This is a genomic window from Leifsonia sp. NPDC014704 (assembly GCF_043083605.1).
Taxonomy (GTDB): domain Bacteria; phylum Actinomycetota; class Actinomycetes; order Actinomycetales; family Microbacteriaceae; genus Leifsonia.
The window spans coordinates 108,068-163,625 of record NZ_JBIBYW010000001.1; the positions used below are offsets into that span (position 1 = coordinate 108,068).

General features: G+C 70.4%; 52 protein-coding genes and 1 tRNA gene (1 of these 53 only partly in view). 29 read left to right on the forward strand and 24 right to left on the reverse strand.

Annotated features, from left to right (window positions below):
- Positions 1-39: 39 nt before the first annotated feature.
- The 3 genes from ACF1AJ_RS00615 (at position 40) to ACF1AJ_RS00625 (ending at position 4,659) form a co-directional block, all read left to right on the forward strand.
- The gene (locus ACF1AJ_RS00615; RefSeq protein WP_391505697.1) at positions 40-534 is read left to right on the forward strand and encodes a hypothetical protein; all 495 of its coding nucleotides are present in this window, start codon (positions 40-42) and stop codon (positions 532-534) included.
- Positions 535-682: 148 nt separating this feature from the next.
- On the forward strand, positions 683-4,441 hold the full coding sequence (locus tag ACF1AJ_RS00620) for an AAA family ATPase (RefSeq protein WP_391505698.1): 3,759 nt from the start codon (positions 683-685) through the stop codon (positions 4,439-4,441).
- Positions 4,442-4,467: 26 nt separating this feature from the next.
- Positions 4,468-4,659, forward strand: a complete 192-nt coding sequence (locus tag ACF1AJ_RS00625; protein ID WP_391505699.1) for a hypothetical protein — start codon at positions 4,468-4,470, stop codon at positions 4,657-4,659.
- 99 nt (positions 4,660-4,758) lie between these two features.
- Here ACF1AJ_RS00625 and mscL read toward each other — a convergent pair whose 3' ends face one another.
- From mscL to ACF1AJ_RS00640, 3 genes are read right to left on the reverse strand one after another with little or no spacing between them, the layout of a single operon-like run.
- The gene (mscL, locus tag ACF1AJ_RS00630; RefSeq protein ID WP_309860478.1) at positions 4,759-5,196 is read right to left on the reverse strand and encodes a large-conductance mechanosensitive channel protein MscL; all 438 of its coding nucleotides are present in this window, start codon (positions 5,194-5,196) and stop codon (positions 4,759-4,761) included.
- Positions 5,197-5,213: 17 nt separating this feature from the next.
- Complete coding sequence (locus tag ACF1AJ_RS00635) at positions 5,214-5,549, reverse strand: FmdB family zinc ribbon protein (RefSeq protein WP_391505700.1); 336 nt, start codon at positions 5,547-5,549, stop codon at positions 5,214-5,216.
- Positions 5,550-5,583: 34 nt separating this feature from the next.
- Entirely contained in the window at positions 5,584-6,168 is a 585-nt protein-coding gene (locus ACF1AJ_RS00640) for a 5-formyltetrahydrofolate cyclo-ligase (RefSeq protein ID WP_309860474.1), read from the reverse strand.
- Between the two features lie 59 nt (positions 6,169-6,227).
- Between ACF1AJ_RS00640 and galU the strand changes: the two genes are divergently transcribed.
- From galU to ACF1AJ_RS00670, 6 genes are all read left to right on the forward strand, one after another.
- Positions 6,228-7,205 carry a UTP--glucose-1-phosphate uridylyltransferase GalU gene (gene galU / locus ACF1AJ_RS00645; protein ID WP_309860472.1) on the forward strand — a complete coding sequence of 326 codons (978 nt, stop codon included), beginning with the start codon at positions 6,228-6,230 and terminating at the stop codon, positions 7,203-7,205.
- Positions 7,206-7,228: 23 nt separating this feature from the next.
- Entirely contained in the window at positions 7,229-7,891 is a 663-nt protein-coding gene (locus tag ACF1AJ_RS00650) for a GNAT family N-acetyltransferase (protein WP_391505701.1), read from the forward strand.
- Between the two features lie 129 nt (positions 7,892-8,020).
- Positions 8,021-9,142, forward strand: coding sequence for a hypothetical protein (locus ACF1AJ_RS00655; RefSeq protein WP_391505702.1), 1,122 nt, complete (start codon positions 8,021-8,023; stop codon positions 9,140-9,142).
- 58 nt (positions 9,143-9,200) lie between these two features.
- A tRNA-Ala gene (locus ACF1AJ_RS00660) sits at positions 9,201-9,276 on the forward strand.
- 107 nt (positions 9,277-9,383) lie between these two features.
- Positions 9,384-9,932, forward strand: a complete 549-nt coding sequence (locus ACF1AJ_RS00665; protein ID WP_391505703.1) for a hypothetical protein — start codon at positions 9,384-9,386, stop codon at positions 9,930-9,932.
- A 2-nt stretch (positions 9,933-9,934) separates the two neighbouring features.
- Positions 9,935-10,516, forward strand: a complete 582-nt coding sequence (locus tag ACF1AJ_RS00670) for a TetR/AcrR family transcriptional regulator (RefSeq protein WP_391505704.1) — start codon at positions 9,935-9,937, stop codon at positions 10,514-10,516.
- Positions 10,517-10,534: 18 nt separating this feature from the next.
- On the opposite strand, the gene ACF1AJ_RS00675 is transcribed toward ACF1AJ_RS00670, so the two are convergent.
- Positions 10,535-11,134 (reverse strand): LysE/ArgO family amino acid transporter, encoded by a 600-nt coding sequence (locus tag ACF1AJ_RS00675; protein ID WP_391505705.1) that lies wholly within the window; start codon positions 11,132-11,134, stop codon positions 10,535-10,537.
- A gap of 71 nt (positions 11,135-11,205) precedes the next feature.
- On the opposite strand from ACF1AJ_RS00675, the gene ACF1AJ_RS00680 reads away from it, so the two are divergent.
- Entirely contained in the window at positions 11,206-12,138 is a 933-nt protein-coding gene (locus tag ACF1AJ_RS00680) for a LysR family transcriptional regulator ArgP (RefSeq protein WP_391505706.1), read from the forward strand.
- Here the strand turns inward: ACF1AJ_RS00680 and ACF1AJ_RS00685 are convergent.
- Complete coding sequence (locus ACF1AJ_RS00685) at positions 12,077-14,953, reverse strand: aminotransferase (protein ID WP_391505707.1); 2,877 nt, start codon at positions 14,951-14,953, stop codon at positions 12,077-12,079. The two genes, ACF1AJ_RS00680 and ACF1AJ_RS00685, sit on opposite strands and share 62 nt — an antisense overlap.
- Before the next feature lie 173 nt (positions 14,954-15,126).
- On the opposite strand from ACF1AJ_RS00685, the gene ACF1AJ_RS00690 reads away from it, so the two are divergent.
- Complete coding sequence (locus ACF1AJ_RS00690; RefSeq protein WP_391505708.1) at positions 15,127-15,540, forward strand: DUF3054 domain-containing protein; 414 nt, start codon at positions 15,127-15,129, stop codon at positions 15,538-15,540.
- 9 nt (positions 15,541-15,549) lie between these two features.
- Here the strand turns inward: ACF1AJ_RS00690 and ACF1AJ_RS00695 are convergent, their stop codons facing one another.
- The 3 genes from ACF1AJ_RS00695 to ACF1AJ_RS00705 all read right to left on the reverse strand — a co-directional run bounded on the left by ACF1AJ_RS00695 (position 15,550) and on the right by ACF1AJ_RS00705 (position 18,704).
- On the reverse strand, positions 15,550-16,662 hold the full coding sequence (locus ACF1AJ_RS00695; protein ID WP_391505709.1) for an aminopeptidase P family protein: 1,113 nt from the start codon (positions 16,660-16,662) through the stop codon (positions 15,550-15,552).
- 33 nt (positions 16,663-16,695) lie between these two features.
- Positions 16,696-17,871, reverse strand: a complete 1,176-nt coding sequence (locus ACF1AJ_RS00700; RefSeq protein WP_391505710.1) for an acyl-CoA dehydrogenase family protein — start codon at positions 17,869-17,871, stop codon at positions 16,696-16,698.
- A 77-nt stretch (positions 17,872-17,948) separates the two neighbouring features.
- Positions 17,949-18,704 carry an SDR family NAD(P)-dependent oxidoreductase gene (locus ACF1AJ_RS00705; RefSeq protein WP_391505711.1) on the reverse strand — a complete coding sequence of 252 codons (756 nt, stop codon included), beginning with the start codon at positions 18,702-18,704 and terminating at the stop codon, positions 17,949-17,951.
- A gap of 57 nt (positions 18,705-18,761) precedes the next feature.
- Here ACF1AJ_RS00705 and ACF1AJ_RS00710 point away from each other — a divergent pair, with 57 nt between their 5' ends.
- Both ACF1AJ_RS00710 and ACF1AJ_RS00715 read left to right on the forward strand, forming a co-directional pair.
- Entirely contained in the window at positions 18,762-19,373 is a 612-nt protein-coding gene (locus tag ACF1AJ_RS00710; protein ID WP_391505712.1) for a TetR/AcrR family transcriptional regulator, read from the forward strand.
- Between the two features lie 9 nt (positions 19,374-19,382).
- Positions 19,383-20,363 carry an aldo/keto reductase gene (locus ACF1AJ_RS00715; RefSeq protein ID WP_391505713.1) on the forward strand — a complete coding sequence of 327 codons (981 nt, stop codon included), beginning with the start codon at positions 19,383-19,385 and terminating at the stop codon, positions 20,361-20,363.
- 72 nt (positions 20,364-20,435) lie between these two features.
- Here the strand turns inward: ACF1AJ_RS00715 and ACF1AJ_RS00720 are convergent, their stop codons facing one another.
- Positions 20,436-21,323, reverse strand: coding sequence for a hypothetical protein (locus ACF1AJ_RS00720; protein ID WP_391505714.1), 888 nt, complete (start codon positions 21,321-21,323; stop codon positions 20,436-20,438).
- A gap of 144 nt (positions 21,324-21,467) precedes the next feature.
- Complete coding sequence (locus ACF1AJ_RS00725) at positions 21,468-22,679, reverse strand: MFS transporter (RefSeq protein WP_391505715.1); 1,212 nt, start codon at positions 22,677-22,679, stop codon at positions 21,468-21,470.
- Positions 22,680-22,942: 263 nt separating this feature from the next.
- On the opposite strand from ACF1AJ_RS00725, the gene ACF1AJ_RS00730 reads away from it, so the two are divergent.
- The 7 genes from ACF1AJ_RS00730 to ACF1AJ_RS00760 all read left to right on the forward strand — a co-directional run bounded on the left by ACF1AJ_RS00730 (position 22,943) and on the right by ACF1AJ_RS00760 (position 31,176).
- Positions 22,943-25,441: a ribonucleoside-diphosphate reductase subunit alpha gene (locus ACF1AJ_RS00730; RefSeq protein ID WP_391505716.1), complete on the forward strand. Its 2,499-nt coding sequence runs from the start codon at positions 22,943-22,945 to the stop codon at positions 25,439-25,441.
- A gap of 112 nt (positions 25,442-25,553) precedes the next feature.
- Complete coding sequence (locus ACF1AJ_RS00735; RefSeq protein WP_018191680.1) at positions 25,554-26,543, forward strand: ribonucleotide-diphosphate reductase subunit beta; 990 nt, start codon at positions 25,554-25,556, stop codon at positions 26,541-26,543.
- The gene (locus tag ACF1AJ_RS00740; RefSeq protein WP_391505717.1) at positions 26,543-27,427 is read left to right on the forward strand and encodes a sulfurtransferase; all 885 of its coding nucleotides are present in this window, start codon (positions 26,543-26,545) and stop codon (positions 27,425-27,427) included. Before ACF1AJ_RS00735 ends, ACF1AJ_RS00740 begins: the two co-directional genes overlap by 1 nt.
- A 238-nt stretch (positions 27,428-27,665) precedes the next feature.
- The gene (locus tag ACF1AJ_RS00745; RefSeq protein WP_309860440.1) at positions 27,666-28,565 is read left to right on the forward strand and encodes an ABC transporter substrate-binding protein; all 900 of its coding nucleotides are present in this window, start codon (positions 27,666-27,668) and stop codon (positions 28,563-28,565) included.
- Between the two features lie 5 nt (positions 28,566-28,570).
- On the forward strand, positions 28,571-29,554 hold the full coding sequence (locus ACF1AJ_RS00750; RefSeq protein WP_309860438.1) for an amino acid ABC transporter permease: 984 nt from the start codon (positions 28,571-28,573) through the stop codon (positions 29,552-29,554).
- Positions 29,551-30,324, forward strand: a complete 774-nt coding sequence (locus ACF1AJ_RS00755) for an amino acid ABC transporter ATP-binding protein (protein ID WP_018191676.1) — start codon at positions 29,551-29,553, stop codon at positions 30,322-30,324. The genes ACF1AJ_RS00750 and ACF1AJ_RS00755 overlap by 4 nt, the downstream gene beginning before the upstream one ends.
- An 81-nt stretch (positions 30,325-30,405) precedes the next feature.
- Positions 30,406-31,176: an SDR family oxidoreductase gene (locus ACF1AJ_RS00760; RefSeq protein ID WP_391505718.1), complete on the forward strand. Its 771-nt coding sequence runs from the start codon at positions 30,406-30,408 to the stop codon at positions 31,174-31,176.
- A gap of 82 nt (positions 31,177-31,258) precedes the next feature.
- Here the strand turns inward: ACF1AJ_RS00760 and hrpA are convergent, their stop codons facing one another.
- Positions 31,259-35,140 carry an ATP-dependent RNA helicase HrpA gene (gene hrpA, locus ACF1AJ_RS00765; protein WP_391505719.1) on the reverse strand — a complete coding sequence of 1,294 codons (3,882 nt, stop codon included), beginning with the start codon at positions 35,138-35,140 and terminating at the stop codon, positions 31,259-31,261.
- Positions 35,141-35,275: 135 nt separating this feature from the next.
- On the opposite strand from hrpA, the gene ACF1AJ_RS00770 reads away from it, so the two are divergent.
- The 4 genes from ACF1AJ_RS00770 to ACF1AJ_RS00785 all read left to right on the forward strand — a co-directional run bounded on the left by ACF1AJ_RS00770 (position 35,276) and on the right by ACF1AJ_RS00785 (position 40,146).
- On the forward strand, positions 35,276-36,877 hold the full coding sequence (locus tag ACF1AJ_RS00770) for a long-chain fatty acid--CoA ligase (protein ID WP_391505720.1): 1,602 nt from the start codon (positions 35,276-35,278) through the stop codon (positions 36,875-36,877).
- Between the two features lie 31 nt (positions 36,878-36,908).
- Positions 36,909-37,742: an aldo/keto reductase gene (locus tag ACF1AJ_RS00775; protein WP_391505721.1), complete on the forward strand. Its 834-nt coding sequence runs from the start codon at positions 36,909-36,911 to the stop codon at positions 37,740-37,742.
- 58 nt (positions 37,743-37,800) lie between these two features.
- Positions 37,801-38,211, forward strand: a complete 411-nt coding sequence (locus tag ACF1AJ_RS00780; protein WP_391505722.1) for a hypothetical protein — start codon at positions 37,801-37,803, stop codon at positions 38,209-38,211.
- Between the two features lie 72 nt (positions 38,212-38,283).
- Positions 38,284-40,146: a thioredoxin domain-containing protein gene (locus tag ACF1AJ_RS00785; RefSeq protein WP_391505723.1), complete on the forward strand. Its 1,863-nt coding sequence runs from the start codon at positions 38,284-38,286 to the stop codon at positions 40,144-40,146.
- Between the two features lie 22 nt (positions 40,147-40,168).
- Here the strand turns inward: ACF1AJ_RS00785 and ACF1AJ_RS00790 are convergent, their stop codons facing one another.
- The 4 genes from ACF1AJ_RS00790 to ACF1AJ_RS00805 form a co-directional block, all read right to left on the reverse strand.
- Positions 40,169-40,780: a dihydrofolate reductase family protein gene (locus tag ACF1AJ_RS00790; RefSeq protein WP_391505724.1), complete on the reverse strand. Its 612-nt coding sequence runs from the start codon at positions 40,778-40,780 to the stop codon at positions 40,169-40,171.
- A gap of 13 nt (positions 40,781-40,793) precedes the next feature.
- Positions 40,794-41,129, reverse strand: coding sequence for a hypothetical protein (locus tag ACF1AJ_RS00795; RefSeq protein WP_018191664.1), 336 nt, complete (start codon positions 41,127-41,129; stop codon positions 40,794-40,796).
- 142 nt (positions 41,130-41,271) lie between these two features.
- Positions 41,272-42,165, reverse strand: a complete 894-nt coding sequence (locus tag ACF1AJ_RS00800; protein ID WP_391505725.1) for an aminodeoxychorismate lyase — start codon at positions 42,163-42,165, stop codon at positions 41,272-41,274.
- A 122-nt stretch (positions 42,166-42,287) separates the two neighbouring features.
- Positions 42,288-42,563, reverse strand: a complete 276-nt coding sequence (locus ACF1AJ_RS00805; protein WP_391505726.1) for an acylphosphatase — start codon at positions 42,561-42,563, stop codon at positions 42,288-42,290.
- 31 nt (positions 42,564-42,594) lie between these two features.
- Here ACF1AJ_RS00805 and ACF1AJ_RS00810 point away from each other — a divergent pair, with 31 nt between their 5' ends.
- Positions 42,595-44,124, forward strand: coding sequence for a methyltransferase (locus ACF1AJ_RS00810; protein WP_391505727.1), 1,530 nt, complete (start codon positions 42,595-42,597; stop codon positions 44,122-44,124).
- A gap of 74 nt (positions 44,125-44,198) precedes the next feature.
- On the opposite strand, the gene ACF1AJ_RS00815 is transcribed toward ACF1AJ_RS00810, so the two are convergent.
- Positions 44,199-44,699 (reverse strand): metallophosphoesterase family protein, encoded by a 501-nt coding sequence (locus ACF1AJ_RS00815; protein ID WP_391505728.1) that lies wholly within the window; start codon positions 44,697-44,699, stop codon positions 44,199-44,201.
- A gap of 47 nt (positions 44,700-44,746) precedes the next feature.
- Here ACF1AJ_RS00815 and ACF1AJ_RS00820 point away from each other — a divergent pair, with 47 nt between their 5' ends.
- Positions 44,747-45,778 carry an aldo/keto reductase gene (locus ACF1AJ_RS00820; RefSeq protein WP_391505729.1) on the forward strand — a complete coding sequence of 344 codons (1,032 nt, stop codon included), beginning with the start codon at positions 44,747-44,749 and terminating at the stop codon, positions 45,776-45,778.
- Positions 45,779-45,803: 25 nt separating this feature from the next.
- On the opposite strand, the gene ACF1AJ_RS00825 is transcribed toward ACF1AJ_RS00820, so the two are convergent.
- Both ACF1AJ_RS00825 and ACF1AJ_RS00830 read right to left on the reverse strand, forming a co-directional pair.
- Complete coding sequence (locus tag ACF1AJ_RS00825) at positions 45,804-46,220, reverse strand: hypothetical protein (RefSeq protein WP_391507408.1); 417 nt, start codon at positions 46,218-46,220, stop codon at positions 45,804-45,806.
- Between the two features lie 2 nt (positions 46,221-46,222).
- Positions 46,223-46,825 (reverse strand): NADPH-dependent FMN reductase, encoded by a 603-nt coding sequence (locus ACF1AJ_RS00830; protein ID WP_391505730.1) that lies wholly within the window; start codon positions 46,823-46,825, stop codon positions 46,223-46,225.
- A 138-nt stretch (positions 46,826-46,963) separates the two neighbouring features.
- Between ACF1AJ_RS00830 and ACF1AJ_RS00835 the strand changes: the two genes are divergently transcribed.
- Together ACF1AJ_RS00835 and ACF1AJ_RS00840 are read left to right on the forward strand one after the other, a co-directional pair.
- Complete coding sequence (locus ACF1AJ_RS00835; RefSeq protein WP_391505731.1) at positions 46,964-47,206, forward strand: hypothetical protein; 243 nt, start codon at positions 46,964-46,966, stop codon at positions 47,204-47,206.
- Between the two features lie 85 nt (positions 47,207-47,291).
- Positions 47,292-50,243 (forward strand): AAA family ATPase, encoded by a 2,952-nt coding sequence (locus ACF1AJ_RS00840; RefSeq protein ID WP_391505732.1) that lies wholly within the window; start codon positions 47,292-47,294, stop codon positions 50,241-50,243.
- 70 nt (positions 50,244-50,313) lie between these two features.
- Here ACF1AJ_RS00840 and ACF1AJ_RS00845 read toward each other — a convergent pair whose 3' ends face one another.
- Positions 50,314-50,745 (reverse strand): TraR/DksA C4-type zinc finger protein, encoded by a 432-nt coding sequence (locus ACF1AJ_RS00845; protein WP_309860407.1) that lies wholly within the window; start codon positions 50,743-50,745, stop codon positions 50,314-50,316.
- A gap of 112 nt (positions 50,746-50,857) precedes the next feature.
- Here ACF1AJ_RS00845 and ACF1AJ_RS00850 point away from each other — a divergent pair, with 112 nt between their 5' ends.
- Positions 50,858-51,148 carry a hypothetical protein gene (locus tag ACF1AJ_RS00850; protein ID WP_391505733.1) on the forward strand — a complete coding sequence of 97 codons (291 nt, stop codon included), beginning with the start codon at positions 50,858-50,860 and terminating at the stop codon, positions 51,146-51,148.
- 21 nt (positions 51,149-51,169) lie between these two features.
- On the opposite strand, the gene ACF1AJ_RS00855 is transcribed toward ACF1AJ_RS00850, so the two are convergent.
- The 5 genes from ACF1AJ_RS00855 to ACF1AJ_RS00875 all read right to left on the reverse strand — a co-directional run.
- On the reverse strand, positions 51,170-51,658 hold the full coding sequence (locus ACF1AJ_RS00855; RefSeq protein ID WP_391505734.1) for a glutathione peroxidase: 489 nt from the start codon (positions 51,656-51,658) through the stop codon (positions 51,170-51,172).
- A 79-nt stretch (positions 51,659-51,737) separates the two neighbouring features.
- Complete coding sequence (locus ACF1AJ_RS00860) at positions 51,738-53,135, reverse strand: L-serine ammonia-lyase (RefSeq protein WP_391505735.1); 1,398 nt, start codon at positions 53,133-53,135, stop codon at positions 51,738-51,740.
- Between the two features lie 240 nt (positions 53,136-53,375).
- Positions 53,376-54,194 carry an ABC transporter permease gene (locus ACF1AJ_RS00865; RefSeq protein WP_391505736.1) on the reverse strand — a complete coding sequence of 273 codons (819 nt, stop codon included), beginning with the start codon at positions 54,192-54,194 and terminating at the stop codon, positions 53,376-53,378.
- Entirely contained in the window at positions 54,191-55,192 is a 1,002-nt protein-coding gene (locus tag ACF1AJ_RS00870; RefSeq protein ID WP_018191647.1) for a daunorubicin resistance protein DrrA family ABC transporter ATP-binding protein, read from the reverse strand. The genes ACF1AJ_RS00865 and ACF1AJ_RS00870 overlap by 4 nt, the downstream gene beginning before the upstream one ends.
- 144 nt (positions 55,193-55,336) lie before the next feature.
- A protein-coding gene (locus ACF1AJ_RS00875; RefSeq protein WP_391505737.1) for a Clp protease N-terminal domain-containing protein crosses the window boundary here: on the reverse strand, positions 55,337-55,558 show its end. It continues 288 nt past the right edge of the window; 222 of the gene's 510 nt are visible here — the last part of the coding sequence; its start codon lies off the right edge, out of view; its stop codon occupies positions 55,337-55,339.

Genomic DNA, 55,558 nt, shown 5'->3' on the forward strand with positions numbered 1-55,558 from the left:
CGCTAGGGTGCTGCCACCGTGGTCCCCCGGAGGTGGATGATGTCGTACCGCACCCTCTCGCACATCCCGCTGTTCCGCCGCACCGTCGGCGCCGTGGCGCTCGCCGCGGCCCTGACCGGTGGCCTGACCGCGTGCGACCTGTTCGCGCCGCAGGACACCCTCGACATCGAGGAGGCCAGCGTCGGATCGAGCGCCACCGTTGGGGATGTGTTCGTCGGCAACGCCGTGCTGGTCACCAGCGACGACGGCGCGACGGCGAACCTGGTGGTCACGCTGGTGAACCAGGGGAACGACACCCAGCAGGTGGAGATCGTGCCGAGCGGCGGGCAGAGCATCACGGTGTCCCTCGACCCGCGCGACACCCAGCAGCTGGGCGACCCGCCGGACGACGAGAGCCTGGTGAGCGACCTGGATTCGGCTCCCGGCTCGCTCACGACCGTGACGGTCGCGAGCGGGGGAGACTCGGTCGGGCTGCAGGTTCCGGTCGTGACGGGCGCGCTCCCGCCGTACGGCACGCTCACCCCGGCGCCCTGATCGCGCACGAGGATCGCGCCCGTGGGTCGCGCACGCCGCGACGCGTCGGCGCGCCTGGAAACCCAGACCGGTATTCCGGCGCATGATATTGACGCGAAACCCGCCCGGGTTCCCGCTGTTTCCGGGGATGTGAACGTAGGGTGTCGGTGTGTGGCGACTGGACAGGAAGACCGAGGATGACGACGCGACGTCGGGCATCCCAGACGATGACGCCCTGAACCCGCGCACGACGACGGCTCCGCACGCGCTCAGTCTGGGCGACCCGGCCCTGGTCGCCGGCAACATCGCCGACCCGGTGTGGAAGCGCTGGCGCGACGAGATCGCGGCGGTCGGCGGGGTCTCTCCGCTGCTCCACTTCGAGGACAGCCCGCGCACGCGCATCGAGCTGAGCACGACGCATCCCGGCGGCCTCCCGCAGTTCATCACCGGGCAGAGCACGCTGCTCTCCAGCCTCATCCGCGACGAGCTGGCGCTCCGCACCGCACGCGCGGCCGCGAACGCGATCACCGCGAAGGGCATCGAGCTGCGCTCCGTGCGCGGCATCGAGTCGGTGCACCTGGCGATCGGCCTGGCGCAGTGGCGGCACGGCTCCGAAGAGTACATGGCGCCGATCCTGCTGCGCCCGCTCGCCATCCGCCGCTACGGCCGCGACTTCGAGCTGAAGCTGAAGGGCCACACCTTCCTCAACCCCGAGCTCGCGCGCGCGCTCAACGAGCAGTTCCAGATCACGCTGGATGCGGACGCCTTCGTCGCGCTCGCCGTCAGCAACGGCGTGTTCAAGCCGCAGCCGGTGATCGACCGTCTGCGCGGCCTGACCTCGCACCTGCCGTGGTTCAACGTCCAGCCGCGGCTGGTCGCCTCGTCCTTCGCCGACGTCGCCCCGGCGCTGAGCGAAGAGGCGCGTGACCTGAACACCGTGCTGCTGGATGCGCTGGCCGGCAACCCGACCGCGCGCACGACGGTCGAGAGCGCCTTCAACCCGGTAGAGCCCATCCGCCAGGACGAGCGCCCGCCCGCGACCGACACCCTCCTGCTCGACGCCGACGAGGCGCAGGAGAACGTGGTGGCGCAGATCGCCGCGGGCAATTCACTCGTCGTCAAGACGCTGCCCGGCACCGGCGGCACCCAGACGATCGTCAACGCGATCGGCGCCCTGGTGGCCCAGCACAAGCGCGTGCTCGTGGTGAGCCCGCGGCGGTCGAGTCTCGAGGATATCGCCCAGCGGCTGACGAAGGCCGGCCTGCCGGGTCTCGCGGTGACGCCGCGCACGCTGCGCCGCGACCTCATCCAGTCGATCGCCCGCAACGAGAAGGCCACGCAGCCGAAGGTCACCGACGTCGACGAGGCCCTGGTGCGGCTCCGCAAGGTGCTGGTCGACTACCGCGCCGCGCTGACCCGCCGCGACCCCGTGCTGCGCGTCTCGGTTCTGGATGCGCTGCGCGAGCTGTCGCGCCTCTCCCTTCTTCCCGCCCCGCCCTCCACGACGGCCCGTCTCGGCCGCCGGGCGATCGAGGGGCTCGCCCGCGACCGCGCCGCGTCGGCGGACGCGCTGATCCGCGCGGCCCGCCTCGGCGAGTTCCGGTACGGCCCCAACGACTCTCCCTGGTACGGCGCCTCCTTCACGACGACGGAGGAGGGGAAGGCCGCGCACGAGCTGGCCAAGAAGCTCAACCGCGCCGAGCTGCCGCGCCTCATCGACCGCGCCCAGGCCCTCATCGGCCAGACGCGGATGCGCCCGTTCGCCTCGATCGCCGAGCTCGGCGTCTACCTGCGGCTGCTGCTCGACATCCGCGAGACGCTCGACAAGTTCACGCCCTCCGTCTACGACCGTTCGCTGACCGAGCTGATCGCGGCCACCGCATCCCGTCGCGAGTCGCCGTCGATGTCGAGCGCCAACCGCCGCCGTCTGCGCAAGCACGCCCTGGAGTACGTCCGGCCCGGCGTGCACGTCACCGACCTCAACGAGAGCCTGCGCCGCATCCAGCAGCAGCGCATCCTGTGGAACCGCTTCGCCGTCGCCGGCGTCGTGCCCGAGGTCCCGGTCGGGATCGCGGACGTGCAGGTCGCCTACCAGCGCGTGGCGGAAGACCTGGCGCGCCTCGACATCCCGCTCCGCCGCACCGGGACGCCGCAGTCGCTCGCAGCGCTGCCCGTGGAGGAGCTGACCCGCCAGATCGCCGGCCTCGCCGCCGAGTCCGAGGTGCTCGCCAACCTGCAGGAGCGCACCGCCCTGCTGACACAGTTGCGCGAGCAGGAGCTCGACCCGCTGATCTCCGACCTGTCCATCCGGCACGTTCCCGAGACGCAGGTGAGCGCCGAGCTGGAGCTCGCGTGGTGGCAGTCGGTGCTCGAGTCGCTGCTCGCCTCCGACCGCGCCCTGCTCAACGCCAACACCGGGGTTCTCGACCGGCTCGAGGCCGACTTCCGCCTGGTGGATGAGGCGCACGCCTCCGCGACCGGCAAGCAGCTGGCGTGGATGCTCGCCGAGACCTGGAAGATCGGCATCGTCGACTGGCCGGACGAGGCCGCAGCGCTGAAGCGCCTCCTGAAGAGCACGACGCCGACGGCGACAACGCTCAACGAGGCGGCGCCGCACCTCGCGCGCCCGCTCGCGCCGGTGTGGCTGATCTCGCCCTACGAGGTTCCGTCGATCGGCCGCGAGGTCGGTTTCGACGCCGTGCTGCTGGTGGACGCGGGCGCGTCGAGCCTCGCCGAGAACGTCCCCGTCATCCGCCGCGCGAAGCAGGTCGTGGCGTTCGGCGACCCGGTGACGCAGACGCCGTCGCGCTTCGACATCGGCGTGCACGAGTACGGCACGACCGTCGAGGACGTCGACGTGGACGCGCTCCACGCCGACTCCGCGCTCGCGCGCCTCGCCGAGCTGCTCCCCGTCTACACGCTCAGCCGCAGCTACCGCGCCGGCGGCGAGGACCTCGCCGAGCTGGTCAACCGCCGCTTCTACGGCGGGATGATCGACTCGATGCCCTGGGCCGGCACCTACCTCGGCCACGGCAGCCTGTCGCTGCACTACGTCAGTGGCGGTCAGGGCATGCCGGACACCGACACGGGAGCGGTCGAGTCGACCGACGCCGAGGTCGCGAAGGTCGTCGAGCTGGTGCTCGCGCATGCGACCGAGCGTCCGCGCGAATCCCTCATGGTCATCACCGCGAGCGAGCGTCACGCCGTGCGCGTCAACCAGGCCGTGCTGGCGGCGTTCGCGAAGCGCTCGGAGCTGGCCGACTTCATCCTCGGCGACCGGGCGGAGCCGTTCACCGTGGTCACCCTCGACCAGTCGGTCGGGCAGAGCCGCGACCGCGTCATCTTCTCCATCGGCTACGGCCGCACCCCGCACGGGCGACTGCTGTCGAACTTCGGCGCCCTCGCCGAGCCGGGCGGCGACCGCCTGCTTGCGGTCGGCATGACGCGCGGCCGCCGCGGAATGGACATCGTCTCCTGCTTCCGGCCGGAGGACATCGACGAGACGCGGATGCGGCACGGTATCGCTGCACTGGCCCAGGTGCTGGGGGAGGCGGACCAGATCCAGGCCGCCGCTCCGGAGTACCTGAGCCCGGACGCCGACCCGATGGTGCTCGACCTCGCCAAGCGCCTGGCCCGTCGCGGCCTCGACGTGCACCTCGGCTATCGAGGCAAGCTGACCCTCGTCGCCTCGCACGGTGGTCGCGCGGTCGCGGTCGAGACCGACCAGGACGTATCGAAGGGCAGCCTCCGCGAGTCGCTGCGCCTGCGGCCGGATGTGCTGCGCCGCCTCGGCTGGCACTACCTGCGGGTGCACAGCTTCGAGCTGTTCGCCGACCCGGACGCCGTCGCCGGACGCATCGCCAAGCTCATCGGCAAGACGGAGGCGGACGCCGAGACGGCGCCGATCACGCTGCCGCCGCTCGCGTAGGGCGGGTCCGTTCTAGGCTGGAGGGGATGAGCGAGACACCCGGGAGACGGCGGCACCGTCGTGTGCAGCGCCCGGGCGCGCCCGGAACCGACCCCGCGCCGCGCGTCGACCAGCAGGAGGAGCCCCTGCTCCCGCCGGCCGCCCCCGACTCCGACAACGCGCCCAGTTGGTCGTCCAACGACGAACGGCTGCGACGCGACGTCCCCCCGCACTGGTAGCCCGACGCATCCTCTCGCCGAGGTGCACGTAGTTGCGCACCCGTGCGGCGTGTCGACCGCAACAACGTGCACCTCAGCGGATGGCGGGTGCGGGAGGGGTCAGGGGAGGGGGTCGGCGTGCTTGCCGGACGGCTGCGGCGGCGACTGCTGCGCCTGGAGCAGGTCGCGGATCTCGGTGAGGAGGTCGAGCTCCGTGATGGGGGCCTCCGGCTCGACGACGCCCTTCTTGCGCAGGCGCTCAGCGCGCTTGCGCACCTGGTTGATCGGGTACACGAAGACGAAGTAGACGACGACGGCCACGATCAGGAAGTTGATGATCGCCGCGAGCACCGCGCCGAACTTGATCTGCGCGTCGCCGATCGTCAGCACCAGCGACGACTCGAGGCCCTGCGTCTTGGCGATCGCGCCGATCAGCGGGTTGATCAGGTTGTTCACGATGGAGTTGACGACCGCGGTGAACGCCGCGCCGATGACGACCGCGACCGCGAGGTCGATCACGTTTCCGCGGAGGATGAACTCCTTGAACCCTTTGAGCATGACCGGAACGAACCCTTCTACGCGGCGGAGCCCGACGACGAGGTCGACGGGGTCGAGGAGGTGGAGGAGCTGGACGAGGTGGAACCGGGGGACGACGAGCCGGAGGAATCCGACGAGCCGGACGACGACGAGCCGGACGACGACGAACCCGAAGACGAGTCCGACTTCTTCGCCCCGCCGCGCGAGTCGGTCCGGTAGAACCCGGAGCCGTTGAACGTCACGCCGACGGTCCCGAATACCTTGCGGAGGGATCCGCCGCAGTTGGGGCACACCGTGAGGGCGTCGTCGGTGAAGGCCTGCTGGATGTCGAAGGCGTGGCCGCAGTCGCGGCACGAATAGGAGTAGGTCGGCATTCTTCTTCCGCTGCGCTCGCTGTCGGGGTCGGGGTCAGGTGAACTGGACGATGCGAGTCGGGGTGACCGCGCCGTCCACCGGCTGGTCGTGACGCTCGCGCGGCACCTCGTCCACCAGCTCGCCGTCGAACAGGACGGCGTACACCGGGGGACATTTTTCCATGCTGCCCAGCGTCTTGTCGAAGTAGCCGCGGCCCCAGCCCATCCGCATCCCGGTCGCATCGACGGCGGCCGCCGGCACCAGGATGAGGTCCACGTCGTTGATCGCGATCGGTCCGAGCAGCTCGCCGACCGCCTCGGGCAAGCCGTACAGGCCTTCGGTCTCGGTCTCGCCGTCGCCGGTCGTCCAGTCGAGCAGGCCGTCCTCGCGCGAGATCGGCAGCAGGACTCGCAGACCCTGCGTGTGCGCCCAGTTGAGGAAGGGGCGCGTGTCCGGCTCCACCGGGGTGGAGAGGTAGGCCGCAACGGAGCGGGCGGACAGGTCGGTGGCGAGGTCGACCAGGTTGCGGGTCAGCCCCGCCGTCGCGGTCTGGCGCTCGGTCGTCGTGAGGTTCTGCCGACGCTCGCGGAGCTCCGCACGCAGGGCCCGCTTGCGGTGAGCGGCAGTGTCCGAGTCCATACGGCAATCCTAGGAGATGCCATCCTGTGCTCCGCCGAAATGCGGATACTGTAGGCGGCATGGCAAATCACGACCGCGTTACGAAAGCAGTGATCCCCGCAGCCGGCCTCGGAACCCGCTTCCTCCCGGCGACGAAAGCGATGCCCAAGGAGATGCTGCCGGTCGTTGACAAGCCCGCCATCCAGTACGTCGTCGAGGAGGCCGTGGATGCGGGCCTGCACGACGTCCTGATGATCACCGGCCGCAACAAGAACGCCCTCGAGAACCACTTCGACCGCAACGCCGAGCTGGAGGAGACCCTCACCAAGAAGGGCGACACCGACCGGCTCGAGAAGGTCAACTACTCCACCGCCCTCGCCGACATGCATTACGTGCGCCAGGGCGACCCGAAGGGTCTCGGCCACGCCGTCCTGCGGGCCAAGATGCACGTGGGTCGTGAGCCGTTCGCGGTGCTGCTCGGCGACGACATCATCGACGCGCGCGACGACCTGCTGAGCCGGATGCTGACCGTGCAGTCGCAGCGCCACGCCAGCGTCGTCGCCCTCCTCGAGGTCGACCCCGACTCCATCCACCTCTACGGCGCCGCCGCGGTCGAGACGACGGACGAGGAGGACGTCGTCCGCATCACCGGCCTCGTCGAGAAGCCGGACAAGGAGCACGCCCCCTCCAACTACGCCGTCATCGGCCGCTATGTGCTGCGCCCGGAGGTCTTCGACGTCCTGGAGCGCACGGAGCCCGGCCGCGGCGGCGAGATCCAGCTGACCGACGCGCTGCAGTCCATGGCGGAGGCGCCCGACTGGACCGGCGGCGTCTACGGCGTCGTCTTCCGCGGCCGCCGCTACGACACCGGCGACCGTCTCGACTACATCAAGGCGATCGTGCGCCTCGCCGTCGACCGCGAGGACCTCGGCCCGGAGCTGCGCCCGTGGCTCCGCGAGTTCGCCGCGGAGCTCGAAGACGAGCCCGTGGAGTTCGTCGAGGAGATGCCCGTCGACCCGACAGGGCCCATCCAGACGCTGTCCGACCGGTCCCGCTGACGGCCGGCCGAAGGAGGACTCCGTTGGCGCTCGTCGTCCCCACCCTCACCGAGGGTCGCGTGGGGTTGCGTCCCATCCGTCTGCGCGACGCGCGGCCGCTGGAACGGTCGCTGCTCGACAACCGCAGCTGGCTGCGGCAATGGGAGGCGACGAGCCCGTACGCGCCCGGGTCGTTCGACACCCGCGCGAGCATCCGATCCCTGTTGGCGAATGCGCGGGCCGGGCACGGCCTGCCGTTCATCGTCGAGTGGGACGGCCGGCTCGCCGGGCAGCTGAACGTCTCGTCGATCGCGTACGGCTCGCTGTCGAGCGCGACGATCGGCTACTGGATCGCCGAGGAGTTCGCCGGCCGCAACATCACCCCGACCGCGGTGGCGCTGGCGACCGACTACTGCTTCTATCAGCTGGGGTTGCACCGGATGGAGATCTGCATCCGGCCCGAGAACGGCCCGAGCCTGCGCGTGGTCGAGAAGCTCGGCTTCCGCTATGAGGGGCTGCGGCGCCGCTATATCCACATCAACGGCGACTGGCGCGACCACTTCTGCTTCGCGCTGGTGTCCGAGGAGCTGACCCAGGGCGTGCTGCGCCGCTGGCTCGACCACAACGTCCCCGAGGACGCGGCGCTCGTGCCCGCGGAGGACCGCGCGGCGGCGGCCATCCCGCTGCCGATCGCCCGGCATTACTGAGCCGGTTCTCATCCCCGGGCCGCTCAGCCGGGTGCTTCCGGTGGAAATGTGCTGAAAGCGCGCTGGATCGGGTGACACACCCCCGCGGGTGACCGAGGCTCGGCCGTCGCCGCCCCTACCGTAGAGGACATGAACGGGGATGTGATGGGCGGTGGGGTCGTCGTCGCGCTCGCGGCCGCTTTGTGGCTCGCCTATCTGGTCCCGGTGTGGTTGCGTCGCCGCGAGTACCTTGCAACGGAGCGGAACGCCGTGCGGCTGCAGCAGACACTGCGCATCCTCGCCGAGACCAGCGAGCTCCCCGACGAGGTGCGCCTCGAGGCCACCGCACGGACCGTCGCCGAGCAGCAGCGCATCCTCCGCAAGTCCGAGCAGAAGACCCTCGCCGCCGCTCGCGCGGAGGCCGCCGCCCACGCGCGCCGCGAGCAGGCGCTCGCGGAGGAGCGCCGCCGCGCGGCAGAGGAGGCGGAGCGGGCCGCCGCGGAGGCGATCGCCCTGGAGCGTGCCGCCCGCGCGGCCGCCGCGCAGCGCGCCCGGGTGCTCGCCACATCCACCGCCCGTCCCGTGCTGTCGCCGCAGCGCCGCCGTCGTCTCCGCCGGGCGCGCGGACTCTCGACCCTCGTGCTCGTCGCCGGCCTGATCGGGCTCGTCTCGGGCACGGTTCTGCTCTTCGAGACCGGAGCGTGGCTGCTCGCCGCCGCCTCGCTCGGCGCGGTCGCGCTCTCCGGATGGATGCTCGGCCGCCTCGCGCGGCCCGAGCGCGCCTCCGCGGTCGCCCAGCCCCTGGTGCGCACCTCCGTCGTCGCGCCGGAGCTCTACGACGACGCACAGCATGACGATGTCCCGGTGCAGGAACGCCTGCGCCAGAGCTGGACGCCGCGTCCGCTCCCGAAGCCGCTGCACCTGTCGCCCGGAACCGTCGCCGCCGCCGCGATGGCATCGGTGGATGCCGCCGCGGAGCTGCGTCGCGCGGCTGCCCGTGCCGAGTTCGAGCGGAAGGCGGCCGAGGTCGCACCGCCCGCTCCGGTGGCTGCGCCGGTGCCGCTGCGGGCCGTCGCGAGGCCGGTCGCGGAGTCGACGGGCCCGTCCGCTGTCGCGTCCTCGGTGGCCTCAGCGTCGGCCTCTGCGGTGTCCTCCGTGCCCGCTGCGACGACTGTCCCGAGCCGCTACGCGAGCATGGGGATCCTCGACGAGGCGGACACCGGCAGCATGGACCTGGACGCGGTCCTGCGTCGTCGCCGAGCGGCCAGTTGAGCCGTGCTCGATTTCGACGGGACCCGCGAGGGGTGCTATTGTTTCTAAGCAGTTCCCCGGGGCTATGGCGCAGTTGGTAGCGCGCTTCGTTCGCATCGAAGAGGTCAGGAGTTCGAATCTCCTTAGCTCCACCAGAACCGGAAAGGCCGCCCAGTCGGGCGGCCTTTTTGTTTGTCCGCGTTCGCTCCCCTCCCCGCTTTGCTGGTACAGTCGTGCTAACAACGAGAAGTCGGGGGACAACATGGTTCTGCTGGCGATCGTGGCATGCGAGATCGGGTTCTGGGTGGCCATCGTCGCCGGCCTGATCGCCCGCTATCCGGCCGGGAAACCCCGCGTGGGCGCAGCCCTGCTCATTGCGGCGCCGCTCATCGACGTCGTGCTGCTGGTGCTGGTCGCCGCCGACCTGATCGGAGGAGCCACGGCATCCTGGCACCACGGCCTCGCCGCCCTCTACATCGGCATCTCGGTCGCCTACGGGCATCGGATGATCGCCTGGGCCGACGCGAAGTTCGCGCAGCGCTTCCGTGGTGCCGAGCCGCGTCCGAAGCCGACGGGGTGGGCGTACACGGTCGCCTGCTGGAAGGATGCTGCGCGCACGCTGCTCGCGTGCGCCGTCGCTGGGGGGATCCTCGGCGCGCTGATCCTCGTGGTCGGCGCTCCCGAGCGCACCGCGGAGCTGCTCGGGTTCTTCCCGCTCCTCGGAGTGATCCTCGGCATCGATGTGCTCTGGGCGGTCAGCTACACGATCTGGCCTAAGAAGACCGCGCGGCCGGCCGTGTCCGGGGGCTGACGATGCCGCGGCTGATCGACCACGAGGAGCGCGACCGAGAGATCGCCGAGGCGGCTCTGCGCGTGCTTGCGCGCGACGGCCTGGCGGGACTGTCGGTGCGCAATGTGGCGGCCGAAGCGGGCATCGCCACCGCATCCCTCCGCCGCGCCTTCCCGGAGCAGGATGCGCTGCGCCGGTTCTGCCTCGAGCACATCCGGGACAACGCCACACGGCGCATCGAACAGGTTCGCGGCGAGGGCAGGACGGCCGTGCTCGCCGTCCTGAAGGAACTGCTGCCCCTCGACGAAGAGCGGCGGGTCGAACTGACCGCACACCTCCAGCTTGGAGCGCTGGCGCTCAGCAGCGGGCAGCTCCGACCGATCCTGCTCGAGTTCAACTCCGCCATCCGCGAGTTGTGCGCCGGTCTGATTGCGGAACTGGACCGGACCGGGGAGGTGCGGGCCGGACTGGACGCGTCGGCGGAGGCCGACCGGCTGCACGCCCTGGTCGACGGTGTCGCGCTCCACCTGCTCTGGGAGGGCGGACCGGAGGAGCGCGCGCGGGCCGTCGGCGTGCTGGCGGCGCACCTGGACGGGCTCCTCTGAGCTGTGCGGCCTGCCGGTCTAGACCACCAGCAGGATCGCAAGCACGATCATGAGCACCGCGATCCCGCCGTCGAGGATGCGCCAGGCGAACGGCTTCGCGAACACGGGAGCGGCGAACCGCGCGCCGAAGCCGAGCAGACCGAACCAGAGCAGGCTCGCGGTGGCAGCGCCCGCGCCGAACACCCAGCGGCCGGGGTCGCCGTGCGAGGCCGAGAGCGAGCCCAGCAGCAGCACGGTGTCGAGATAGACGTGCGGGTTGAGCCAGGTGATCGCGAGGCAGGCGCCGACGGCTGCGGCGAGGGATCCGGCCACGGCGCCGGAGGCGGTCAGCGATTCCGGCTTGAGGGCCCTGCGCGCGGCGAAAACGGCGTAGCCGAGCAGGAAGGCGAAGCCGGCCCAGCGGACGATCTCGAGCGCGATCGGAGCGTTCTTCACCAGGACGCCGATGCCGGCCACACCCGCCGCGATCAGCAAGACGTCGCTGACGACGCAGATGACGACGATCGGGAGGACGTGCTCGCGGCGCAGCCCCTGACGGAGGACAAACGCGTTCTGCGCGCCGATCGCGACGATAAGGGATGCGGCCGAGCCGAGGCCGGTGAAGAACGTTGCGAGCACCCCTCGACGCTAGGGCGGTGCCTCGACTAAGTACAGCTCAGGTTCGTGATTATGCATTAGCATCCCTTCATATGGCGAACGTGGAGCACCTGCGGACCCTCGCCGCCGTGGTGGACGGCGGGACCTTCGAGGCGGCCGCCGCTGCGCTCCACATCACCCCCTCGGCGGTCAGCCAGCGCATCAAGGCGCTCGAGGAGCAGAGCGGGCGCGTGCTGGTGCGTCGCAGCAAGCCGGTCGCGCCGACCGAAGCGGGCAGCGTCCTGCTTCGCCTGGCCCGCCAGCTGACCCTGCTGGAGGCGGAGGCCGCGGCAGAACTGGCCGGAGCGGACGACCCGACCAGCACGCCGCTCCCGCTCGTCGTCAACGCCGACTCCCTCGCCACCTGGGTGCTGCCCGCACTCGCTCGGCTCGACGGCGTCGCGTACCAGCTGGCGATCGACGACCAGGAGCACACCCTCGACCGTCTGCGTGACGGGACGGCGCTGGCGGCGATCGGGTCCGATCCGGAGCCTGTGCAGGGGTGCACGTCCCGGCCGCTCGGCTCGATGGTCTACCGCGCCGCGGCGAGCCCGGCGTTCGTCGCCCGCTGGTGCGCGGACGGCTGGAGTCCGGAGGCTGCCGCAGTCGCTCCGATGCTGGTGTTCGACCGCAAGGACGCCTTGCAGGACCGCTATCTCGACGCGTTCGCGCCCGTTGCGCGACCGCCGCGCCACTACATCCCGGCGTCCACCCAGTTCGTCGAAGCCGCGGTGCACGGGCTCGGCTGGGGGATGCTGCCCGATCTGCAGGCGGATGCGCTCGTCGCCTCCGGCGCGCTGGTCGTGCTCGACGAGGAGCGAACCGCCGAGGTGCCGTTGTACTGGCACCAGTGGTCGCTGCGGTCGGCAGCTCTCGACGCCGTCGCCGCCGCGATCGGAGCGGAGGCGCGCCGCGTCCTCCGGCCTACAGGGTCGCCAGCACGAGGTCGAGCGCGTCCGCGAAGCGATCGGCGCTCTCGCGCGTGATGCACAGCGGCGGCTTGATCTTGAGCACGTTCTTGTAGTCGCCGGTCGGCTGGACGATGCAGCCCTCCGCCAGCATGCGGTCGCACACCAGCATCGCCTCAACCGTCGCGGGTTTCAGCGTCTCGCGGTCGAGGACAAGCTCCATGCCGAGGTAGAGGCCCATGCCGTGGACGGCGCCGACCAGCGGGTGCCGCTCGCCCAGCTCGCGCAGACGCGCGGCCAGGTGGTCGCCGACCGTTGCGGCGTTCTGCTGGAGGCCCTCGTCGCGCATGACGTCGAGCACCGTCAGGCCGACCACCGACGAGACGGGGCTGCCGCCTGCGGAGGAGAAGAAGCTGCCCTCGGCCGCGAACGACTCCGCGATCTCGCGCCGGGTGATGACGGCTCCGAGCGGCTGCCCGTTGCCCATCGCCTTCGCGATCGTGATGACGTCCGGCACGACTCCCTGCTGCTCGGAGCCCCAGAAGTAGTGCCCGAGCCGCCCGTAGCCGACCTGTACCTCGTCGGCGATGCAGACGCCGCCGCGCGCGCGGATGCGCTCGTAGACGCCGGCCAGGTAGCCGTCGGGGAGCATCAGGCCGCCCGCGTTGCCGAACACCGGCTCGGCGATGTAGCCCGCGACCTCGGTGCCGGCCGCATCCAGCTCCGCAAGATCGGCGTCGAGGTCGGCCAGGTAGGCGGCCGCGGAGTCGGGACCGCGGTGGCGCCCGCGCAGCGCGTTGGGAGCGGCGACGAGCTTCACCCAGTCGGGTCGGGTCTCCAGGGCGCGCGGGTTGTCGCCGAGGGAGGACGAGACGGCGTCCGAAGCCATCGTCCAGCCGTGGTAGGCCTCGGTCACCGCCAGAATGGTGCGGCGGCCGGTGTGGATCTGAGCAAGCCGGAGCGCGAGATCGACCGCCTCGCTGCCACTGTTCACCAGGAAGACGGTGTCGAGCCCCTCGGGCGCGATCTCCGCCAGGCGCTCGGTGAAGCGGGAGAGCTCGTCGTAGTGGAACCGCGAGTTCGTGTTCAACCGCGCCCACTGGTCCCGCACGGCGTCGACCAGCCGCGGGTGCCCGTGGCCGATCTGCGTGACGTTGTTGACCATGTCGATGTAGCTCTGGGCCCGTGTGTCGACGAGGTGGTGCCGCCAGCCGCGTTCGATCAGCGGTGGATGTGTGAAGTAGTGCTCCTGCACCTGGGCGAAGGTCGCGTCCCGTCGGGCCAGAGACTCCTCCGGATCGGGATCCGCCGCTGCGAGGTCGGCGCCGAAGAGCGCGGACGGGTCGGGGGAGACGGCCGCCCAGGCCGAGAACGGGAGCGTCGGCGTGACGAACGCTGGTGGGCGGTGCCCCCGCAGCGTGCTGAGCTGCGCCGTGAGGCGGATGGCCGTGCCGATGGGGGCGCCGGCGGCCACGGTCGCGGTCGTGAGCGGACGGGTGAGGCCATCGAGCCACAGGTCGGCATCGTCGCCGCGCAGCAGCCAGGAGCCGCCGACGAGCGCCAGCTCGCCCGCGAATGGGGCGGTCACCTCGACGCCGGTGGGCGCATCCAGTGTCACGGCGAGGGCGACGGTCGCGGAGGGCAGGGCGCGGTCGGTCCGGGCGCGGGTCAGTCGCGCCTCGCCGTACCGGGTGACGGCGTGCCCGTGCTCGCGGCACACCCGGGCCAGGACCGCGTCTTCCGCATCCGATGCCAGCCAGGCGCCCGCATCGAGGTCGCGGGCGGTGACGGAGAGGTCGGCGAGGTTCTCCGGAGCGGTGGTGAGTGCGAGCAGGCGGCCGAGTCCGGTCGGCGCCCCGGTGACCGCGGACCGGGCGAGCCGGGCGCGGATCAGCGTCTCCAGCTCCGCTGCATCCAGTCGTCGGGCCACGTCGAACGCGACCCACTCGTGCGCACGGTTCTCGGCGGCGTAGACGTTGTCGGCCTCCAGCGCGACCTGCTGCTCGCCGCTGACCACGAGCACGGCGCCGCGGAGGACGACCAGCGGCCACAACGCGGCGAGGTCGGCGTCGTCGAGCGGCGACTCGGCGTGGAACGCCTCGATCACATCCAGTACGGCGAGCGGCTCGTCCGGAAGGTGGTGCAGTGCGCTCGTGACGGTCGCGGCCAGTTCGGCCACGAGCCAGCCGTCGGACACGTCGCCGAAGTCGATCACGCCGGGTCCGCCCTCGCCGAGCACGATGTTGTCGTCGGTGACGTCACCGTGGACGGCCTGCACGCGCAGCCGGTCGCGCACGGGCTGCAGCCGGGCGAGGGCGGCATCGGTCGCCTCCCGCAGGACGGCGCGCTTGGCCGGCTGGGCGACGTGCTCGATCAGCAGGTCGACGACCTCGCCGCTGACGCGCGCATCCCACTGTGTCGTCCGGTCGAGCCCTGGGTGTCGGAGTGCCGAGAGCCCGGCGGCGACGCGGCCGGCGAGGGTGCCGAGCGTGCGTAGCTGTTCGCGCGTCGGACGGCCGACGTCGGTGAGCGGGTCTCCGTCGAGGTAGCGCAGCACGCGGGCGAGCAGGGTCGTGCCGCGGACATCGACCTCGACCAGCTCATCCCCGCCGGTGGTGTCGAGCACCTCCGGGATGCGGATGCCCGACCCGGCGAGGGCCCGGAGGGCCGCGTTCTGTGCGCGCAGTTCGTCGGCGGAGAACACGGGGTTGGCGAGCTTGAGCACGTACCGGTCGTCACCGGTGTCGATACGGAAGTTGCGATCCTGGTTGCTGCCGAGCTCGGTGATGCGGCCGACGAGACCGAAGTGCGCCGCGGCGATCGCCGCCGCGTCATCGGGCGTGACATCCGGGCGCGGGAGAGCGGGCTGGGTGAGGAAGTCGAAGTTCGGCAACGGGGCTCCAGGCTCGGGTGGGGCGGATCTGACGTCAGTCTATTGAGGGGGTATGGACGCCATGTCGACCGTCGAGCGAAGTTGTGGACAGGCTGCCGATTGTGGATAACGACCGGTATCAATTCGGCTCCCGTCCAGCGAACGTTCGGGGGTGTCCGCGTAGCCTGGTGCCCGTGAAATCCTGGAGGACCGCGCTCGCCGCATTCGTCATCGACGTGGCCCTCGTGACCCTCTTCGTGCTCATCGGGCGCCGCAGCCACGGGGAGGCGAACTCCGTCCTCGGGATCCTCGACACTCTCTGGCCGTTCCTCGTCGGCCTGGTCGTCGGCTGGCTGGTGACCTGGGCGTGGTACCGCCCGCTCGCGATCATCTGGCCGGGCATCCCCGTCTGGTTGATGACGGTCGCTGTGGGGATGCTCATCCGCACCTCCGCGGGCCAGGGCGTCCAGCCCTCGTTCATCGCGGTGGCCGCCGTCGTGTTCGGCGTGTTCCTCGTCGGTTGGCGCCTGGTGGCGTTGCCGTTCGCACGGCGGCGCCGGACCCTCGCAGCCGCGCAGCAGGTCGCGGTCGACCGCGCGGTGCGCTAGAGCCTGTTCTCAGCCGACCAGGTGCAGCTCCCTGCTGGAGTTGTTCAACCGGTGTGCGCCTTCTTCCGTCGCGACGACGATGTCCTCGATCCGGACGCCGAATCGACCGGGCAAGTAGATGCCCGGCTCAATCGAGAAGCACATCCCCGCCTCGATCGGATGCTGCTCGCCCTCGACCATGTACGGCGGCTCGTGCGTGGTCACGCCGATGCCGTGCCCGACCCGGTGGATGAAGAACTCGCCGTATCCCGCCTCACGGATCACCCGGCGGGCGGCCCGGTCGATCTCCTCGCACGGGATGCCGACGGCCACCGCCTCGAAGGCGGTCTGCTGCGCCAGCGCGACCGCGTCGAACACCTCGCGCTCCTCGTCCGTGGGCTCGCCGACGTGGACGGCGCGGGTCGTGTCGGACCCGTAGCCGTCGAGCAGCCCGCCGAAGTCGAGGACGACCATGTCGCCCTCGACGATGGTGCGCGAGCCTGGCTCGTGATGGGGATCGGCGCCGTTCGGACCGGAGGCGACGATGGTGAAGTCGACCTGCGCATGACCGTGCTCGCGCAGCAGCCGGTCGAGGTCGGCCGCCACCTGCAGTTCGGTGCGCCAGGCGAACGGAACGCGCAGGATGTCCTCGAACGTCGCGTCGGCCGCGGACCCTGCGGCCGCGAGCCGGTCGACCTCGTCGCCGGTCTTGACCGCCCGCAGCATCGGCAAGGCGTTGGAGATGGCGGCGAAGCGCGCGTCGGGCAGCTTCTCCTGGAGGCCGAGCAGGTGCATCGCCCAGGTTGCGTCGGAAATCGCGTAGCGGCCGTCCGGCCGGAGGAGTGCGGCCGCCGGGACGTACTCGTCCTGACCGTCGGACCAGTCGGTCAGCCGGATCGCTCCAGCGGCGCGGGTCTCGGCGGCACCGCCGTGCTCGAGCGCAGGCACGAGCATCGTGGGCTCGCCGTCGGCCGGGATGACGAGCAGGGTGATCCGTTCGGTCGTCGCGACGGGCAGGTAGTCGGCGAAGTAGGCGAGGTCAGGGCCAGGCGCGATCACCAGGCCGTCGAATCCCGCCGCGCGGGCCTGGGTCGCGCCGCGCTCCAAGCGCTCCGCGAAGTGACGCGCTGTGATCTCCTGCATGTTCGCTCCTCTCCCGGTGCCGTCGAGCCCGGTTCAGTCTTCGACGGGCCCGAGCCAGGCGTTCGCGACGGTGTTATGCGCCGACTCGGCGTCGGAGGGATGGAAGATCCCGGCGAGCACATCGCGGTACAGGCGCCCCAGTTCATTGCCGGCGAAGAAGGTGGACCCGCCCGAGACACGGATCGCCTGATCGACGACCCGCCGAGCGGTCTCGGTGGCCCGGACCTTCAGCCCGACCAGCTTCGGGAACCACAGCCGGCCGTGGTCGGCGAGGGTGTCGACGTCGCCGGCCAGCGCATCCAGCTGGGGGAGCAGAGCATCTTGCTCGATCGCGGCCTCGGCGACGCGCCACCGGATGTCCGGGTCGTTCGCGTAGCTGCGGCCGTCGTTTTTGAGGCTCGTGCGGCGGTGTGCGGCTTCGACTGCGAGATCGAGAGCCCGCGATCCGATTCCCGTGTAGACCGCGGCGAGCAGGATCTCGAAGTTCGCGAAGATGGCGAACACGAGCGGGTCGGGATTCGGACCGGGGTCGAGGCGCCGCACGACGCGGTCGGCAGAGGCCCGCGCACCTTCGAGCACCGTCGTGTTGCTCTGCGTCGCACGCATCCCGAGCGTGTCCCAGTCTTCCCGGATCTCGAAGCCGCCTCCGGTGCGCTCGATGAAGCCGTACACGATCTTGGGGGCGTCGTCGCTCGTGCTGTCGAGGCCCATCGTGCCCAGCCGGGTCCAGGCAGGGGAGAGGGACGTGAAGATCTTCCTGCCGTGGAACCGGTACGACCCGTCGGATTCCGGACGCGCCTCCGTCGTCGAGCCGAACAGCACCAGGTCGTTGCCCGCCTCGCTGAGACCGAAGGCGAAGACTTCGCCCTGCCCGGCCTCCCGGAGCACGAACTCCAGAGAGTCGTCGCCACGGTCGCGAAGTGCCTTGGCGATGCCCGTCCAGACCAGGTGCATGTTCACGGCGAGAGCGGTCGCGGGCGCGGCAGCGGCCAAGCGCGCCTGCAGGCGCGCGGTCTGCTGCAGACTGAGCCCCAGCCCGCCGAACTCGGTCGGCACGAGGGCTCGGAGGTAGCCTTCGTCGGCCAATTCGGCGAAGTCTTCTGTGAAGAACCGGTTGTCGCGGTCGTAGCCGGCGGCGCGCTCCCTAATGCGGGAGAGGAGGTCGTCGGACAGCAGAGTGGTGTCTGGGGAGGTGTCGTGCTCGGTCACGTTCCTCACCCTAGGCGAGCGCGACCGAGCACGGCACGCCTCCGGCTCTTCTGTGGAAAGCCGGAGGCTGTGGAGGATTACTGGGCGGTGTAGCCGCCGTCGACCAGGTGGTAGCTGCCGGTGATGAAGCTCGCGGCATCGGAGGCGAGGAAGGCAACGAGTGCGGCGACCTCCTCCGGCTCGCCCAGTCGGCCGAGCGCGTGCTTGCCCTCGAGGAACTTCAGGGTGTCCGCATCCAGATTCGATGCGACGAGCGGGGTGCGGATGAAGCCGGGGCCGACCGCGACGACGCGCACGTTCTGCCCCGCGTACTCGATCGCGGCGTTCTGCGTGAGGCCGAGCAGGGCGTGCTTCGCGGTGACGTACGCGGAGGAGTTCGCGAATCCGACGCTGCCCAGGATGGACGCCATGTTCACGATGGCGCCGCCGCCGTTGGCCGCGATGGCGTCGAGCTGGGGCTGCATCCCATAGAAGACGGCGTTGAGGTTGACCTCGATGACCCTCCTCCACGAGTCGACCGGGTACTCGCCGACGGGCGCGGACGCTCCGCCGATCCCGGCGTTGTTGACGGCGATGCGGAGCGGGGCGAGCTCGTTCGCCGCGGCGACGCTGGCGGTCGCGAACTCCGGGTCGGTCACATCGCCGGCGAGCGCGCGGGCAGTGCCCCCGGCCGCGGTGATCTCGTCGACGACGGCCTTCGCGTGCTCCTCGTTCAGGTCGGTCACGAGGACCGATGCGCCACTCGCCGCGAGGGTGAGCGCGATGGCGCGGCCGATGCCCGAGCCGCCTCCGGTCACAATCGCGGACCGGTCGGCGACGTCGTACTGAGCCATGAAAATCTCCTTTCGTTATCCGACAACTGTCGGATAACTCCATTGTACGATCGTCCGGTGGATGCACGCCAGCAGAAGACGCTCGCCCGGCTGAGCGCCACCATCCTCGACCTCGCCAGCCGCGGGCCGGTGAGCGGGGTCACGGTGTCGGCGCTCGCCGCGGCGGCCGGCGTCCACCGCTCGACGGTGTACGAGTACGCGCCGTCGCCCGTGGCACTGCTGGAGAGCGTGCTGCGGTCGGAGCTGGATGCGCTGCGCACCGAGTACCTCGTCGACGTCGAACCGTCGGATGCCGGAGCCGCCGTCGTCGGCGTCACCCGCGCGGTGCTGCGGCACGTGGACGACCACGACATCATCTACCGGCGCGGGCTGGGGACCGAGAGCGGGGCGGCCAGTCTGCACGCCATGCTCAGCGAGCACTTCCAGGCGTCCATCGAACTGCTCCTCGACCAGCACAGCCTCGTCGTCCCGGCGGACGACGACATGGAACGCCGAGCGATCGCACGCTACCTCGCCGACGGCACCATCGGGGCGATCGACGTCTGGCTCACGCGACCGCGGCCGCGCGACGTGGATGCGTTCCTCGGCCTCGTCGGGCGGGTCACGCCGGCGTGGTGGCCGGGAAGCGGCGGAGCGCAACCCCCGGACACCGCATCCCACCCGGCATAGGCTGAGGGCATGGAACAGCGCATCCTCGGTGGAACAGGACGGGAGGTGTCGGTCGTCGGACTCGGCACCTGGCAGCTCGGAGCGGACTGGGGAGACGTGTCGGAAGACGACGCCCTCGGCGTGCTCGAAGCGGCGGCGGAATCCGGCGTCACCTTCTTCGACACCGCCGACGTCTACGGCGACGGCCGCAGCGAGCAGATCATCGGACGGTTCGTGACCGAGCACCCCGAACTGCCTCTCACCGTCGCGACGAAGATGGGGCGACGCGAAGCGCAGGATCCGGCCAACTTCACCCTGCCGAAGTTCCGCGAGTGGACGGACCGCTCGCGCCGGAACCTCGGGGTCGACCGGCTGGATCTGGTCCAGCTGCACTGCCCTCCCACTCCCGTCTTCTCGACCGACGCCGTGTACGACGCGCTGGACACCCTGGTGGAAGAGGGCGCCATCGAGAACTACGGCGTCAGCGTCGAGACCGTGGATGAGGCCCTCGCGGCGATCGCCCGGCCCGGCACGGCGACCGTGCAGATCATCCTGAACGCCTTCCGCCTCAAGCCGCTCGACCGGGTGCTCCCAGCGGCGCGCGAGGCTGGCGTCGGCATCATCGCGCGGGTGCCGCTCGCCTCCGGGCTGCTGAGCGGACGGTACACCGAGCAGACGACGTTCGCGGCGGACGACCACCGCACCTACAACCGCCACGGCGAGGCGTTCGACGTGGGCGAGACCTTCTCGGGTGTGGACTTCGAGGAGGGCGTGAAGGCCGCGCGCGAGTTCGCGGAGCTGGTGCCCGAGGGCGCGACGCCCGCGCAGGCGGCACTCGCGTGGGTCATCGCGCAGGACGGCGTCACCACCGTCATCCCCGGTGCGCGTTCGCCCGAGCAGGCGCGCGCGAACGCGGCCGCGGCCGACGTGCGCCTCCCCTCCGGCTTCGACGAGGCGGTCCACCGCATCTACGACACCCACTTCCGCGCCTCCGTCCACCCCCGCTGGTGACCCTCGTCGAGGTGCACCTTGTGGCGGCTATTCCGGCGGAATAGCGACCACTACGTGCACCTCGACGGTCATTCACCGGGTGTGGAGCAGGTGACGGACCCTAGAAGCGAGGGTGTGCGGCTCGCGGAGGTCCGCCGCGGTCACCCGCACCATGCGCCAACCCAGGTCTTCTACGCGTTCCCGGCGTCCGATGTCCTTCATCCAGGTCGACCGATCCACGCGGTGGACATCGCCCTCGTACTCGAGAGCGATCCGGGACGCCGGGTAGGCCAGGTCAGCACGAGCGACGAAACGGCCGTCGTCGTCGCGGATATCGACGTTGAGTAGTGGCTCGGGCAATCCGAGCTTGTGCAACACGAGGCGCAAACGCGTCTCGCCCGGCGACTCGGCACCGACGCGCATCTTCTCGAAGGCCGATCGCGCTCGGGCGATGCCTCGCCGACCCGGCGCGGCAGCGAACGCTGCGCGCAGGGCGTTCTTGTCGGTGAGCGGCTGACGTCCGCCGATCACGAAGTCGCCGGCCACGACGAGGGCGGACACCGACAGAAGGGAAGCGAGGTCGATCCAGGTCTGCTCCGGTGTCGTCACGGGCAAGCCTCCGACCACGCGCGCATCCCAGTGGCGCAGCTTGTGTCCGATGAACCCGCGAATCGACGGCGGTCGTCCGGGGTCGGGCACGCTGACGTGGATGTCTGGCGGGAGTTCGGTAGGTAGAGGGATATCGTACAGCCGGGCCGCCGTCGTGTGGCTGAACGCAAAATCCCGCTCGCGGTGCAGAGCGTATGCCCGTAGCCGGGCTTCGAAACCGTCCGCACGGAGGGGGATGCGGACGCCGCGAATCGGCGTGATGAGGTCGCTGCCGCGCATCCGGGAGCGGGTCACCCCCGTCTCAGCACCCGCTCGCGTGGTGAAGGGGCCGTCGGTGAGCGCGTCGTCCAGTTTGGCGAGATGTCGTCCCATCTGCACATCGTCTCGGCCGCGGCCCCGCGCATCCGGTTATCCACAGCCCCGGCTTTGTCGAGGTGCACGTTGTGGTCGCTAAAACGGTGAAATAGCCGCCACTACGTGCACTTCGGCGGAAGGGGGTTAGGGGGGTTAGGGGGGTTAGGAGGGTTGGACGGGGACGGGCTCGGTGTCGGGGATGGGAGAGGCGTCGCGACCGCGCAGGTCGGGGTGGATGCGGTGCGCCAGGGCGGGCACAACGAAACCGACCAGGGCGAAGGCGCCGGCCACCCAGAAGGCGCCGACCGCACCGACGCCGTCGATGAGGAAGCCCGCGAGCGCCGAACCGAGGGCGGCTCCGATGAGCTGGCCGGTTCCGACCCAGCCGTAGGCCTCCGCCGTGTCCGAGAACTTCACGCTCGCCGACACGATCGCGAACAGCACGGCGAGGGCGGGGGCGATGCCGAGACCGGCGATCAGGAGGGTGAGCGACAGCCCCCACCACGACCACAGCATGAACGTCGACAGCACGACGCCGATGAAGACGATGAGCATGCGGCGAGCGGTCGCCCACGGCCCGATCGGCACGTGACCGAACGCGAGGCCGCCGACCAGCGAGCCGAGCGACCAGATGGCGAGAACGATGCCGGCGAGCGGCGATCCCTCGCCGAACGTCGCGACCACACCGGCCTCGACCGCCGAGCAGGAACCGATGAGCAGGAAGCCGACGACCGTCGCGAGCAGCACGGGCGGCCGCGCCAGCACCGTCCCGAACCGCCGTTTGCTGCGCGGGATGCGCACGCGCCCGACCTCGGGCGAGGAGATGAACCAGCAGCCGCCGGCGAGCATGATCGCGACCGACATCAGGATGCCCTCGACGGTTCCGATCTGGGTCGAGACGAAGGTGATAGCGACCGGGCCCGCGATCCAGATGATCTCCTGCGCCGAGGCGTCGAGCGAGAACAGCGGGGTCAGCTGCCGCGAGTTGACCATCTTCGGATAGATGGTGCGGACGGCCGGCTGGATGGGCGGCATGCTGAGCCCGGCGAAGAACGCAACGCCCATGGTCAGGGGAATGGGCATGACGAAGAGGCCGATCGCGGCGACCGCGACGGAGCACAGCGCGAGGGTCGTCCAGAGCACCACCCGCATGCCCAGGACGCCCATCAGGCGGCTGGTCATCGGGCCGGCGATGGCCTGTCCGATGCTCATCGCACCGAGCACCAGACCCGCGGCGCCGTACGAGTCATGGACGCGCTCGATGTGCAGCAGGAAGGCGAGCGACAGCATGCCGAACGGGAAGCGCGCGGTGAGCTGAGCCGCGATGATGCGGGCGACGCCCGGCGTCTTCAGAAGGCTCGTGTAGGTGCTCACAGCCATCCACACTATCGGTCGCGGAGGCGGTTCCGCGGGAGTATCCACACTGTCCATCCCCCCTTCGCGGGGTGTGGAAACTGTGCATAACTTCTCCCCATCTGTGGACGACACGCCCACTAGATGTGGGGGAGTGGAAATGTCGGACCCCCGCTATATAGTGGTCGAGCACACAGAGCCGGTCAGCCTCCCCCCGATGCGGGAAGGCACGGTTCCGCGGGGATTTCCGCCGCTCACGCGGCTTAGCGAATGAGGGAGAGACAGTGGCAATCACAGTCGTGAAGCGCAACGGCGAGCGCGAGCCGTACGACGCCAACAAGATCAACCTGGCCATCGAGAATGCGGCCCAGGGTCTTGACGAGAACATCACGTGGGTGACGCAGATCGCGAGCGAGCTCGAGCTCACGCTGTTCGACGGCATCACGACGCAGCAGCTCGACGAGGCGGTCATCCAGGTCGCCCTCCAGAACGTCAAGGACGACCCGGCGTTCGACACCGTCGCCGCACGCCTCCTCCTCAAGACGATCTACAAGCGCGTGCTCGGCGACTACGAGACCCACGACGAGCTCGTCGAACTGCACACCTCCCTCTTCCGCAGCTACATCGAGCGCGGCGTCTCCGAGACGCTGCTCGACGGCCGTTTCACCACCGCCTTCGACCTCGACCGCCTGGCCGGCTACCTCGACCCCTCGCGCGACGAGCTGCTGAAGTACATCGGCGTCGTCACCCTCAACAACCGCTACGGCATCAAGGCGCGCAACGGCGACTCGCTCGAGGTGCCGCAGTTCTTCTGGATGCGCATCGCCATGGGACTCTCCCTCAACGAGGCCGACCCCACCAGCCACGCCATCGCGTTCTACGACAAGATGTCGAAGCTCGAGTACCTCGCCGCCGGATCGACCCTGGTCAACGCCGGCACCGCCTACCCGCAGCTCTCCAACTGCTTCGTCATGGAGATGCAGGACGACATCGAGCACATCGCGAAGAGTGTCCGCGACGTCATGTGGCTCACCAAGGGCACCGGCGGCATCGGCCTCTCGGTCACCAAGCTGCGTGCGCAGGGCTCGCCCATCCGCTCCAACAACACCACCTCCACCGGTCCGATCCCGTTCATGCACACGATCGACTCGGTGCTGCGCGCGGTGAGCCGTGGCGGCAAGAAGTTCGGCGCCCTGTGCTTCTACATGGAGAACTGGCACATGGACTTCCCGGAGTTCCTCGACCTCCGCCAGAATTCCGGCGACCCGTACCGCCGCACCCGCACGGCCAACACCGCCGTGTGGATCAGCGACGAGTTCATGAAGCGCGTCCAGAACGACGAGGACTGGTACCTCTTCGACCCGCTGGAGGTCGCCGACCTCAACGAGCTGTACGGCAAGGCCTTCTCGGAGCGCTACGCGCACTACGTCGCCGAGGCCGAGGCCGGCAACCTCAAGATGTTCAAGAAGATCAGCGCCCGCGCGCAGTTCAAGGACATCCTGATGAGCCTCCAGACCACCAGCCACCCGTGGCTGACCTGGAAGGACACGATCAACAACCGTGCCCTCAACAACAACACCGGCACCATCCACCTCTCCAACCTGTGCACCGAGATCACGCTGCCGCAGGACCGCGACAACGTCTCGGTCTGCAACCTCGCGTCGATCAACCTGTCGCGTCACCTGGTCGACGGGAAGATGGACTGGGAGCGCATCGAGGCCAGCGCCCGCCAGGCGGTCCGCCAGCTCGACAACCTCATCGACATCACCGTGTCGAGCGTTCCCGAGGCCGACTACTCGAACCAGCAGAACCGCGCGATCGGCCTCGGCGTCATGGGCTTCACCGACGTCGTCGAGAAGCTCGGCCTGAGCTACGAGAGTGAAGAGGCCTACCAGCTGATCGACGAGATCATGGAGCACGTCTCGTACGCCGCTATCGACGAGAGCGCGGACCTGGCGCAGGAGCGCGGCGCGTACCCGAACTTCGAGGGCTCCCGCTGGTCGCAGGGTCTCGTGCCCTACGACTCGATCGCCCTCACCGAGGCCGACCGCGGCGTGCCGATCACGGTCGACCGCACCATCCGCCTCGACTGGGACCGCCTCCGCGAGAAGGTCAAGGGCGGCATGCGCAACGCCACCCTCATGGCCATCGCGCCGACCGCGTCGATCGGCCTCGTCGCGGGCACCACGCCCGGCTTCGACCCGCAGTTCTCGCAGATCTTCAGCCGGTCGACCTCCTCGGGCAAGTTCCTCGAGGTCAACCGCAACCTGGTCGAGACGCTGCAGGAGCGCGGCATCTGGCAGGACGTCCGCGAGGCCATCCTGCGGTCGCAGGGCGACATCCAGAACATCGCGGAGATCCCGGACGAGGTGAAGGCCACGTTCAAGACGAGCTTCCAGCTCTCGCCGTACGCCTTCATCGAGGTCGCGGCCCGCGCCCAGAAGTGGATCGACCAGGCGATCAGCCGCAACATGTACCTCGAGACGCGCGACCTCGGCGACATGATGGACATCTACTACGCGGCCTGGGAGAAGGGCGTCAAGACGACGTACTACCTCCACATGAAGCCGCGCCACCAGGCCGAGCAGTCGACCGTGAAGGTCAACAAGGCCGAGGAGATCAGCGGCGGCCGCAAGGGCTTCGCGTCGGTCGGCGCCGGCGCTCCGGCCCCGGCTGCGGCTCCGGCCGTCACGGAGACCGCGCCGGCCTCCGCCCCCGCTCGCCGTGGTTTCGGCTTCGGCGGCCTGTCCTCCGGAAGCACCGCGGGTGGTGAGAACAAGTGAACAGCACCAAGATCGAGGAATACTACGTGCCGGTCGACCCGATGGACGACCTGCAGTGCGAGTCCTGCCAGTAACCCGCCGACCGACCCAATAACGAAAGAGACGGAACACCATGGGGATTCTGGGAACGGGAATCGAAGAGGGCCTGCTGCTCAAGCCGGTCACGTACCAGTGGGCGATGGACCTCTACGACCAGGCCGTCGCGAACACCTGGTTCCCGAACGAGATCCAGCTCGGTGAGGACATCGCCGACTTCAAGCGGATGACCGACGAGGAGCGCCACGCGGTCACCTTCCTGATGAGCTATTTCAACCCGAACGAGCTGCTCGTCAACAAGGCCCTCGCCTTCGGCGTCTACCCCTACATCAACGCGGCCGAGGCGCACCTCTACCTCGCCAAGCAGATGTGGGAGGAGGCGAACCACTGCATGTCGTTCGAGTACGTCCTCGAGACGTTCCCGATCGATCGCGAGCAGGCCTACAACTCACACGTCGACGTTCCGTCGATGGCGAAGAAGGAGGAGTTCGAGGTCCGCTTCATCAAGCGGATGACCGAGCAGGCGCTCGACATCACGACGACCGAGGGCAAGCAGGACTTCATCCGCAACCTGGTGGCGTACAACGTCATCCTCGAGGGGATCTGGTTCTACTCGGGCTTCATGGTGGCGCTCTCGTTCCGCCAGCGGAACCTGCTGCGCAACTTCGGCTCGCTCATCGACTGGGTGGTGCGCGACGAGTCGCTGCACCTCAAGTTCGGCATCAACCTCATCCTCACGGTGCTCGAGGAGAACCCGGACCTGCAGACGCCGGAGTTCGCCAACGAGATCCGCCAGATGATCCTCGACGCCGTGGAGATGGAGGAGCAATACAACCGCGACCTCCTCCCCGGCGGCATCCTGGGCCTGAACGCGAACTACATCAACCAGTACGTGAAGTACCTGGCCGACCGCCGTCTGGAGGAACTGGGCTTCGAGGCCGAGTACAAGGTCTCCAACCCGGCCAAGTGGATGGCGACCGCCAACGACACGCTGGAGCTGGTGAACTTCTTCGAGTCCACCAACACCTCCTACGAGTCGAACGCCAAGGCCTCCACCGGTCGCTGATGGCAACGGAGCTCTCTCCGCTGATTACGGCCGCCGCGCTGGACGTCGCTCTCGGGGCTGAATCCCTGTGGAGCGGCGCCGGCCGGCGGCGTTCGGCGTGGCGCGTGCTCGACGTCCGCTGGAAGCTGGGCGGACCGCCCGGCCGCGAGGAGTACGAGCGCGGCCACATCCCGGGGGCCGTATACGTCGATCTCGACACGGAGCTTGCCGGGCACGGCCAGCCGACTGATGGGCGCCATCCGCTGCCGAACGCGGACGCCTTCCAGGAGGCGGCGCGGCGCTGGGGTCTCGGCGACGGTGACTCGGTCGTCGTGTATGACGACGCCTCCGGCACCTCGGCCGCGCGGGCGTGGTGGCTGCTGCGCCACGCAGGCGTGCGTGACGTCCGCGTGCTCGACGGAGGGATCGCCGCCTGGCGCGACGCCGGGATGCCGCTCGAGAAGGGGCCGGGCGCGACGCCGATCCCCGGCGGCATCCACGTGCAGTTCGGCGCGCTCCCGACTCTCGACGGCGCCGCCGCCGCCGCGCTCGCCGCCGCCGAGGACGGCGTGCTGCTGGATGCACGCGCGGGCGAACGCTTCCGCGGCGAGGTGGAGCCGGTGGATCCGCGACCCGGTCACATCCCGGGCGCCGTCAGCGCACCCACCACCGACAACGTCGGCGCCGACGGACGGATGCTGCCCGCGGACACCCTGGCAGAACGGTTCCGGAGCCTCGGCATCGACCCCGACACGCCCGTCGGCGTGTACTGCGGATCGGGTGTCACCGCGGCCCATGAAGCGCTCGCCATGGTCATCGCCGGCCTGCCGCTGCCGGCTCTGTACGCGGGCTCCTACTCGGCCTGGTCGAACGACCCGGAGCGGCCGGTCGTTACGGGAGCGTGACCTCGCGGCCCGAGACGGCCGCCTGGGCGCATCGCGCGCGGGTTTCGCAACGCGCCCACGCACAAATCCACGGATTCCGCTGCCGGATCCGACGAAACCTTCCGGAAACGTCCGTGAAAAACGCCGTTCCCTGCGCGAATTAGTGTTGAAGTGCGGCGACGCCGCTGGGGTATCCTCCCCTTACCCTTGCAATACGCATCAGGCACATTCCTGTACAGGAAGAAGGACAACGACAATCATGCGCATTCGTACCGCGGCCCCCATCGCCGCAGTCGCCGCCGTTGCAGCGCTCGCGCTCAGCGGCTGCGTCGACAACAGCACCCCGTCCGGCAGCTCAACGTCGAGCTCCGTCTCGGACGTGAAGAAGGACGACACCCTCGCCGGGCAGCTGCCCCAGAAGATCAAGGACGCCGGCAAGCTCGTCGTCGGCATGGACAACACGTACCCGCCGAACGAGTTCAAGGACGACAACGCCCAGCCCGTCGGCTGGGAGGTCGACCTCGCCAAGGCCATCGGCGACAAGCTCGGCGTGAAGACCGAGTTCGCGATCGCGAAGTTCGACAACATCATCCCGAGCATCACCGGTGGCAAGGACGACTACGGCATGTCGTCGTTCACCGACACCACCGAGCGCGAGCAGCAGGTCGACTTCGTCAACTACTACTCGGCCGGCATCCTCTGGGCCGCCCAGAAGGGCAAGAACATCGACCCGGACAACGCCTGCGGCCTGAAGGTCGCGGTCCAGTCGACGACCTACGAGGACACCGACGAGGTCCCCGCCAAGTCGAAGAAGTGCACGGACGAGGGCAAGCCCGCCATCCAGGCGCTCCGCTACGACACCCAGGACGACGCGACCAACGCGGTCATCCTCGGCAAGGCCGACGCCCTGAGCGCCGACTCGCCCGTCACCCTGTACGCGATCTCCAAGTCGAACGGCAAGCTCGAGGCCGCCGGCAAGACCTTCGACGAGGCGCCCTACGGCCTCCCCGTCAAGAAGGACTCGGAGCTCACCCCGGTGCTGCAGAAGGCCGTCCAGGCCCTCATCGACGACGGCACCTACAAGAAGATCCTCGACAAGTGGGGCGTCGCCGACGGCGCCGTCGAGTCGGCCGAGGTCAACGCGGCCTCGAAGGGCTGACCTTCATGTCACAGAGCAACACCGCCCGGCCGGCGACGGGATCCGTCCCGTCGCCGGGCGGGACCCGCTCCGAGCCGATCAAGGCGATCAAGCTCCGGCACCCCTGGCGCATCGTCTTCGCGGCGATCCTCATCCTCCTGCTGGTCTGGTTCATCGTGGACGCCTCCCAGCGCGAGGCCTACGGCTGGCAGTACGTCGGCAAGTACGTCTTCGACAAGCGCATCAGTGCTGCTGCGCTCGTGACCCTCCAGCTGACGATCTACTCCATGATCATCGGCGTGGTGCTCGGCCTCGTGCTCGCGGTCATGCGGCTGTCGCCGAACCCGGTCGTGAAGTCGGTCGCCTGGCTGTACCTGTGGATCTTCCGCGGCACCCCGGTCTACGTCCAGCTGGTGTTCTGGGGCCTGTTCTCGCTGATCTACCCGCAGATCTTCCTCGGCGTGCCGTGGACGAACATCGGGGTGGACCTGAATCTCGGGTTCATGCAGAACGCGTTCATCATCGCCGTGATCGGTCTGGCGCTCAACGAGGCCGCCTACATGGCGGAGATCGTGCGCGCCGGCCTGCTCTCGGTCGACGAGGGCCAGGAGGAGGCTGCGACGGCGCTCGGCATGTCGTGGTGGCAGACGATGACCCGCATCGTCATCCCGCAGGCCATGCGCGTCATCATCCCGCCGACCGGCAACGAGGTGATCTCGATGCTGAAGACGACCTCGCTGGTAGCGGCGATCCCGCTGACGACCGACCTGTACGGTGTCGCACGCGACATCTCGGCGGTCACGTACACGCCCATCCCGCTGCTCATCGTGGCATCGCTCTGGTACCTGCTCTTCACCTCCCTGCTGATGACGGGGCAGTACTTCCTGGAGAAGCGGTTCTCGCGCGGCGTCAACGCGCGCCGCCCCGACCGCAACGAACCGGCCCTCGCGACCGGCGCGCTCCCCGCGGCCGGCGCACCGGACGGCAACGATCTCGGAGGCAAGGGATGACCGACACGAAGACCCCCATGGTGCTGGCCGAAGGCGTCTCGAAGAGCTTCGGCTCGAACGAGGTGCTCAAGAGCATCGACCTCAAGGTCAACCCGGGCGAGGTGCTGTGCATCATCGGACCGTCGGGCTCGGGCAAGTCGACCTTCCTGCGCTGCATCAACCACCTGGAGCGGGTCGACGCCGGCCGGCTCTCGGTCGACGGCGAGGTGGTCGGCTACCGGCAGCACGGCGACAAGCTGTACGAGCTGAAGCCGAAGGAGGCCGCCCGGCAGCGTCGCGAGATCGGGATGGTGTTCCAGCGGTTCAACCTGTTCCCGCACATGACGGCGCTGGAGAACATCATCGAGGCGCCCATCCGCGTGAAGGGCCTCTCGAAGGCGAAGGCGGTGGAGCGGGCGACCGAGCTGCTCGCCCGCGTCGGGCTGAGCGACAAGGGCGACCATTACCCGTCGCAGCTGTCCGGTGGTCAGCAGCAGCGGGTCGCGATCGCGCGTGCGCTCGCGATGGACCCGAAGCTGATGCTGTTCGACGAGCCGACCTCGGCGCTCGACCCCGAGCTCGTCGGCGAAGTGCTGGATGTGATGAAGGGCCTGGCCGCCAGCGGCATGACCATGGTGGTCGTGACGCACGAGATGGGGTTCGCCCGCGAGGTCGCTGACGAGCTGGTCTTCATGGACGGCGGCGTCGTCGTCGAGTCCGGCGACCCGCGCGAAGTGCTCAGCAACCCGCAGCACCAGCGGACGCAGGCGTTCCTCTCGAAGGTGCTCTAGCCTCCACTTATCGGCTCCGGAGTTTTTCGGCCTCGACACGGCGTGCCGGGCGAAAAACTCCGGAGCCGATAGCATCACGGAGTGGATGCGAAGCGGCCTGTGGTGTTCGTGACCGGTGCGAGCCGGCGGGGGTCGATCGGCGATGCGATCGCCCGGAACCTCGCGTCGACCGGGTTCGACGTCGCGTTCGGGTACTGGGACGGGTACGACTCGGAGATGCCGTGGGGTGCGCATCCCGCCGAGCATGAGGCCCTGGCGGACGAGTTGCGCGGCCTGGGCGCTCGCGCGCTTCCCGTGCCGGTGGACCTGGCGGATGCGCAGGCGCCGGCCGCCGCGATGGCGCAGGTGCGCGACGAGCTGGGGCCGGTGCAGGCCTTGGTCATGAGCCACGCGCACTCGGTCGACAGCGGCATCCTCGACACCTCGGTGGAGGCGTTCGATCGGCACTTCGCGGTGAACACGCGCGGCTCGTGGCTGCTCATCACGGCGTTCGCCGGGCAGTTCCCGTCCGGCGCATCCGGGCTCGGACGGATCGTCGCACTCACCAGCGACCACACCGCGCACAACTTGCCGTATGGCGCGAGCAAGGGCGCGCTCGACCGCATCGTCAAGGCGGCGGCCGTCGAGCTCGCGCACCTCGGCATCACGGCGAACCTCATCAATCCCGGACCGATCGACACAGGGTGGATGACGCCCGAGCTCGTCGAGCAGCTGACGGCGGAGACCGCCCTCGGCCGGTTGGGCCGCCCGCAGGACACCGCCGACCTCGTCGCGTTCCTCCTGTCGCCCAGAGGCGGCTGGATCACCGGCCAGCTCCTCCACTCCAACGGCGGCTTCCACCTCGGCGTCTGACCCGACACCAGCCATCAGCTCCTGAGTTTCTCGCGATTTTCGCGCCGGAAAGGGCGAAAAACTCAGGAGCTGATGGCTTGGGTCAGGAGGTGAGGACTTTGCGGATGCGCTGGAGGGAGACGGTCTCGGCGGTGCCCAGGGACTGGGCGAAGAGCGAGACGCGGAACTCCTCCAGCATCCACCGGGCGTGCACCAGCGACGGCGGCGAACCGGGCGCGAGCGGGATGCGGCCTCCCGCGTCCGTGTACAGCGCGACCGCCGTCTCCACCTGCGTCTGCCAGGCCCGGTCGCGACCGGGGTTCGTCGGCAGCGCCTGCATGCGCTGCGTGATCCCGGCGAGGTACCGCGGCAGGTGCCGCAACTGCTCGAGCCCCGTGGCCGACACGAACCCGACACCCTTTCCGGCCCAGACCAGCCCGGAGAGCTGCCCCTTCGCGTCGTTCAGCGCCGCCAGGTAGGTCAGCGCCGTCACGCCCGAGATCGCCTTCTCGGCTGTACGGGCGGCGGTGAGGATGCGGGTGACGAGCGCGACCGTCTCGAACATCGAGTCCATCACGATCCCGGACACCCGATCCCGCACCGCCTCGAACTCGGCGCGCATGAACACCTGGCCGTCGGGCTTCATCCGGTACAGCACCGAGTCGATCACCGCGAGCAGGCAGTCGTCGAACAGCGCCTTGGTGTTGGGGTAGGGGCTCGCGGCGAGGGTGAGCTTCTCGTTGGACGTCAGGTGCTGCTGCACGTAGGCGACGGGCGAAGGGATGCTGGCGAGCAGCAGTCGCCGCACCCCGCCCGGCATCGCGCGCGCCTGCTCGGCGGGCGTTCCCATCAGGCGGATGCTGACGGAGTCGCCGTCATCGACGAGTGCCGGGTAGGCGCGGATCACGTTCTTCGTACCGCCCGGGCCAGTGTGCGTGGAGTCGACGAACCGGGGGAGCTCGTCGAGATCCCACGTCGTCAGCCCGGTGCGTTCGATCGCGTTCGGCGTCCGCGCCTCCGCGACGGCCGCGACCGAGTCGCGGGCGCGCGATCGCAGCCGCTCCTGCAGCGCCCCGAGGTCCTTCCCGCCGGCGAGCGTGCGTCCGCGTTCTCCGACGACCTGGAAGGTCGGCCGGAGGTGCGCGGGGAGGCGGTCGAGGTCGAAATCCGAGCCGCTGACCCGGGATCCGGTCAGCCGCGAGATCGTCGCCGCGAGCGTGTCGGCGAGGGAGGCCGCGGGCCGTTCACCCTCGTGGGCGCGCATCCCGGCTGTTCCGGACAGCTCGCCGAGCAGCCGCTGCGCCCAGTCCGCGGCCGGTACCACCTGGCGGCGGATCGCTTTCGGCAGCGACTTGATGAGCGCGGTCACGAGCTCGTGGCGGAGCCCGGGAACCTGCCAGTCGAAGCCGTCGGGCAGCAGCCCGGCGAGCAGCGGAAGCGGCACCTGCACCGTCACCCCGTCGTCTTCCGCGCCCGGCTCGAACCGGTACTGCAGGGTCAGCTGCTGGTCGCCCTGCCGCCAGACGGGCGGGAAGGCGTCCTCGTCGACCTCGGCCGCCTCCTCGTCGAGCAGCGCCTCCGGCGTCATCGTGAGGAGGTCGGGCGTCTCCCGTCTGGCCTTCTTCCACCAGCCCTCGAAGGAGCGCGTCGACACCACGTCGGCGGGGATCCGCTTGTCGTAGAACTCGAAGACGGCTTCGTCGTCGTTGAGGATGTCGCGGCGGCGGGTGCGCTCCTCCAGCTCGCGCAGCTCGGCTCGCAGCTTCCGGTTGGCGCGGTCGAAGGCCTGGTGGGAGTCCCATTCGCCGTCGACCAGCGCGTGCCGGATGAACAGCTCGCGCGACAGCTCCCGGTCGATCCGTGCGTACTGCACGCGCCGCCGCGGGATGATCGGCACGCCGAACAGCGTCACGCGCTCGTAGGCGACGACGGAGCCCTGGTTCTTCTCCCAGTGCGGCTCGCTGTACTGACGCTTGCAGAGGTCTCCCGCGATGGGTTCGGCCCACGCCGGGTCGATGGCCGCGTTCATCCGCGCGAACAGCCGGGATGTCTCCACCAGCTCGGCGCTCATCACCGCGTTCGGCTGCTTCTTGGCGAGTGTGGAGCCGGGGAAGATCACGAAGCGGGTCTGGCGGGCGCCCAGGTACTCGGCTTGCCGGCTGCGCAGGGCCTTGCCCGCACCCTTCGGCGCAGGACCGGTCTCGCGCACATCCTTCAGCCCGATGTGCGAGAGCAGTCCGGCGAGCAGCGAGCGGTGGATGCCGTCGGGGTTGACGGACGGCTCGCCGATGGTCAGCCCCAGCGGCTTCGCGAGCTGCCGCAGCTGGCGGTAGACGTCCTGCCACTCGCGTACCCGCAGGAAGTTGAGGAACTCGGCCTTGCAGAGCCGCCGGAACGCGCTGGACGAGAGCTCCTTCTGCTGCTCCTCGAGGTAGTTCCAGAGGTTGAGGAGGGTGAGGAAGTCGCTGGTCGGGTCGGCGAACCGCGCATGCTTCTCGTCCGCGCTGCCGCGGCGCTCGACGGGACGTTCGCGCGGATCCTGGATGGTGAGCCCTGCGACGATGGCCATCACCTCGCGTGAGGTGCCGTGCCGTTTCGACTCGACGACCATGCGGGCGAACCGCGGGTCGATGGGAAGCTGCGCGAGTTGTCGTCCGACGGCGGTGAGCTTGGTTCCCTCCTTCGCCGTCGCGATCGCACCCAGTTCTGAGAGCAGGTCGAGGCCGTCCTTGATGCCGCGGGAGTCCGGCGGGGTGAGGAACGGGAAGGCCGCGATGTCGCCAAGGCCGAGCGAGATCATCTGCAGGATGACGGCGGCGAGGTTGGTGCGGAGGATCTCGGGCTCGGTGAACTCCGGCCGCTTGCTGAAGTCCTCCTCCGAGTACAGCCGGATGGCGATGCCGTCGCTGGTGCGGCCGGAGCGGCCCGACCGCTGGTTGGCGCTGGCCTGCGAGATCGCCTCGATCGGGAGCCGTTGCACCTTCGCCCGCGTGCTGTACCGGCTGATCCGCGCCGTGCCCGCATCCACCACGTACTTGATGCCCGGGACGGTGAGGCTCGTCTCGGCGACGTTCGTGGCGAGCACGACGCGGCGCCGGATGCCGGGGAGGGTCGACGGCTGGAAGACGCGGTGCTGCTCCGCGGAGGAAAGGCGGCCGTAGAGCGGCAGGACCTCGGTTCCGGGAAGATTGCGGCCACGGATCGCGTCGGCCGCATCCCGGATCTCGTTCTCGCCGGACAGGAAGACGAGCACGTCGCCTGCGGCCTCGCGCGCCAGCTCGTCGAGTGCGTCGTTGATGCCCTGAAGGTAGTCGCGGTCTGCCGACGGGACCGGGTCCGGATCGTCGTCGTCCTCGTCCAGCGCTTCGGCGACCAGTGGACGGTACCGGATCTCGACCGGGTAGGTGCGGCCGGAGACCTCGACGATCGGCGCCGGCGTGCCGTCCGCGGAGGCGAAGTGCTGCGCGAAGCTCTCCGGGTCGATGGTCGCCGAGGTGATGATGAGCTTGAGGTCGGGGCGCTGGGGCAGCAGCTGCTTGAGGTATCCCAGCAGGAAGTCGATGTTGAGGCTGCGCTCGTGCGCCTCGTCGATGATGATCGTGTCGTACGCCCGCAGCATCCGGTCGCGGCGCAGCTCGTTGAGCAGGATGCCGTCGGTCATCAGCTTGATCTTGGTCGCCTTGGACACCTTGTCGGTGAAGCGGACCTGGTAGCCGACCAGCTCGCCGACGGACTGCCCCAGCTCCTCCGCGATCCGCTCCGCGATCGTGCGCGCCGCGAGCCGGCGGGGTTGCGTGTGGCCGATGCTCGTGCGGCCGAGCTCCAGCGCGATCTTCGGCAGCTGCGTGGTCTTGCCGGACCCGGTCGCGCCGGCGACGATGACGACCTGATTGTCGCGGATGGCGCGCGCGATATCGTCCCGCTTCCGGCTGACCGGCAGCTCGGGCGGGAAGACGATGCGGGGGAGGGTCGCGGTCGAAGACATGAGCCCTCCAGTCTACCGGCGTAGGCATGCGCCCCGGACGGTCCCTACCCGGGGGCGTTGCCCCCTGCCCGCGGCTGACGTAGGTTCGCATCACACCCGGAACGGGTCCGGCGTCAACGGAGACGAGGAGAACCCATGAGTCACGGCTATGCGACCATGTCTGTCGCGAGCATCCTGGCGGAGACGGCGCATCGGACGCCCGACAACGTCGCACTGATCTTCGCGGGGCAGGAGATCCGCTACGGCGAGCTGTGGAACCAGACCCGCGCCTACGCGGGAGCGCTGAGCGGGCTCGGCGTCGGGCCCGGTGACAAGGTGGCGTTGATGGTTCCGAACGTGCCCGACTTCCCGCGGTCGTACTACGCCGTCCTCGCCCTCGGCGCGGTCGTCGTGCCCGTGCACGCGCTGCTGAAGGCGGACGAGATCGCGTACGTGCTGCGCGATTCCGGGGCGTCGCTGCTGATCTGCGCCGCGCCGCTGCTCGCGGAGGGGGCGCGCGGGGCGGCGCTCGCCGGCGTCCCGACCGTGTCGGTGCTGGTGCCGGACGAGATGTACGAGCAAGCACCGTTCCCGCGCCTGGAGGAGCTCGCCGCCGACGCCGAGCCCGTCGACACGTACGTGCCGCGCGACCCGTTCGACACCGCGACGATCCTCTACACGAGCGGGACGACGGGCAAGCCGAAGGGTGCCGAAGGATGCCACTTCTCGCTGGTCGAGCAGGTGAACGTCCTGCTCTCCGGCACGCTTGACCTGGAGCCGGAGGATCGCATTCTCGGCTGCCTGCCGCTGTTCCACACGTTCGGGCAGACCTGCGTGATGAACATGGGATTCCGGGCGGGAGCGGCCGTCGTGCTCGTGCCGAAGTTCGACGGAGCCACCGCCCTGCAGCTGATGAACCAGCACTCATGCACCGTCATGACCGGCGTCCCGACGATGTACATCGCACTGCTGGAGGCGGCGAAGTCCAACCCCGACCGCCCGCCGCTTCGGTACGGGATGAGCGGCGGCGCGGCCATCCCCGTCGCCGTCATCGAGCGTATGAAGGAGGTGTACGGCATCGACGTGCATGAAGGGTATGGCCTCACCGAGACGTCGCCGGTCGCCTCCTTCAACCACCGCGGCCGTCCGACCCGGGTGGGTACGGTCGGAACGCCCATCTGGGGTGTGGATGTGGAGATCGCCGACGCGGAGGTGGATGACCGCATCCAGCTGCTCCCGCGCGGCGAGCTCGGCGAGATCGTCGTGCGTGGCCACAACCTGATGAAGGGCTACCTCAACCTCCCGGAGGCGAACGCGGAGGCGGTGGTCGACGGCTGGTTCCGCACCGGCGACCTGGGCACGAAGAGCGACGACGACTACATCACCATCGTCGATCGCAAGAAGGACATGATCGTCCGCAACGGCTACAACGTGTACCCGCGCGAGGTCGAGGAGGTGCTGTCCGCGCATCCGGCTGTCGCCCTGGCGGCGGTCTTCGGCGTGACGCACGAGACGCACGGGCAGGAGATCATGGCGGCGGTGACGCTGATGCCCGACGGCGAGGTAGGGGTCGACGAACTGCTCGTGTTCGCGCGCGAGCGGGTGGCGGCGTACAAATATCCGCGGCGCGTGGAGATCCTCGACGCGCTGCCGCTCGGGCCGAGCGGGAAAGTGCTGAAGCGCGAGCTGGTGGCCCGGTTCGAGGCGGAGGGGATCGTCGTCGGCGAGGCGGAGGAGGAGACGCGGCCGGTGGGATGACAGCCGCCACCATCCTGGTACCGTGGCGGATATGGTTGCAAACGCAAATACTCCGCTCCTGACCCTGAACAACGGGACGACCATCCCGCAGCTCGGCTTCGGCGTCTTCAAGGTCGATCCGGATGAGACCACCCGGATCGTGACCGACGCTCTCGAGGTCGGCTACCGCCACATCGACACCGCCGCGATCTACGGCAACGAGGAGGGCGTCGGCCAGGCGATCGCGTCCTCCGGCATCCCGCGCGACGAGCTCTTCATCACCACCAAGCTGTGGAACGACCGGCAGACCGACGCGGAGGCGGCCTTCGACGAGTCGCTCGGCAAGCTCGGGCTCGACTACGTCGACCTGTACCTCATCCACTGGCCGACGCCGCAGAAGGACACCTTCGTGCAGGCGTGGAAGTCGCTGGAGAAGATCTACGCGTCGGGCCGTGCGAAGGCGATCGGCGTCTCCAACTTCCTGGTGCCGCACCTGGAGAAGCTGCTCGCCAACACGGACGTGGTCCCGGCCGTCAACCAGATCGAGCTGCACCCGGCGCACCAGCAGCCGGAGGTGACCGCGTTCTCCCGCGAGCACGGCATCGCGATCGAGGCGTGGGGTCCGCTCGGCCAGGGCAAGTACCCGCTGTTCGAGACGCCCGAGGTGTCGCAGGCCGCCGAGGCGCACGGCAAGACGCCGGCGCAGGTCGTCATCCGCTGGCATGTGCAGACCGGGAACATCGTCTTCCCGAAGTCGAACCGCCGGGAGCGCATGGCAGAGAACTTCGACGTGTTCGACTTCGAGCTGAGCTCCGCCGAGGTCGCCGCGATCAGCTCGCTCGAGCGCGAGGGACGCGTCAGCGCGCACCCGGACGAGGTCAACTGATCGACCAGCCGGGAGCGTGCGGCCCATCCGTGTCGGCGCTCCCGGCTAGGCTCGTCGGGTGAGGATCACGTCGGTCACGGGGAAAATCGCCTACGTCGTCGGCGTCTTCGCGTTCATCCTGTTGCTGAACGGGTTCGTCATCGCGAACCTCGTCAATGCCACGCTCGATGTGCTGATCGTCGCCGCACTCAACGTCGCGTACGTCATCGTCGGAGTGCGCTGCTTCCGGGGCGCCGATGAGAACCGCACCGACCCTCGCCCCTGGTGGCGCGCGACCGCGCGTCCCGCGGCTGGATTCTGGATCGGCGGCGCGCTGGTGATCCTGGCGTTCATCTCGGGCGTCGGCGCGCTGGCCAGCCGGCCGGAGGGGGCGTTCATCCCGGCTGTCGCCTGCCTGACGTACGCCGTGCTGGCCGCGTTCTACCTCAACTCGTCGGTGCGACTGCACGGGATGGATCGGCCGGCCTGAGCGCATCCGTACGACTGCTGCCTGGCGACGTCGAGGGCTTCCGTTCCCGCGCCCGGGTCGTAGGGTGAGCCCATGGTGAATCGGCTCACGGACGCGGTCAGCCCCTACCTGCGCGCTCACGCGTCCAACCCGGTCGACTGGTTCCCGTGGGGCGCTGAGGCGTTCGCGGAGGCGCGGCGGCGGGATGTGCCCGTGCTGATCTCCATCGGGTACGCGACCTGCCACTGGTGCCACGTCATGGCGCGCGAGAGCTTCAGCGATCCGATCGCCGCCGGCGAGCTGAACGCGCGGTTCGTGGCCATCAAGGTCGACCGGGAGGAGCATCCCGAGGTGGATGCGGCCTACCTCTCCGCCGCAAGCGCCTTCACCGACAATCTCGGCTGGCCGCTGACGGTGTTCGCCAACCCGGAGGGCCGGGCCTTCTTCGCGGGCACCTACTTTCCGCCCGAGCCGGTCGGCGGTCGGGCGTCGTTCCGTCAGGTGCTCGACGCCGTCGCCGACGCGTGGCTGAACCGCCGAGACGCCGTGGAGTCGGACGCCGCGCGGGTCGGCGAGGCGATGGCGGCGGCGGCCGCAGCCGCAACAGCGGTCGCCGACCTTCCCGACGAGCGAGCCCTCGCCGCGGCCGTCGAGCGGCTCGCGCAGGCGGAGGATCCGCAGTACGGCGGCTTCGGGACGGCGCCGAAGTTCCCCGTCGCGCCGGTCCTGGGCTTCCTGCTCGCCCGGCCGGCCGGGCGGGAGCTCGGGCACCGCACACTGGAGCGCATGGCCGCCTCCCCGCTCCGCGACCCGGTCGACGGCGGCTTCTTCCGGTACGCCACCCGGCGCGACTGGAGCGACCCGCACTACGAACGGATGCTCTACGACAACGCGCTGCTGCTCGACGCCTATGCCACCGCGTGGCAGCAGAACGGTTCCGCCTGGGCGGAGCGGACGGCCGACGGGGTCGCCGCCTTCCTGCTGTCTGTGCTACGGCGACCGGCCGGAGGCTTCGCCTCGGCACAGGACTCCGAGAGCGTCATCGACGGCGCGCGAGTCGAAGGCACCTACTACCGGGTCGCGGTGGAGGAGCGGGCCAGGCTCGAACCGCCCGCGGTCGACGGCAAGGTGCTGACGGGGTGGAACGGCTTCGCGATCGGCGCGCTCGCCCGCGCCGGTCGCATCCTGGACCGACCGGCCTGGATCGCCGCGGCGGGGGAGGCGGCCGACATGCTGCTGAGCCGCCATCGGCGAGCGGACGGGCTGCTGCTCCGCGCCTCCCTCGGTGGCCGGGCCAGCGACGCGGAGGCGACGCTCGAGGACTACGGCGGGCTCGCCGGCGGCCTGCTGGAACTGACACTCGCGGGCGGCGGAGCGCGCTACGCGGCGGCGGCGCGCGACCTGGTGGACCTGTGCCTGGATGCGGCAGGCGAGGGGACGTGCCCGTTCGACACCCCGGGCGGCGGCGACCCGGTGCTCGCCGCAACCGGGCTGGCGGTGCGGGTGGACCCGAGCGAAGGTGCGTATCCCTCGGGACTGAGCGCGACCGCCGCGGCGGCGCACACGCTCTACCTGCTGTCGGGGGAGCGGAAGTACGAGCGGGCTGCACGGGAGGCGATGCGGATGGTGGCGGCCCAGGCGCCCCAGGTGCCGAGCGGGTTCGGGGCGTCGCTCACGCTGATGTCCCGCCTGGCGGAGGAGCCGGAGCAGCTGGTCGTGGTGCTGCCGGGGACGCAAGCGGAGGCGGCTGGTGCGGATTCCGGTGGCCTCGTATGCGCCGCGCGGCGGCATCCGGCGCCCCTCGTCGCCCTGGTGACCGAGCAGGATGCGGCGCGCCTGGCTGCAGAGGGATTCGAGCTGTTCGAGGCGCGCGTCACGCGTGATGGCCTGCCGACCGCGTATCTCTGCCGCGACTTCGTCTGCCGGCTGCCCGTGACGGAGGCCGCGGCGCTCTGACCCGGGGCGGTCGCCGGCCCGCTCAGCGACGCACGCGATAGGTGAGGTGCGCGACCTCGGGGGTGACCCGCTCCCGCAGCAGCTCGAACTCCAGCGGGGGCACACGGTCGAAGACGCGCTCGCCTGCGCCGAGGGTGACGGGGGCGATATGCAGCCGGAGCTCGTCCACGATCCCCGCCCAGAGCGCCTGATTGAGGGTCTCGGCGCCGCCGGCGATGGCGACGTCCGCATCCCCGGCGGTCTCTCGCGCCTGCTCGACCGCCGAGTGGATGCCGTCCGTGACGAAGCGGAAGGTGGTTCCCGTCAACTCCAGCGGCTCGCGTGCGTAGTGCGTGAGGACGAACACGGGAGCGTGATACGGCGGCTCGTCACCCCACCAGCCGATCCAGTCGCCGAGCGGCTCGTCGGGGGCGGGCCACTCGTTCCGCACCGGCCCGAACATCTTGCGTCCCATGACGTAGGCGCCGGCCGCCGTGATGGCGTCGATCTCCTCCGCGTGCGCGTCGGCGTACTCGAACATCCACGCATGGAGACGGTTGGCCGCGCCCCCGCCCAGCGGCTGCTCGAGCGACTGGTCCGGCCCGGCCGCGAAGCCGTCGAGCGAGATGGCGATGTCGGCGGTGACGATTCCCATGCGGGAAGAGTAGTCAGGCGCGCTCGACCTTGTCGAGCATCCCCCAGACCGCTTCGCTGAGTTCGGGATGCTCCAGGGCGATCCGGCGCAGCACCCCGTACTCGAAGCGGGCGAACACATCGCGGCCGGCCGAGGGATGGTGTGCTCGCGACTGCTCGTCGGCGAGGTCGAACGCCTCGATAGCCGTCGCGCGGAGGCCGATCACGACCTGCTCGTCGACGCTCGGGAGGTCGGGGATGAACTGCCACGGATCTTCGCCGGCGCGGCAGCGGTGCTCGATGATCGCGGACAGCTCGTCGCGCGCCTGCTGACGGAGCAGCTCGATGCTGCGTGGCACCGGTTCGGTCATCGCGCACCCTCCTTCCCCGGGTCGTGGACGGGCGTCCGCCCGTCGCGCCGGCCCCATCGCCCGCGCGGTGGGATCAGCCTAGGCGGTGCTGCCGACACCACGCCAATCGGGGTGCAACGAAGGGTCTACGTGCCGTCCGCCGTCATTCGGTGCGGGCGAGGAGGTAGGCGTTCAGCTCGGCGGTGAGGGCCGCATCCACCGGGTATTCGCGGTCGTCGAGGTGCGTGACCGGCGCCGCCTGCCGGACGCTGGACACGAGCCAGAGGGCGTCGGCCGCGGTCACGTCGTCGAGGGTCAGGGGAGCGAACTCGGTCTGCAGCCCGCGGCTCTCGAAGAACTCGAAGACGGCCGCCTGCGTGGTTCCGGCGAGGATGCCCTGGTCGGTGTTCGGGGTGCGGACGACGCCGTCGGTGAGCGTCACCACGTTGGAGGTGGGGCCCTCGAGCGCGTAGCCGTCGCTGCTGACGAAGAGCACGTCATCGGCCCCGCGGCGGACCGCCTCGCGCTGCGCGGCGCGGTTGATCGCGTACGAGAGGGTCTTCGCTCCGGCCAGCAGCCAGGGCGACGTCTCGGCGACGTCGTGCCGGAGCCCACGATCGAGGGTGACCACCCGGATGCCGAGGCGCGCCTGCGAGAAGTCCTCGCCCACATCCACGAAGAGCCAACCGCTCGGGACGCCGGAGCCCTCGATGCCACGGCTGTAGACGAGCTTGGCGTACAGCTCCGCATCCCCGTCGCCGTTGCGGGTGAGGAAGTCGGCGACGCCCGCGCGCACCGCCTCCCGCCAGACGTCGACCGCCGGGGCCGGGAGGTCGAGCAGCGCAGCCGAGTTCGCCAGTCGCGCGAGGTGCGGTTCGAGCGCCTGCGGGTGGCCGCCGATGACGGCGATCGTCTCGAAGACGCCGTCGCCGCGGGTGACGGACAGGTCGGTGACGCGCACCTGCGGCGCGTCGAAGTCGGACACCACGAACCCGGGATCGCCGGCCTCCGGGGTCCCGGTCGGCGTGGTGATGGTCAGCAGTGTCGCGCGCGTCATGCCCCCATTCTGCCCCGCGCCCGTCCGTCCGTCCCTCCCGTAACGGGCCAAGAGCTCCTGAGTTTTTCCGCTTTCGCTCGCTGATTCGTGCGAAAAACTCAGGAGCTGTTGGCTTGGGGGGGTCAGGCGGTTTCGTGGATGCGGAAGGCGTCGTCGTGGGCGAGCGGGAGGTCGGAGACGGCGACGTTCGAGACGGATGCGCCCGGCGGGCCGGTGCGCAGCCAGTCCAGCATCCGGCCGACCTGCTCCGGCGTCCCCTCGATCTCGGCCTCGACCGTTCCGTCGAGGCGGTTGCGCGCCCATCCCGTCACGCCGAGGCGCTGCGCGGCCTCCCGCGCACCCCAGCGGAACCCGACGCCCTGCACGCCCCCGGACACGATCGCTCTCTTGCGGATCACAGCCCCATTCTGCCCCTGCTTCAATGGAAGGATGAGCGCACCCGCCGTCCCGGCCGCCGAACGCATTCCCGACCTCCGGTCCGACCTGATCCGCGCCGGCCTCACGGTCGACGCGCTGACCGAGCTCTGGGGCGTGGATGCCGCGGAGGCGCTGCACCGCGGGCAGCGCGTCCCGGCGGAGCGGGCGCTGCGACGCCGCGGTCCGTCGGCGCTGGCGACGCTCGCCCGGCTGTTCGTGCTCGGCCGGCCGGCCCCGCGCGACGAGGTCGCCGCGGCCCTCCCCGCGCTGGGGATCGACGGTGCGCTCGCGCTCGAACTCGTCACGGTCGACGGCGACACGGTTGCGTCGGCGGTCGACCTCCGGCCGTACGGCTTCGTGGATGCGGCGGGCCTCGCCGAGTGGTGGATCGTCTCCGACCTCGGCGAGCTCGCCCTCGGCCACGCACTGCCCGAAGACCATGTGCTCGGCGTCGGCGGCGCATCCCTCACCCTCAGCGGGCTGATGCTGCAGACCCCGGTCGACAGCGCGCTCGACCTCGGTACGGGATGCGGCATCCAGGCGATGCACGCCGCACGCCACGCCCGCCGGGTCGTCGCGACCGACATCTCGCCGCGCGCCCTCCGCCTGGCGGCCCTGAACCTCGCGCTCAACGAGATCGACGGCGTCGAGCTGCGGCTCGGGAGCATGTTCGAGCCGGTCGCCGGCGAGCGTTTCGACCACATCGTGTCCAATCCGCCGTTCGTCATCACGCCGCGAGCGGAGGGTGTGCCCGCCTACGAGTACCGCGACGGCGGCATGGTCGGCGACGGGCTGGTGGCCTCCTTCGTGAGCGGATGCGGCGAGCATCTCCAGCCCGGCGGGGTCGCGCAGCTGCTCGGCAACTGGGAGTACCGCGGCCCCGGCGACGGTCTCCAGCGTGTGCGCGACTGGGTGGATGCGTCCCCCGTCCCGCTCGACGCCTGGGTCATCGAGCGTGACGTCGAGGACGCGGTGCGTTACTCGGAGACGTGGATCCGCGACGGCGGCACCCGCCCGGGCACCCCGGAGTTCGAGCGGCTGCTCGGCGCGTGGCTCGACGACTTCGAGGCCCGCGAGGTGCGCTCGGTCGGGTTCGGGTACCTGCTGCTCCGTCGGTCGGGGGGCGTGCCGACGCTGCGCCGGTTCGAGCGGCTGCACGGTTCGCTCGGCGCCAACGAGGCCGGGCTGGGCGTTCACCTCGCCGAGGCGCTGGCGGCGCACGATCTGCAGGCCGCACTGACGGACGACGAGCTGGGAAGGCTGCGGCCGGTCCTCGCGGGCGACGTGACGGAGGAGCGGCATCTCTGGCCGGGAGCCGACGCGCCGACGGCGATCCTGCTCCGGCAGGGCGGCGGTTTCGGGCGGACGGTGTCGGCCGACACCGGACTCGCGGCGCTGGTCGGCGCGTGCGACGGGGAGCTGTCCGTCGCGGCGATCGCGGCGGCGCTGGCGCAGCTGCTGGAGGTCGACGGTGACGCGCTCCTCGCGGACCTCCTGCCGGCGGTGCGGGGGATGCTCGTCGATGGCTTCTTGCGGGCGTGACACGCTGGCGCATCCCGGGGCCGCAACACGCCGTTATGGGGCGCTCATAACGGCGCGTTGCGCCCCACGGAACGTCAGCCGCGGTCGACCGGCACCAGCGTGACGTCGGCGATCCGACTGTCCGCCACCTCCAGCGTCAGGTAGGTGCAGACCGGCTGACGTCGCCGGTCCGTCGGCGAGCCGGGGTTGAGGAGCCGGAGTCCACGCGGCGACACCGTGTCCCACGGGATGTGCGAGTGCCCGAACACCAGCACATCCGCATCGGGGTGGTCGCGTTCGGCACGCACTTCGCGCCCGGTCGCCGGCCCGGTCTCGTGCACGACGGCGAATCGCAGGCCGCCCAGCTCCACGTTCGCGACCTCCGGCAGACGCCGCCGCAGCTCCGGTCCGTCGTTGTTGCCCCAGACGCCCACCAGCCGTCGTGAGCGCTGCTCCAGCAGGTCGAGCGTCGCCGCATCCACCCAGTCCCCGGCGTGGATGACGACATCGGCCGCATCCACCGCCGCCAGCACCTGAGCGGGCAGGGCGCGAGCGCGTTTCGGGACGTGCGTGTCGGAGATCAGGAGCAGCTTCACGATGGCACACAGTACGCAAACCGCCGGGACGGGGCTAGTTTCGCGCTATGGATCTACGCAACCTCGGAAACAGCGGAACGATCGTGTCGGAGTTCGCCCTCGGCACGATGACCTTCGGAGCGGAGGCAGACGAGCAGACCTCGCACGCCATCCTGGAGCGCTACCTCGACGCGGGCGGCAACTTCATCGACACAGCAGACGTGTACACGACCGGCGCCTCGGAGTCGATCATCGGCCGGTGGCTGGCCCGCAACCCGGGCCGCCGCGACGGGGTGGTGATCGCGACGAAGGGCCGGTTCCCGATGGGCGGCGGTCCCAACGACCTCGGCCTCTCGCGCACTCACCTCCGCACCGCGCTCGACGCCTCTCTGCGGCGTCTCGGCGTCGACCACATCGACCTGTACCAGATGCACGCGTGGGACGCGCTGACGCCGATCGAGGAGACCCTGCGGTTCCTCGACGACGCCGTCACCTCCGGAAAGATCTCGTACTACGGCTTCTCGAACTACCTGGGCTGGCAGCTGACGAAGGCCGTCCAGGTCGCGCGGGCGAACGGGTGGGCCGCGCCGGTCACCCTGCAGCCGCAGTACAGCCTGATCGTGCGCGGCATCGAGCACGAGGTGGTGCCGGCGGCTCTGGATGCGAACATCGGACTCCTGCCGTGGTCGCCGCTCGCGGGCGGCTGGCTGAGCGGCAAGTACCGCCGCGACGAGCCGCCGACCGGGGCGACGCGGCTCGGCGAGAACCCGACCCGCGGCATGGAGGCGTGGGAGGCCCGCAACGCCGACCCGCGCACGTGGGAGATCATCGACGCGGTGGATGCGGTCGCGAGCGAGACGGGAGCCTCCGCCTCGCAGGTGTCGCTAACCTGGCTGAGCGACCGCCCGGCGGTCACGTCCGTCATCCTCGGCGCCCGGACCGTTGAGCAGCTGGAGGACAACCTCGGCGCGGCCGACCTGGAGCTGACCGACGAGCAGCGAGCACGCCTCGACGAGGCGAGCACGCCGCGCTCCGACATCTACCCGTACGGCGAGCAGGCGATCCAGCAGCGTCACCGCAAGCGCGAGGGCGGGCGGTAGCCCGGGCTACGGCGTCCCGCCGGGCTTAGCGGCGGAGGCCGTCGAGCTCGAAGAGGAGGTCGCGGGCGGCGGCGCTGACCGCCGCCTGCGGCGCTCTCAGCCCGACCACGACATCCGTGGTGCCGCCACCTGCCGCGAGCATCCGCAGCACCGCCATCCGCAGTTCGACCGTGCCACCAGGGATGCGGTGGCCGCTGAGGCTGATGACGGTGGAGGCGAACGTGAGCGACGTCCACTCGTCGGCGGCGGCCGTTGCGTCGTCGGCGATCCCGGCGAGCCAGGCCGCGAGGTCGCGCGCCTCGTCGTCGGTCAGGCAGGCGTCGGTCAGCGTCCAGCGGCGGCCGCCGTCCTCCACCACCGCGTCCACCACGACGCGGTCGCTCGCCGAGTCGTAGGCGGCCGGCCGCAGCTCCACACTGCGGTCGCCGCCCTCGTCCTGCATTCTCACGATGCGCTCGGCACCACCGTCAGCACGCGCTCGATGTACTCGAAGAACGCGTTCATGAAGCCGCGGAGGAACTCTTCCGTCCCCGCATCGGTGACGGTGCCGTCCTCCTCGATGAGGCCGGGGCGCATCCAGATATAGGCCTCGGGTGCGTTCATCTGCGGCGCCTGCAGGAAGCTGAGGACGCTGCGCAGCTGCTGCTGCGCGACGGCCGTCCCGATCTGGCCGGGGGACGCCCCGATGACGGCGGTCGCCTTGCGCGCGATGACGTTCTCGCCGTAGGGGCGGCTGGCCCAGTCGATCGCGTTCTTCAGCGCGCCCGGGATGGACCGGTTGTACTCCGGTGTGATGAAGAGGAGCGCGTCCTGCTCGGCGATGAGCGCCTTGAACTCGCGGGCGACGGGCGGGAAGTCGCCGTCGAAGTCGCGGTTGTAGAGGGGCAGCTCGCCGATGGGGATCTCGGTGAAGACGAGATCCGACGGAGCCAGCCGCAGCAGGGCCCGCGAGAGCGTTCTGTTGACGGAGCTCGTGGACAGACTGCCCACGAAGTACCCGACCTTGTACGGGGGTTGAAGCTCGTTGATGGTCGCCATGTCCGCCATGCTGCCCCGAGTGGTCGGCGGAGTGAAGCCCCTTAAGCGACTGCCGGGCGTCGCCGGAGGCAGGAATAGGGCATCTTCCCGATGTCTGCGGGGCGCCTTAGCGAGAAAGCTCGTGATCAACGCAGAAGAGGGGAGCGGATGATGATGATCGAAGAGTTCGTGGACTTCCGGGTACGGGCCGGCGAGGCGGTGCGCGAGGAGCGGCAGCGCGAGCAGGCGCGCCGCGTCGACGAGCGGAGCCGTTGGCTGCGGGCCGAGCGCCGGGGGCGTACGAATGCGCGGTCGGCGACCGTCGGCGCGGCTGCGGTCGTGCCGGTGCCGGCACCCGCTGCGGAGGGTCTGAACGAGGAGCGCAGGGAGCTGGCCGACGTCGCCCGCTGAGGGCGGCGCCGGGCGGCTGTCTGCCCTCCGCAGACCCGCGTTCGCGGTGGCCACGGATGTCGGTGGTCGGTGGCACGATGATGTCATGCGAGCACCGGCGTCGAGCCCCACATTGATCGGACGGGAGTCCGATCTGGTGGCGCTGCGCGACGCGCTCCGCGATGCGCAGGAGGGGGAGCCGCAGGCCGTCGTGATCGGCGGCGAGGCGGGAATCGGAAAGACCCGGCTGCTGGAGGAATTTCTGGCGGGTCAGGAGTCGACGGCCACCGTGCTGCTCGGTCGTTGCGTCGATCTGGGCGACGACGCCGCGCCGTACGCGCCGTTCGCCGCGGTGCTGCGCCGTCTCATCCAGACGGTCGGGCTCGAGCGTGTGCTCGACGCGACCGGTTCGGGCGCCGGGGTGCTGTCCGCGCTGCTGCCCGAGCTCGCCGACGAGTCGGCAGTTCCTCCGCGCACCGGCGCCGAGCGGCTCTACGAGCTCGTGACGGTACTGCTGGAGAAGATCTCCGGCGACCGGCCCGTCATCCTGGCGATCGAAGACGTGCAGTGGGCCGACCGGTCGACGCTCGAGCTGCTCCGGTTCATCGTGCGGATGGCCGAGGGCGGGCGCCTGCTGGTGGTCCTCACCTACCGCAGCGACGAGGTGCCGCGGGGCCATGTGCTGCGGTCGTGGCTGCCGGAGCTGGAGCGCACCCGGCGCGTGACGCGTTGGGAGCTCTCGCGCCTGGGCCCCGAGCAGGTCGCCGAGCTGGTCGCGGAGCTCCTCGGGCGCGTGCCCGACGATCCCTCCCTGGCGCGCGTCACCGAGCTGAGCGAGGGCGTGCCGTTCTTCGTCGAAGAGCTGGTGTGCATCGACGGCCTGCAGTCCGGCGACGATCTTCCCGAAACGCTGCGCGAGCTGGTGCTCGCCCGCTTCGAGCGGCTGAGCGATCCGGCGCAGCGGCTGCTGCGCGTGCTGGCGGCGGGCGGCGTCTGCGTCACGCACGACCTGCTTGCGGCCGTGTTCGAGGGCACACCGGACGAGCTGGATGCGGGAGCCCGCGAGGCCGTCGTCGCCAACCTGCTCTCCGCCGACTCCACCGAGTACGCATTCCGTCATGCGCTCGTCCGCGAAGCGATCCACGCCGACCTCCTGCCGGGGGAGCGCACGCGTTTCCACGCCCGGTACGCCGAGGCGCTGGAACAGAGCCCGCAGCGGTCGGCGGTGCAGCTGTCGTCTCACTGGCTCGCGGCGCACGATGTGCGGCGCGCCTTCCTCGCCTCCCTGGAGGCCATGGAGGAGGCCAAGCGCTCCTACGCGTACGCCACCACCGCGGCCATGGGCGACCGTGTGCTCGAGCTCTGGGATCGCATCCCGGACGCCGAGACCCTGAGCGGGCGCGACCGTGCGTCGGTGATCGCCCGTACGGCATCCGCACTCCGCAACGCCGGCAACAACGAGCGGGCGCTCGCGCTGGTGGAATCCGCGCTGGCCGAGGCCGACGACCTGGCTCCATCCCGTCGGGCGCGGCTGCTGCGCGACAAGGGCCAGTACCTGGCGAACCTCAACCGCCCGGGGAGCGCCGAGCTGCTGGAGGAGGCACTCGCCCTGGTCCCGCCGGAGGCGGTGTCCCCGGGCGACCCGCTACGCCCGCATCTGCTGACGGAGCTCGCGGCGCAGCGGATGCTCGCCGGGCTCTTCGACATCGCGATCGAGACGGCACGCGCCGCGATCGCGGAGGCCGAGGCGGCGGCGCCCGCGATGCGGTCCGTCGCCCACAACATCCTCGCGGCGTCGCTCATCGAGTGTGGACGCATCGAGGAGGGGTTCGCCGAGTTCGAGATCGCCGGGCGCCTCGCTGTGGGCGACGCGGGGGCGACGCTCCGCTACGCGGTGAACGCGTCGGACGCGCTGAACTCGGTCGGCCAGTACGCCGAGGCGGTCCGCCTCGCGGAGTCCGGCGTCGCGCAGGCGCGCGAGCGCGGGGTCGAGCGCACGTCGGGAGTCTGGCTCGCGGCGAACACGGCCGAGCCGCTGGTCGCGCTGGGGCAGTACGAGCGGGCGGAGGAGATGCTGCGCATCGCGCTCGGGTTCGACGACCGGACGGGCGTGACCGCCCAGTTGCAGCGCGCACGACTCTGGGTGTGGCACGGCGAGCCGCAACGGGCGGAGGCGCTGCTCCGACGGTTGCGGACACCCCTCCGCGCACTCGCCGAGCTGGAGCAGCAGACCCGGCTGGCGCTGGCGCGCGTGTCCGCCGAGGTGGCGATCGCGCTGGGCGACTACGACCGCGCGTGGGCCGAGACGCGGGGGATCGGGTCTCTGCCGTTCCGCTCCCTCCCGGGATACGACCTGCCGGTGCTGGCGTCGGCGTCCCGAGCGCTCGCCGAACTCGCTGTCCGTGGCGACGGCATCCACGGCTCGAGCGGCGGTGCGGCCGGCGACGACGACGGCGCGCCGGATGTGCTGGCCGAGGCCGCTCGCCTGGAGGCGACCCTCGACCGCCTGCGTTCCTGGCCGACCGCGACGGCGTGGGCTCCGCTGGTCGAGGCCGAACTCGCGACTGCGCGTGCCGCCGTCTCGGACACCGCAGACCGCGCCGGGCGGTACGCCGACGCCCTGGCCGCCTGGGAACGCGCGATCGTCGCCGCGGAAGACACGGTGGCGCCCGTCCACCTACGGCCGTATGCGCTGCTGCGCGGCGCCCGTGTCGCCCTCGCGGCGGGGGAGCGCTCGCGCGCTGACGCCCTCGTGGCCGAGGGCCGCCGGGCCGCTGCCGGCCACGGCATCCCGCTGCTCATCCAGGTGGCCGACGCTCTCGCCGAGCACCCCGCCGGGCGCCCCGCCGCGGTCGCGACCGCGCACGGTCAGCCGCTGACGGAGCGCGAGGAACAGGTGCTCGCGCTCATCGAGCAGGGGCTCAGCAACAAGCAGATCGGCGAGCGCCTCTACATCAGCGCCAAGACCGCGAGCGTGCACGTGTCGAGCATCCTGCGCAAGACCGGAGCATCAAGTCGCACGGAGGCGGTCTACCTGGCCTCGAAGCCGTTGCCCTGACCCGTTGCCCTGACCCGTTGCCCCGCGCTGTTGCCCGAGGCCGTTGCCCTCGGCGGTCGGCGTCGGCCGATCAGCTTTCGACGGCCACCGCGCACCGGATGCAGAGCTCGGCCGTCGGTCGTGCCCGCAGGCGGTCGACGCCGATCGGCTGCCCGCAGCGTGCGCACACGCCGTAGGTGCCCATCCGCAGCCGCTCGAGCGCCGCATCCACCGCGACGATGTCGTGTGCGGCATCCGACCGCAGCGCCTGCAACCGGCTCCACTCCGACGACAGCGTCGGGCCCTCCGGATCGTGCTCGTCGTCGGCGGTCGACTCCGACCGCGACGCGAGCAGCACGCCCAGCGACTCCGCCATGCGCTGCGACTCGGCGAGGTCGCCGCGACGCCGCTCGCGCAGCAGCGCGCCCAGCTCGTTCCGCTCCTCGGCCGTGAGGACGTCCTCGTCGGTCACCAGCCGCAATTCGGCGGTCACCGGCTCATCGGCCCGTGCCCGCTCATCCATCTGCGCATCCTGCACCAGCGCACCCCTTCCGATCCCCCGACCGTGCTTCTGATCGAGTCAGGGTACGCCCGCTCGACCGATTCCGCCTCTGCGACGCGCGTAGGCTCAGCGGGTGCCCTCCTTCCGCGTGATCATCGCCGTCGGCCGTCTTCGTCCGGGAGTGGACCCGCGCTCCGTGGAACCGACCGCTGCCGAGGCGGCCCGCGAACTTGCGGTCGTGGAGGCGTCGAGCGTGGATGTGGTGGCCGGCGAGGCACGCATCACCGTCCGGTTCACCGAGGACTCCGCCCAGTCCGCCCTCCGCGTCGCGGAACACACCGTCGCCGGCCTCCGCCCGATCGCCGAGACCGGCCCCTGGCGGCTCACCGAGCGCGTCGGAGGTCGCTGGTTCCGTCGGGCGTGACCGCGGTCGACCGCGCGCCGCTCAGGCTGCGGCGGGCAGCGACTCCTCGATCAGCCCGAGGACGGCCGGGTCGTCCGGCTCGGTCTGCGGGCGGAAGCGGTGCACGGCGCCGTCGGGCGTGATCACGAACTTCTCGAAGTTCCACTTCACCCGACCGGCTTTACCGTCGGCGTCCGGCGACTTCGTCAGCTCCCGGTACAGCGGGTGGGCGTTGCGTCCGTTCAGGCGCACCTTCTCCATCATCGGGAACGTGACGCCCCAGGTGGTGGAGCAGTACTCCTTGATGGCATCGGTGGAGCTCAGCTCCTGCAGGAACTGGTTGCTGGGGAACCCGACGACGGTGAACCCGCGGTCACCGTAGGTCTCCTGCAGCTTCTCGAGCTTCTCGTACTGCGGAGCGAGCCCGCAGCGGGAGGCGACGTTGACGACGAGGATGACCTTGCCGGCGAATGCCGAGAGGGAGGTCTGCTCGCCGTCGATGGTCTGGAAGGGGATGTCCATCACGGTCATGATCGCAGCGTATGGCCCGCGCCTTCGAACCTGCTCCGAGTCCACAGCGCGGGGCGACGCATCGGCGCCGTCGCATCCCTCAGCACTCGATGACGTTGACCGCCAGGCCGCCCTCGCTGGTCTCCTTGTACTTCGTCGACATGTCGAGACCGGTCTGCCGCATGGTCTCGATGACGGTGTCGAGCGACACGAGGTGCGAGCCGTCGCCGTGCAAGGCGAGGCGGGCGGCAGAAACGGCCGTCGAGGAGGCGATCGCGTTGCGCTCGATGCACGGGATCTGCACCAGGCCGCCGACCGGGTCGCACGTGAGGCCGAGGTGGTGCTCCATCGCGATCTCGGCCGCGTTCTCCACCTGGCGCGGGGTTCCGCCGAGCACCGCGCACAGGGCGCCGGCCGCCATGGCGCACGCCGATCCGACCTCCGCTTGGCAGCCTCCCTCGGCTCCGGAGATGGAGGCGTTGGCCTTGAACAGCGAGCCGATCGCCGTCGCGGTGAGCAGGTACTGCCGGATACCCTCGGCGGAGGCGCCGGGCACGAACCGCAGGTAGTAATGGGCGACGGCGGGGACGATGCCGGCCGCGCCGTTCGTCGGGGCGGTCACGACCCGGCCGCCGGACGCGTTCTCCTCGTTGACCGCAAGCGCGAACGCGTGCAGCCACTCGAGCGCGGTAGCGCGACCCGGGTCATCCTGGACGGACTCCAGGTGCTGGCGCATCTTCGCGGCGCGGCGCCAGACGCCGAGACCGCCGGGCAGCGTTCCGTCGCCGGAGAGCCCGCGGGCGACGCACTCGGCCATCGCCTCCCAGATCAGGTCGAGGCGTTCGCGCGTGGCGTCCTCCCCGTGCAGCGCGACCTCATTGCGGCGCGCGACCTCGCAGATCGGGATCGACTCCCGGTCGCAGATCGCGATCAGCTCCTCGGCGGTGTCGTAGGGGAGGGGATGGGCCTTGCGCGCCGCGAGCTCGGCCTCCTCGCCGTCGCGGCGGATGAACCCGCCGCCGATGGAGTAGTACGTCTCCTCGAGCAGGGGGAGCGGCGACCGCTCTCCGTTCTCGTCGCGGCCCCAGGCGCGCAGCGTCAGCGCATTGGGGTGGCCGGGCAGGCGTGTGCGCGGCTCGAAGGCGATGTCGTCCTTCGACAGCGGGATGCTGCGGCGGCCGGCGAGGAGGAGCGTCGCCCCCGGGGCGAGGTCCGACCAGGCGCCGCGGACGTCCTCCGGGCGGCACGTCTCCGGCTGCAGGCCGCGGAGTCCGGCGATGACGGCGTCCGGGGTGCCGTGGCCGATGCCGGTGGAGCCGAGGGAACCGTAGAGGGTGCAGGTGACCTGGTCGACGCGGTCGAGCATCCCTGCGCGCGTCTCCTCGCCGTCGAGGTGGGAGGCGAACGCGGCGGCCGCTCGGAGGGGTCCGACGGTGTGCGAACTCGACGGGCCGATGCCGATCGAGAACAGGTCGAAGGCCGAGACGTACGCTGTCACTTCTCCAGTGTATGTCGCTGTCCGCGCGGCTTTCCCGCGTTCCCGCGCGCATCCGCGCACGTATCGTGCGTACGCCGCGACCTCCTCGCGCGTGAGCCGGTCAGGCATTCGTGCCGAATGTGCGTTTACGGGGGCGCTTTCCGCGCATTCGGCACGAATGTCTGGGGGCGGGGATGCGAAAGCGGCCGCCGCATCCCTCCGCAGGATGCGACGGTCGCCGTCACGGGACCGGCCGGTCGGTCAGGCCTTCCGCATGTAGGCGCGGACCGTCAGCGGGGCGAACACCGCGACGATCACGGCCGCGCCGGCGAGGGCGATCCAGCCGTCCGCGCCGAAGGTGCCGTTGTTGGCGAGGTCGCGCACCGCGGTGACCAGGTGCGACACCGGGTTGATGTTCACGAACCACTCCAGCCAGCTCGGGAGTGTGCTCGGCGACACGAAGGCGTTCGAGAAGAACGTCAGCGGGAACAGCACCAGGAACGAGATGCCCTGCACCGAGCCGGCGGTCCGGGCGATCACCCCGAAGAAGGCGAAGATCCAGCTGATCGCCCACGCGCAGGCGATGACGAGCAGGCCGCCGAGCGCCGCATAGCCGACCCCGGCTCCGGGCTTGTAGCCCATCGCAAAGCCGACGATGAACGTGACCGCCGTGGCGATCGTGTACCGCAGGGTGTCCGCGAGCAGGGCGCCCGAGAGCGGGGCGATGCGCGCGATCGGGAGCGACTTGAAGCGGTCGAACACGCCCTTGTCCATGTCCTCGCGGAGCTGGACGCCGGTGACGACGGAGGCCGTGATCACCGTCTGGACGAGGATGCCCGGGATGAGCTGCGGCAGGTACGCCTGGACGCTGCCCGCGAGGGCGCCGCCGAACAGGAAGGCGAACATGACGGTGAAGATCACCGGCTGGAGCGTCACATCCATCAGCTGCTCCGGCGTCCGCTTGATCTTGAGGAGGCCGCGGTGCGCCATGGTGACGGTGTTCGCGAGCGTCTGGCTCAGGCTCACGTGGTTCTTCAGCCGCCGCTCGGAGGGCGGGGTGATGGTGGTCAGGGCGGTCATGCGGAGACCTTCTCTCCTTCTTCGGCGGACGCCTCGTCCGCCTTCTCGTCTTCGACGCCGTGGCCGGTGAGGGTGAGGAACACCTCGTCGAGCGTCGGCTTCTGCACGGACATCTCCGACAGGTGGATGCCCGCCTCGCGGAACGTGATGAACAGGTCGGTGACCGCGTCCGCGTTGCGCATGGGGGCGGTGATGCGGGAGCCCTCGGGCGACACCACCGCATCCACTCCGAGCACGGTCTGGATGGCACGGCGGGCGTCCTCGATGTCGGCCGGGTCGCTGATGCGCAGTTGCAGCGACGACTCCCCGACCGAGGCCTTGAGTTCGTCGGCGGTGCCCTCGGCGACGACGCGGCCGCGGTCGATGACCGCGATGCGGTCGGCCAGCTGGTCGGCCTCGTCCAGGTACTGCGTGGTGAGCAGCACGGTGGATCCGGTGGCGACCAGGCGGCGGATGGTGTCCCACATCTGGGCGCGGGTGCGCGGGTCGAGGCCGGTGGTCGGCTCGTCGAGGAAGATGAGCGGCGGCTGGGCGATCAGGCTGGCCGCCAGGTCGAGGCGCCGGCGCATGCCGCCGGAGAACTTCTTCAGCGGGCGCTTCGCCGCCTCCGTCAGCCCGAACTCCTCGAGCAGTTCGGCGGTCTTCTGCTTGGCCTCGCGTCCGCTCAGCCCGAGCAGGCGGGAGAAGATGATGAGGTTCTCGTTGGCGGACAGGGTCTCGTCCACCGACGCGAACTGCGCGGTGACGCCGATCAGCTGGCGGACGACCTGCTGCTCCTTGCGGATGTCGTGGCCGAAGATGAAGGCCTCGCCCGCATCCGGCTTCAGCAGGGTGGCGAGCATGGAGATGGTGGTGGTCTTGCCGGCCCCGTTCGGGCCGAGGACGCCGTAGACGGCGCCGGCGCGAACGGTGAGGTCGACGCCGTCGACCGCGCGGTTGTCGCCGAAGACCTTGACGAGCCCGTGGGCTTCGACGGCCCACTCGGAGCTTCGAGTCATGGTGTTCCTTTCCTGGTTGGAATGGTGATGCTCCGATAGTGCGCGGGCGCGCTTACATCGCCCTCACGTCCCGCTTACAGCACGAGCGAGGGGATGTAAGAGCGCGTGAGTGCGTGTCAGGATGCGGTGCGCGCGGCGCCGAGGTCAGGCCGCGCGGCGGGCCGACGCGAGGAGTGCCTGCCGGTCGATGCCGGCCAGAGCGAGGGCGCGTGGCACGGTGCCGAGCTCGAGGCTGAGGAGGGCGGCGAGCAGGTCGAGCTCGCCCGACCGCTGCCGTCGGTTGGCGGCGGCGACCCGGTGGGCGCGGACGAGTGCCTCTCGGGCGGAGGCGCCCCAGCGGGGGCGGACGACGCGCGGCGACGCCGA

What these genes read in the sequence shown, in the direction of transcription:
- ACF1AJ_RS00680 (WP_391505706.1), top strand. Translation starts at nt 11,206, where the DNA reads ATGGCGAACGTGGAGCACCTGCGGACCCTCGCCGCCGTGGTGGACGGC.
- galU (WP_309860472.1), top strand. Translation starts at nt 6,228, where the DNA reads ATGGCAAATCACGACCGCGTTACGAAAGCAGTGATCCCCGCAGCCGGC.
- ACF1AJ_RS00735 (WP_018191680.1), top strand. Translation starts at nt 25,554, where the DNA reads ATGGGGATTCTGGGAACGGGAATCGAAGAGGGCCTGCTGCTCAAGCCG.
- ACF1AJ_RS00820 (WP_391505729.1), top strand. Translation starts at nt 44,747, where the DNA reads ATGGATCTACGCAACCTCGGAAACAGCGGAACGATCGTGTCGGAGTTC.
- ACF1AJ_RS00800 (WP_391505725.1), bottom strand. Translation starts at nt 42,165, where the DNA reads ATGACGCGCGCGACACTGCTGACCATCACCACGCCGACCGGGACCCCG.
- ACF1AJ_RS00830 (WP_391505730.1), bottom strand. Translation starts at nt 46,825, where the DNA reads ATGGCGGACATGGCGACCATCAACGAGCTTCAACCCCCGTACAAGGTC.
- ACF1AJ_RS00810 (WP_391505727.1), top strand. Translation starts at nt 42,595, where the DNA reads ATGAGCGCACCCGCCGTCCCGGCCGCCGAACGCATTCCCGACCTCCGG.
- ACF1AJ_RS00770 (WP_391505720.1), top strand. Translation starts at nt 35,276, where the DNA reads ATGAGTCACGGCTATGCGACCATGTCTGTCGCGAGCATCCTGGCGGAG.
- ACF1AJ_RS00755 (WP_018191676.1), top strand. Translation starts at nt 29,551, where the DNA reads ATGACCGACACGAAGACCCCCATGGTGCTGGCCGAAGGCGTCTCGAAG.
- ACF1AJ_RS00835 (WP_391505731.1), top strand. Translation starts at nt 46,964, where the DNA reads ATGATGATGATCGAAGAGTTCGTGGACTTCCGGGTACGGGCCGGCGAG.
- ACF1AJ_RS00670 (WP_391505704.1), top strand. Translation starts at nt 9,935, where the DNA reads ATGCCGCGGCTGATCGACCACGAGGAGCGCGACCGAGAGATCGCCGAG.
- ACF1AJ_RS00845 (WP_309860407.1), bottom strand. Translation starts at nt 50,745, where the DNA reads ATGGATGAGCGGGCACGGGCCGATGAGCCGGTGACCGCCGAATTGCGG.
- ACF1AJ_RS00705 (WP_391505711.1), bottom strand. Translation starts at nt 18,704, where the DNA reads ATGGCTCAGTACGACGTCGCCGACCGGTCCGCGATTGTGACCGGAGGC.
- ACF1AJ_RS00855 (WP_391505734.1), bottom strand. Translation starts at nt 51,658, where the DNA reads ATGACCGTGATGGACATCCCCTTCCAGACCATCGACGGCGAGCAGACC.
- ACF1AJ_RS00625 (WP_391505699.1), top strand. Translation starts at nt 4,468, where the DNA reads ATGAGCGAGACACCCGGGAGACGGCGGCACCGTCGTGTGCAGCGCCCG.
- ACF1AJ_RS00695 (WP_391505709.1), bottom strand. Translation starts at nt 16,662, where the DNA reads ATGCAGGAGATCACAGCGCGTCACTTCGCGGAGCGCTTGGAGCGCGGC.
- ACF1AJ_RS00795 (WP_018191664.1), bottom strand. Translation starts at nt 41,129, where the DNA reads ATGACCGAACCGGTGCCACGCAGCATCGAGCTGCTCCGTCAGCAGGCG.
- ACF1AJ_RS00635 (WP_391505700.1), bottom strand. Translation starts at nt 5,549, where the DNA reads ATGCCGACCTACTCCTATTCGTGCCGCGACTGCGGCCACGCCTTCGAC.
- ACF1AJ_RS00715 (WP_391505713.1), top strand. Translation starts at nt 19,383, where the DNA reads ATGGAACAGCGCATCCTCGGTGGAACAGGACGGGAGGTGTCGGTCGTC.
- hrpA (WP_391505719.1), bottom strand. Translation starts at nt 35,140, where the DNA reads ATGTCTTCGACCGCGACCCTCCCCCGCATCGTCTTCCCGCCCGAGCTG.
- ACF1AJ_RS00655 (WP_391505702.1), top strand. Translation starts at nt 8,021, where the DNA reads ATGAACGGGGATGTGATGGGCGGTGGGGTCGTCGTCGCGCTCGCGGCC.
- ACF1AJ_RS00785 (WP_391505723.1), top strand. Translation starts at nt 38,284, where the DNA reads ATGGTGAATCGGCTCACGGACGCGGTCAGCCCCTACCTGCGCGCTCAC.
- ACF1AJ_RS00865 (WP_391505736.1), bottom strand. Translation starts at nt 54,194, where the DNA reads ATGACCGCCCTGACCACCATCACCCCGCCCTCCGAGCGGCGGCTGAAG.
- ACF1AJ_RS00750 (WP_309860438.1), top strand. Translation starts at nt 28,571, where the DNA reads ATGTCACAGAGCAACACCGCCCGGCCGGCGACGGGATCCGTCCCGTCG.
- ACF1AJ_RS00740 (WP_391505717.1), top strand. Translation starts at nt 26,543, where the DNA reads ATGGCAACGGAGCTCTCTCCGCTGATTACGGCCGCCGCGCTGGACGTC.
- ACF1AJ_RS00720 (WP_391505714.1), bottom strand. Translation starts at nt 21,323, where the DNA reads ATGGGACGACATCTCGCCAAACTGGACGACGCGCTCACCGACGGCCCC.
- ACF1AJ_RS00825 (WP_391507408.1), bottom strand. Translation starts at nt 46,220, where the DNA reads ATGCAGGACGAGGGCGGCGACCGCAGTGTGGAGCTGCGGCCGGCCGCC.
- ACF1AJ_RS00775 (WP_391505721.1), top strand. Translation starts at nt 36,909, where the DNA reads ATGGTTGCAAACGCAAATACTCCGCTCCTGACCCTGAACAACGGGACG.
- ACF1AJ_RS00790 (WP_391505724.1), bottom strand. Translation starts at nt 40,780, where the DNA reads ATGGGAATCGTCACCGCCGACATCGCCATCTCGCTCGACGGCTTCGCG.
- mscL (WP_309860478.1), bottom strand. Translation starts at nt 5,196, where the DNA reads ATGCTCAAAGGGTTCAAGGAGTTCATCCTCCGCGGAAACGTGATCGAC.
- ACF1AJ_RS00870 (WP_018191647.1), bottom strand. Translation starts at nt 55,192, where the DNA reads ATGACTCGAAGCTCCGAGTGGGCCGTCGAAGCCCACGGGCTCGTCAAG.
- ACF1AJ_RS00840 (WP_391505732.1), top strand. Translation starts at nt 47,292, where the DNA reads ATGCGAGCACCGGCGTCGAGCCCCACATTGATCGGACGGGAGTCCGAT.
- ACF1AJ_RS00615 (WP_391505697.1), top strand. Translation starts at nt 40, where the DNA reads ATGTCGTACCGCACCCTCTCGCACATCCCGCTGTTCCGCCGCACCGTC.
- ACF1AJ_RS00745 (WP_309860440.1), top strand. Translation starts at nt 27,666, where the DNA reads ATGCGCATTCGTACCGCGGCCCCCATCGCCGCAGTCGCCGCCGTTGCA.
- ACF1AJ_RS00640 (WP_309860474.1), bottom strand. Translation starts at nt 6,168, where the DNA reads ATGGACTCGGACACTGCCGCTCACCGCAAGCGGGCCCTGCGTGCGGAG.
- ACF1AJ_RS00665 (WP_391505703.1), top strand. Translation starts at nt 9,384, where the DNA reads ATGGTTCTGCTGGCGATCGTGGCATGCGAGATCGGGTTCTGGGTGGCC.